Genomic DNA, 50,339 nt, shown 5'->3' with positions numbered 1-50,339 from the left:
GACCCCGACAGCGAAAACGACGTCATATATTTGTTTGGCGCCATGATAGCTAAGCAGTTTTTGAAGGGCTATCGAGTTAGAGCTCTGTCTGGCTCGGCACGGTATGATGGCTTGCTTGACATTAATCACAGTGAAAGCACTGATTCATATAGTGATCCGCTTTCGCGCAGAGATGCGGAGAATACTGTTGATGGTCTTGGTAAGGTCCTTGAGTTTAAATATGCCTTTTCTGCGCTAATTGATGATTTTGAGAGTAAGAAGAAAAATCCGAGAGAGATTGATGTGGCGGTCGTGTGGACACTGCCGACACTTGGAGTTAACAGAGGGTCTATCGAATATTGCTACGCCGATAAGGAGGACGTTCGGCCAATCTATGGTGGAACGCACATTTGGCGAGACGAAAATGACACCTCAAGAATTCCAATAATTTGTCTCCAGCACGTCTGCGCTCTGCTGTCGAAAAGCCTGGAGTCGAAGGAAGGCAAGCCAGGATTTGGGACCGGCGTTTATGAGAAATTCTTGGAGGAAGATCGAGATCAATCGATATAAGCCATGGGAACGACCTATTCTGGCGAACATAGTTTAGGCAAAATATTCCTGCAGCGGCCTGACCTCCAGGCTCCCCGCCTTCAGCGCCGCGATCGCCTCGGCCACCGCGGCCGCGCCCGACAGCGTCGTGTAATAGGGCACCTTCTGCATCAGCGTGGCGCGGCGCAGCGACTTGGAGTCCGACACCGCCTTCTGGCCGTCCGTGGTGTTGAAGACGATCTGCACCTGGCGGTTGCGGATGGCGTCCTCGATGTGGGGGCGGCCTTCCAGCACCTTGTTGATCTTTTCGGCGACGACGTCGTTTTCGGCGAGGAAGCGTTGCGTGCCCGAGGTGGCGAGCACCTTAAAGCCGAGGCCGGCCAGGCGTTTGACCGCCGGCAATATGCCTTTCTTGTCCTCGTCGCGCACCGAGACGAACAGCGTGCCCGAGCGCGGCAGGTCGACGCCGGCCCCCAGCTGGCTCTTGGCGAAGGCGAGCGCGAAGTCGCGGTCGAGGCCCATGACCTCGCCGGTCGAGCGCATTTCCGGGCCGAGCAATATGTCGACGCCGGGGAAGCGGGCGAAGGGGAAGACGGCTTCCTTGACCGCGATGTGGCCGGGGTTCCTGGGGTCGGGCATGGCGCCGTAGTGGGCGAAGGCGTCTTCCAGCGTCTCGCCGGCCATGATGCGGGCGGCGATCTTCGCGATGGGACGGCCGATGGTCTTGGCGACGAAGGGCACGGTGCGCGAGGCACGCGGGTTGACCTCCAGCACATAGACCGTGCCGTCCTTGATCGCATATTGCACGTTCATCAACCCGCCGACATTGAGCGCGCGGGCAAGTGCGGCCGTCTGGCGTTCCAGCTCGTCGACCAGCTCCGAGGGCAGCGAGTGAACCGGCAGCGAGCAGGCACTGTCGCCTGAATGGATGCCGGCCTCCTCGATGTGTTCCAGGATGCCGGAGACGAAGGTCGACTTGCCGTCGCAGAGGCAGTCGACATCGACCTCGATGGCGCCTGACAGATAGGTGTCGAACAAAAGCGGGTTCTTGCCGAGCAGCGTGTTGATCTGGCCGGTCTTGTCGTTGGGGTATTTCTGCTTGATGTCCTCCGGCACCAGGCCGGGCACGGTGTCGAGCAGGTAGGACTGCAGCATGCTCTCGTCATGGATGATCTGCATGGCGCGGCCGCCCAGCACATAGGAGGGGCGCACCACCAGCGGGAAGCCGAGCTCGCCGGCGACGAGGCGGGCCTGCTCGACCGAATAGGCGATGCCGTTCTTCGGCTGGGTGAGGTTCAGCTTGTGCAGCAGCTTCTGGAAGCGGTCGCGGTCCTCGGCCAGATCGATCATGTCGGGCGAGGTGCCGAGGATCGGGATGCCGGCCTTCTCCAGCGCGTCGGCGAGCTTCAGCGGTGTCTGGCCGCCGAACTGGACGATGACGCCGACCAGCTCTCCCGACGCCTGTTCGGCGCGCAGGATCTCCAGCACGTCCTCCGCCGTCAGCGGCTCGAAATAGAGACGGTCGGAAGTGTCGTAGTCGGTCGACACGGTCTCCGGGTTGCAGTTGATCATGATGGCTTCATAGCCGGCGTCGCGCAGGGCGAAGGCGGCGTGGCAGCAGCAATAGTCGAACTCGATGCCCTGGCCGATGCGGTTGGGGCCGCCGCCGAGGATGACGACCTTCTTGCGCGACGAGACCTGCGCCTCGTTGGCGAGGGCGCCGGCGAACGGCACTTCATAGGTCGAGTACATGTAGGCGGTGGGCGAGGCGAACTCGGCCGCGCAGGTGTCGATGCGCTTGTAAACCGGATGAACGTCGAGCTTTTCGCGAATCTTCTGAATCACTTCGGCGTCGGTCCTCGTCAGCGACGCGAGGCGGGCATCGGAGAAGCCCATCGCCTTCAGCATGCGCAGGTTGACGGCGTCCTCGGGGATGCCGTGCTCGCGGATGCGGGCTTCCATGGCCAGGATGCCGGCGATCTGCTCGAGGAACCACGGGTCGATCTTGCACATGGCGTGCACGTCTTCCAGCGACGTGCCCATGCGGATCGCCTGCGCCACCATGCGCAGCCGGTCGGGCGTCGGCGTGCCCAGGGCGGCGCGGATCGCGTTGCGGTCGTCGGCATGGTTGGCCGCCATGGCACCGTGGCCGATGCCTGGGATCTCGATCTCGTCCAAACCCGTCAGGCCGGTTTCGAGGCCACGCAAAGCCTTCTGCAGCGATTCCTGGAAGGTGCGGCCGATGGCCATGACCTCGCCGACCGACTTCATGGCGGTGGTCAGCACCGGCTCGGCGCCGGGGAATTTCTCGAAGGCGAAACGCGGGATCTTGGTGACGACGTAATCGATCGACGGCTCGAAGGAAGCGGGCGTCGCGCCGCCGGTGATGTCGTTCTCCAGCTCGTCCAGCGTGTAGCCGACGGCGAGCTTCGCGGCGATCTTGGCGATCGGGAAACCGGTCGCCTTGGAGGCCAAGGCGGAGGAGCGCGAGACGCGCGGGTTCATCTCGATCACCACCAGCCGGCCATCGGCCGGGTTGACGGCGAACTGCACGTTGGAGCCGCCGGTCTCGACGCCGATCTCGCGCAGCACCGCGATCGAGGCGTTGCGCATCATCTGGTACTCTTTGTCGGTCAAGGTCAGCGCCGGGGCGACGGTGATCGAGTCGCCCGTGTGCACGCCCATCGGGTCGATGTTCTCGATCGAGCAGACGATGATGCAATTGTCCGCCTTGTCGCGGACGACCTCCATCTCGTACTCCTTCCAGCCGAGCACGCTTTCCTCGATCAGCACTTCGGTGGTCGGCGAGGCGTCGAGGCCGGACTGGACGATGTCGTAGAACTCGGCGCGGTTGTAGGCGATGCCGCCGCCGGTGCCGCCCATGGTGAAGGACGGGCGGATGATGGCGGGCAGGCCGACATGGTCGAGCGCCTGGGCGGCGATCGCCATGGCGTGGCTGATATAGCGCTGCTTGCGGTCGCCTTCGCCGAGGTTCCAGCGAGTCTCCAGCGCATCGAGCGCGGCGTCGAGGTTCTCGGGCTTCTCGGCCTTCAGCGCCGCGCGCTCGGCCTCATGCGTCTTGCGGTCGGCGTTCTTGACGTCGGTGGCGTTGGCCAGCATCGACTTCGGCGTTTCCAGCCCGATCTTCTTCATCGCCTCGCGAAACAGTGCGCGATCCTCGGCCTTGTCGATGGCCGTGGCGTCGGCGCCGATCATCTCGACATTGTAGCGGTCGAGCACGCCCATGCGGCGCAGCGACAAAGCGGTGTTGAGCGCGGTCTGGCCGCCCATGGTCGGCAGCAGCGCGTCGGGCCGTTCCTTGGCGATGATCTTGGCCACCACTTCAGGCGTGATCGGCTCGATGTAGGTGGCGTCGGCCAGTTCCGGGTCGGTCATGATGGTGGCCGGGTTGGAATTGACCAGGATAACGCGGAAGCCTTCTTCCTTCAGCGCCTTGCAGGCCTGGGTGCCGGAATAGTCGAACTCGCAGGCCTGGCCGATGACGATGGGGCCGGCCCCGATGATCAGGATCGACTTGATGTCGGTGCGTCTTGGCATGGCGTAGGTCCGTTCGGCGGGCGGCTTGCACAAAAAACCGGGACGGGAAGACCCGGCCGGTTGTGCTCGCGATTCTGGTATCAGGCTAGGAGGGCCTTATAGGGAAGAGTTCGCCCGATGTAACCCCGAAAATGCGAGCGGAGGCAGTGGGATTAGGCAGTAGGGATTGGGCAGTAGGCAGTAGGGCTTTTCAAGCGCCTTGAACGTACACCCCTACTGCCTATTGCCTACTGCCTAATCCCTAGCCTCCGAACGCCACCGCATCCGGGATCTCGAAGCGTTCGGACACGCCGACGCGGATCATGTTCAGGCTGCCCTCGCGGGTGAAGCGGAAATCGCCGTCCGCGTTCGAGCCGGCCGGCAGGCCGGCGGAGAAGGAGATGACGCGCGTGCCGCCATCGGGCCATGCCACGGTCACGTCGGCCTTGTCGGTGCCGTTGCGGGTGACGCTCGCTTCGCAGCGGGTCATCGGCTGGCCGACATAGCGCGCGCAGGGGATTTCCACGGCTCCGGAGGCAGGAGCGGCGGCATCCTGCGGCTGGGCTGGCGCGGGGTCCTGGATCTCTCCGGTCGGCGGGGTTTCGTTCGCCGCCAGCGCCAGGCCGTAGGCATCCTGCATGGCGGTGATGGCGGCGGATTTCGTCGGCGGTTCGGAGACGGCCTGCCCCTCGCCACCCAGCCGCGCCGAGAGGTCTGGCGGCAGTGCCGGCGCCGGCTGGGCAGAAGCCGCGGCGGCCCCGGCGGTGCCCTCGACATAGGTGGCCGGATTGAGGGGGATCAGGTAGCGCGCGGGCGCCCATCCGTTCAGCTTCGGGTTGTCGGTGGCCGCGATTTTGCACCATTTGTGGCCGTTGACGTCGTTGCAGCCGAGATTGGTGACGCTTGCGCCGGCGGCCAGGCGCATCTCGACCTTGGCGATCGCCGATGCGGCGACGCGGACATTGAGGAGATCGTCCGGCGCCAGGCCGGTCACGATGGAGATGACGATGTCCTGCGCTTCCTCGGCCAGCGCGGGGGCAGTGGCCGGCCATGCCGCCATCAGCAGCGGTGCGGCAATCAGCGCATGCAGGGTTGTTCGGAGCGTAACTGTGCGCCTCATCATGTGGCCGTGCGCTGATACCCAAGACACCATGCGGCGGCAGGGCCGAGCCCGCCACATGCCTGGCCGGTTTTATAAGGGACGACGCGCCGCCATGTAAGCCGGAAAATTCAGGGGTCTGTGTCGGTCCGGCCTGAACCGGATCAGCGCTGGGGGCATGAACGCAAGGGCGTTCAGCCTGGGCGGCATGAACGCAAGTGCGTTCAGCTTGGCATGAAACAGGTTTCAGCCGGGCATGAGCTTCGCTCAGCCTTGGGGGGCATGAATGCAAGGGCATTCAGCCCGGCATGAACCCCGTCCTGAGGGCGTGCGCCCATTCCGGCCGTCCCGCCTGTTCGGCCTGGCGCGCCGCGGCTTCATGGTCGTAGTCGACGGCGATGGCATCGAAGCGGTCGGGCTGGCCGGCGCCACTCAATGTGACGATGCCATAGCGCGCATGCGGCGAGCCTTGCTCGGAAACATGCGCCGGGGGCGTCGCATCGTCATAGGCGGGGCAACCGATGCTGCCCGGATTGAAGATGGTGGGGCCGTCGGGGACGCGGATCAGCTCCGCGCGGTGGCTGTGGCCGCACAGCGCGATGCGGCAGGCGGGGTCGAGCGCCTTCAGCCGCCGGCGGATCGCCGCCAGCGGCGCGCGCACCAACTGGCCGTCGACGACCGCGTCGGCGAGGTATTTCTCGTCATGGTCGGGACGGGCGTGGAAGGCGACGACGCCGGGCGCGATCTCCAAGGTGAGGGGCTGTGTGAAAAGCACCTGGCGCTGCGCCTCTGTCAGCCGCTCCTGCGCGTAGGCGTCGGACGCCCACATGGTCTCGTCGGCTGGATCGGCGGCGACGCGGCGGTCATGGTTGCCGCGCACCGTCGGCAGGTTGAGCGCCCGCAGCCGCTCGAACGTCTCGCGCGGCCACAGCGGGCCCGAAACGCTGTCGCCGAGATTGACGCTCAGCTCGGCACCGCCGCGCCGCCGCAGATCCTCAAGCACGGCGTCCAGCGCCAGCACATTGCCGTGGATGTCGGCGAGGACGGCGATGCGCATGCGGGGAGCTCCGTGGGGTGAGGCACCGTTTCCTCGCCCCCGCAAAGCGGGGGAGAGGTGGCCGCGAAGCGGACGGAGAGGGGGCCTTTCGCACGCGGCGCGTTGAAGAAAAATGAAGCTTCTTTGAAGGGGTGAGGGGCGTCAAGATCCCCCTCTCCGTCTCGGCTTCGCCGAGCCACCTCTCCCCCACTTTCGTGGGGGCGAGGAACCCAGGTTCTGCGAGACCCGCTCCTACGATTGGCGGTTCCGGTGCCGTCAGGCAGAAATCTCGATGTCGTGGCCGCCGACCGCCGGCAGCGCCGGGTCGTCTCCGGCGGCGGCGATGACACTGTCGAGCAGGCCGGGGAAGCGGGCGTCGAGGTCGGCGCGGCGCAGCGTGATCATCCGGCTGGTGCCCACCACTTCGGCGCGGGTGACGCCGGCCTCGCGCAATTTGGCGAGGTGATAGCTCAGATTGGTCTTCGAGCCGAGATCGAGGAACTGGCTGCAGTTCAGCGGCACGCCTTCCTTGCTGGCGAGATAGCGCACGATCGCCAGGCGCGTCGGGTCGCCGAGCACGCCGAGCACAATGGGCAGGCTGATCTGGTCGGTATTGGGGTGAGGCAAGGTCATGGCTGGAACCTAAGCACAGTTCCGGCCGATTTCAACGCGTCTGTCCCGCCGTGGCCGTACACACCGTTTCTCCGTTCCGCGATCCATGCTGACACAGGGCTGTCAGGACGGTTCAGCTATTTTCCCCCGGCTTCATTGACAACATGCCCTGTTATGTCCAATTGTTCAATAACTTTTGAACTAAGGACATCAGCCATGGACAAGCGCCTCTTCTGGCTTGCGCTCGGATCGTTCACGATCTCGACCGAAGGCTTCGTCATCTCCAGCCTTCTGCCCGACATCGCCCGGGATGCCGGCATTTCCATTCCGCTGGCCGGCACGCTGATCACGGCCTTCGCGCTCGCCTATGCGGTCGGCACGCCGATCCTGGCGACGCTGACCGGCGAATGGGACCGGCGCCGCGTCATCCTGTGGACGCTGGTGTTCTTCGTCATCGGCAACGTTGCCGCCGCCTTGAGCTCATCCTTCGAAGTGCTGCTGGCAGCGCGCATCGTCATGGCGCTGTCGTCGGGTCTGTTCGCGACGACCGCGCAGGGCACGGCGGTGGCGCTTGTCGATGACCACCACCGGGCGCGTGCCATCGCCGTCGTCGTCGGCGGCACCACGGTGGCCGTCGCCGTCGGCGCGCCGCTCGGTGCGCTGGTTGCGACGATCGCCGGCTGGCGCGGTACGTTCTACGCAATCGCCGGGCTCGGCGCGCTCGCCGGCGCCATCCTGTGGTACCGGCTGCCGCGCGGCATTGTCGGCACCAGGCTGCCGCTCGGGCGGCGGCTTGCCGCGGCCACCCGTCCCGGCGTGATGCCGATCCTCCTGACGACATTGCTGGCGCTGACCGGCGCCTTCACCGTCTTTGCCTATGTCGCGCCGCTTGCCATCGAGGGCGGCGGGCTCAGCCAGATCGCGCTGCCCGGCATGCTGCTCGCCTTCGGCGTCGGCGCCGTCATCGGCAACATTGCCGGCGGCCAGGCCGCCGACCGTTTCGGCGCCACCCGCACCGTCGGCTGGTCGCTGACGCTGAGCGCCGCCATGCTGGTGATGCTCTCGGTCATCCCGACCTTCCTGCCGGCCCATATTGCCGGGCCGGCGCTGATGGCGATGATGGTGCCATGGGGCATCGTCGGCTGGGCGTTCCCGCCGGCGCAGGCCAGCCGCATCATCAAGCTGGCGCCAGATGCGGCCCCGATCGTGCTGTCGCTCAACGGCTCGGCGCTCTATCTCGGCGTGGCGCTGGGCGCCGTGGTTGGTGGCGCTGTGCTGCGCTACGGCGCGCCGGCCGATCTCGGCCTTGTCGCCGCGGCCTTCCCGATCGTCGGGCTTGGCATCGTGCTCGCCGGCCGGATGCTGGCGAGGCCGGTGGCCATGCCGGCGGAATAGGTCTGTCTGCGATGCCGGCCGGCTCAGCCAGCCGGCGGCAGATCGAAATCCAGCGCGGCGATGCCGTCCAGCGCCGCGCGCAGGCTTGTCGCCTGATCCTTGCCGACCACATCCTCGAAACGCTGCTGGGCGACGTGCCAGAGCTTCATCACCTCATCGAGCTTGACCAGGCCCCGAGGCGTCAGCCGCACCCGCTTGATGCGGCGGTCGTCGGGGTCGGCGAAGGTCTCGACATAGCCGTCGCGGATCAGCGGCTTCAGCGTGTGGCCAAGCGCCGACAGGTCCATGATCAGCGAAGAGGCAATGGCACCCATGGCCGGCTCGTCGCCGATGTGGATCTGATAAAGCAGGCCCTGCTGCGTGGCCTTGAGCCCCGAGGGTGCCAGCACATCATCGTAGAACTGGCCGAGCTTGCGCGCCGCGCGCCGCAGCATGGCGTTGTTGCAGAGGGTCAGTCCGGGCAGGGCGTTTTTCGACATGATGTGTCCTTGGCGACGGCAAAACGATCTCCGTCAGCTACCCCTCAAATAATCTTCCTTTCGACCATTGACAAGATAGTGGCATATGCCTACTTCGGTTATAGTGGTATATGCCACTAAATGAGATAATGCGGCTTTGCCGGCAAGGCGAGGGCGATTGCCCACGGTGCCGGCGGCCAGGCAAGTCAATCGAAGAAGGAACAGGACAATGAGTGGACAGGAAAACAAGGGCACGGCGGTTGTCACCGGAGCCTCGTCGGGCATCGGCGCGGTCTATGCGGACCGGCTGGCGGGGCAGGGCTATGATCTGGTGCTGGTGGCGCGGCGCGCCGACCGGCTCGAGGAACTGGCGGAGAAGCTGCGTTATGCATACGGCCACAAGGTCGGCGTGATCAGCGCCGATCTCGCCGACGACAATGACGTCCGCCGCGTCGAGCAGGCCATCGCCGCCGACGACAGCGTGACGCTACTGGTCAACAATGCCGGCCTTGGCGGTGCGCAAGTGGTCGCGACGGCAGACGCCGATGTCGCCGAGCGCATGATCAAGGTCAATGTCATCGCCTTGACGCGGCTGACCCGCGCAGTGTTGCCCGGCCTGATCGCACGCAATCGCGGCGCCATCGTCAACATCGCCTCGGTGCTCGCCTTCGACACCTCGTTCGGCGGCATCTACAGCGGCACCAAGGCCTATGTCGTCAATTTCACCGAGGCCCTGCAGCGCGAAGTCGCGGGCACCGAGGTGACGGTGCAGGTGGTGCTGCCGGGGGCCACCCGGACCGATTTCTGGGAAGCCGCCGGAAGCGACATCAACAACGTTCCGCAGGAGATCGTCATGAGTGCCGACGATCTGGTCGACGCCGCACTTGTCGGCCTGGCCAGGGGCGAAGCCGTGACCGCGCCCGGGCTTGCCGATGCGGCCAAGCTGGATGCCTTCCTTGGCGCCAGGCAGGGCTTTTTCGGCAGCCTGCACGCCAACAAGCCGGCGGCGCGCTACGCGGCTTGAGAGCTAGGGCTGGTTCGCTTCGCGAACCAGAACCCCACCCCGCCGCTTAGCAGCGACTTGCCGGGGCGAGCCACGGGTCTTGCCCGTCCTTCGGACCCCCACAAGGGGGAGGGTGAGGACCGCGATTCCCTCGGGGCGGGAAGGGCGCCTCCACCTCCCCCTTGTGGGGAGGTCGGACCGTAGGTCCGGGTGGGGGTACTGTGGGAAAGTAGTTACCTCTACGCGGACCGCCACATCGGAATGATCGAGGCGGCCAGCACCAGCGCCAGTACGATGTTGAGCGCGCGCCATTGCCACTCGGTCTTGAGCAGGCGGGCAAGCAGCATGCCGGCCACGCACCACAGCGACAGGGATGCGGCGGCGGCGAGCCCGAAAGTGGCGCCGAGCAGCAGCGCAAGCTGCAGCGGGCCGCTGGCGAGAGCCGCGAACGAGGCCGCCGCGCCCAGCCCCATCGCCCAGCCCTTGGGGTTCATCCATTGAATGCCGGCGCCGCCGAGGAAGCTGTTCGGCCCGGCCATGGTCACGTCCAGATTGGGTGGGCCGCTGCGGCCGATCCTGATCGCCAGCCAGACGAGATAGAGCGAGCCGGCGATCTTCATCGCCAGCTGCAGCGAAGGCACGGCAAGCAGCAGGCCGGCGAGCCCGGCGGCGGCGGCGCCTGTCACCGTGGCGAGGCCGGCGGCGCTGCCGACCAGCAAGGGAACGGAACGGCGAAAGCCGAACTGGGCGCCGGATGCCGTCGACAATGTCGTTGCGATGCCTGGCGTGGTGGTGGCAACGACGGCAAACAGAACGAGGGGGGTGATGGGCTCGAGCATGCGGCTTCCTCTAAAGCGCGTCGAGGCGCTTTAAGTCTTTGTTTTTATGCTTGTCGTTCTCCCAAAACCGCTACGCGCTTTTGGGCGACATGCATTAGCGAAGAGTAGCATCGTAGCCGCGCGCGAACTTCAGTAAATGCAATGTTTGCCATGTTTGGCATTAGAGATCATAATGCAAACCATGATCCGAAACCTCGACATGACGCTGATCCGCACCTTCGTGACCGTCGCCGACAAGGCCAGCATGACGGCGGCCGCCAACGCGCTGCACCTGACGCAAGGCGCCGTCAGCCAGCAGGTCAAGCGGCTGGAGGAGGCGCTCGGCTCGAGCCTGTTCGAGCGCGACCGGCGCGGCTTGCGGCTGACGCATGCCGGCGAACGGCTGTTCGGCAAGGGCAAGCGCCTGCTTGGCCTCAATGACGAGATCTGGGCCGAGATGGCGGGAACGCCAGTGGCCGGCCAGGTGCGCCTCGGCGTGCCTTATGACCTTGTCGGCACCTTGCTGGCGCCGGTGTTGAAGACCTATGCCGAGACCTATCCGCAGGTCGAGATATCGCTGATCTGCGCCTCGTCGCCAGAGCTTGCGGCGGCACTTGCGGCCGGAACCATCGACCTCGCTGTGATCGAGGAGCGCGTCGGGCCCTCTGCCGGTGAGTGCCTGGCCATAGACCGGCTGGTCTGGGTCGGCGCCAAGGGCGGCGTTGCCCGCGCCAAGCGGCCGCTGCCCGTCTCGATCGTCGCTGACACCTGCGCCTTCCGGCCAGCGGTGCTGTCGGCGCTCAGCGAGCATGGGCTGGAATGGCGCACCGTGTTCGAGAACGGCAACATCGACGCAACGACGGCGACTGTCCGCTCGGACCTCGCCGTCACCACCTGGCTGGCGTCCACCGTGCCGGCCGATCTCGACATCTTGCCTCTCGAGTCCGGGCTGCCGCCGCTGCCGAATTTCGCCATCAATTTGCATTTGCCAAGGCATGGTGTCGGCCCCGCCGCGCAGGAATTCGCGCGCCACATCCGCGACGGGCTGGCGCGGCGGCCGGTGGCGGCTTGAGACCAAGCAGACCTTGGGTTCCTCTCCCCCGTCGATCGGGGGAGAGGTGTCGAGCGAAGCTCGACGGAGTGGGGGTCGATCTTTTTCCGCCTGATTGCCCCTGCCTGAGTCTTCTTGCCCGCTTGGTTCAGCCTTACGGCGGTGCGTTGGCGAATGGCTTCCCCCACTCCGTCGCTGCTTCGCAGCGCCACCTCTCCCCCCTTCGGAGGGAGAGGAAAGGTGCCAAGGCCGTCCAGCTACCTCCAGGTCTTCCGCCGCTCGAGCTCGGCGTCGGACGGCTCGCCCGTGACAAAGGAGCCGACCTCGATCTCGCCTGATCGTTCGTAGGTCGCCATGATGACGCCGGTGCTGGAAGTCCGCGACTTGACAAGCTTGAAGGCGGCCGGCATCGCGGCATCGCCGAACAGCCGCTTGCCCTTGCCCAGCAACAGCGGGAAGATCATCAGCCGGATCTCGTCGATCAGCCCGTTGGCGAGCAGGGTCTGGATCAGATTGCCCGACCCCTGGATGAGCAAGTCAGGTCCATCTTCCTGCTTGAGGCGGCGCAACGCCGCGACGATATCCGGCCCAAGCGATTGCGTGTTCTGCCAGGTGAGCGTATCCGGCCGATGCGTCGCCACATATTTGGTCGCAGGGTTGAAGGCATCGGCGATCGGATCTTTCTGATACGGCCAGTACGCGGCGAAGATGTCGTAAGTTCTACGGCCGAGCAGCAGGGCGAAGGGTTTGGAGAAGAGTTCATCCATTGCCGCGCCCGCCACGTCGTCAAAGTAATGGAACGTCCAGCCGCCGAACTTGAAGCCGCCGACCGGATCCTCTTGCGGACCGCCCGGCGCCTGCATGACGCCGTCGAGGCTGACGAATGTCGCGGCGATGATCTTTCTCATTCCAGTGCTCCCGTTTCTTCAATCCACGCCGTTGGGGCAGGACTTCAGCCCAAGGACGGGCGACCGCTCACTGGTCCGACAACGCATGCGGACTTTTTGACAATGAAAGTGAGGCAGTAGAGGGACTGGAACTCAGCCGACCCCGAACATGGTATCGTAGAGCAGCTTGAAGTTGAGCACCAGGATGATGGTGGCGACCACCCAAGCGAGTGCGGCAACGCCGCGCGGAATGGCGAGGTTGCCCATCTTCTTCCTGTCGGACACGAACTGCACCAGCGGGATGACCGCGAAGGGCAGCTGCATCGACAGGATGACCTGGCTGAACACCAGCAGTTGGCCGGTTCCCTTTTCGCCATAGAGCGCGGTGACGACCACCACCGGGACGATGGCGATGCCGCGTGTCAGAAGCCGGCGTGCCCAGTTGGGGATGCGCAGGCGCAGGAACCCTTCCATGACGATCTGGCCGGCCAGTGTCGCCGTCACCGTCGAATTCAGGCCGGAGGCCAGCAGCGCCACGGCGAACAGGATCGAGGCGATGCCGAGGCCAAGCAGCGGCGACAGCAACTCGAAGGCCTGGCCGATTTCGGCGACATCCTGGTGGCCGGTGCCGTGGAAGGCGACCGCCGAGACGATCAGGATCGAGGCGTTGACGAACAGCGCCAGCATCAGGGCGATGGTCGAGTCCGTCGTTGCCCATTTGATGGCGTCGCGCTTGCCCTTGTCGGTGCGTTCATAGGCACGGGTCTGCACGATCGAGGAGTGCAAATAGAGATTGTGCGGCATGACGGTGGCGCCGATGATGCCGATGGCGATGTAGAGCATCGCCGGATTGGTGAGGATCTCCGATGACGGCACAAACATGGCATGCAGGATCGAGCCGGCCGGCGGCGCGGCGAAAAAGATCTGGATGGCGAAGCAGCTGAAGATGATGATCAAAAGCGCGACGACGAAGGCTTCGAGGTAGCGAAACCCCTTATTCATCAGGAGCAGCACCAGGAAGGCGTCGAGCGCCGTCAGCATGGCGCCGCCGACCAACGGAATGCCGAACAGGAGCTGCAGTGCGATCGCGGTACCGATGACCTCGGCCAGGTCGCACGCGATGATGGCCAGTTCGCAGGCGATCCACAGCACGAAATTGACGGGGCGGGGATAGTAGGCACGGCAGGCCTGGGCGAGGTCGCGGCCGGTGGCGATGCCAAGCCGCGCCGCCAGCGCCTGCAACAGGATCGCCATCAGGTTGGACAGCATGATGATGAACAGCAGCGTGTAGCCAAACTGGGCACCGCCGGCGAGGTCGGTCGCCCAGTTGCCCGGATCCATATAGCCTACCGAGACCATGTAGCCCGGCCCCATGAAGGCGAACAGGCGGCGGAACCAGGCGCCCGAACTCGGCACGGCGATGGAGGAATTGACCTCGCGCAGGCTGGGTTGGTCGTCGTCCTCAGGCCTGGCAAACTGCCATGTGGATCGGGAGGCTTCGGCTTCGGACATGAAAGAGCGCTTTCCGCGAGACTGGTCGATACTGCCGTAAGCTATGTCGCGGCTCAACATTATGCAATATGCTATATTTCATTGTCGGTGCTTTTTATCCGACGCTTGACCGAGGTGCGAAGGGGCAATCGGAAACGCCGGTTGCACCCGAGGCGGAATGCAAATAAACGGCCTGAAGAATCAGAGCCCGTGCTATAAATGCATGGAGGCCAAGCCCCCAGGAGGAGCGCGCATTGGCGCTGAAGAACAGACCGGTCCCGCGCGAAAAGCCGCTGCCTGACGCCGATGTTCATTCGGAGGGATTCAGGCACACGCGCGAAGCGCGTCGCAGTGCGCTGGTCGAGGACTATGTCGAGCTGATCGCCGACCTGATCGAGGACGGCAACGAGGCGCGCCAGGTCGATATCGCTGCCCGGCTCGGTGTCGCCCAGCCGACTGTGGCCAAGATGCTGACGCGACTGTGCGCCGACGGGCTGGTTTCGAGAAAACCCTATCGCGGCGTGTTCCTGACCGATGCCGGCCGCAAGGTCGCGGAGGAGAGCCGCATCCGCCATCAGACGGTGGAGGCCTTCCTGCGTTCGCTCGGCGTCAGCGCCGAGACGGCGCGCATCGATGCCGAGGGTATCGAGCACCATGTCAGCGCCGAGACGCTGGAAGCGTTTCGCAAGGCGATGACGTCGCCGCGCTGAACCTCGCCAGCCGCCGAATTTCCCAAACGACAAGCCACCGGAACCGCTGCTCGTTACATGCGTTGCTCCTGACATCGCGCAATTGTCGCGCGGCAACGGAGGAAGCAATGGGCGTTGAACAGGCACCGACCGCGAAGGGCAAGCAGGCAGCCAAGGGATTGAAACAGGCGGCGGCGAAGGACGAGCGCAAGACCGAGGCCGAGACCGGCCATCCGCTGAAGAAGGGCGCCGCGCGTTTCGAGGAACGCTCGAAAAGCTCCGACGGCAAGAGCGCCGGCGCCAAACAGAAGGGCTGAGCGGTCTTTTCAACGAGCTGGAGGCTGTCCAAACAAGCCGTCTGCCTTGAGGTCGTCACTGTGCCTTTGATCGACGATGACACCCGCAGATCATGGCCGTCGGGCGCTTGGCCCACCTCCGCTATGGCTTCGGGCGTTCGAGCCCTTTGAAAGGTCCACTGGACCTTTCAATTTGCCTACGGCAAAGCGTTCTCTCACTCCCTGACATCCTGCACCCAGCTGCGCGGGTGGCCGTCGACGCGGAACTGGAAGATGAAATAGGGCGGGATGCAGGTGCCTTCACCCGGTTTCGCCTGCGGCAGGTCGTCGTAGCCCGCGGTGCAGATATAGTCCTCACGGCAGGGATGCGCCTTGTCGCAGGCGCGCAGGCCGGCGGTCTTGGTGAATTCCTTGGTGCAATATTTGTGGTCCTTGCCGGAGGCAACGCAGTCGTTGAAGCCGGTCTTGGCGAGCCGGCCGCACGTCGCTTCGTCGGGAAGCTTGTCGCAGCTTGCCTTGCGCAGCATGCCGCCGGGAAAGCCGCCGGTCTTCTGTTGCGGATTGTCGTAGCGCTGGCGCGCGGCACCGTAACCGGCAAGCTTCACCACGGGCTTCTTGTCGCGCGCCGGATCGATGGCGCAGTCCTTGGCGGTGGCCGGCGACAGGCGGCAATATTTGTCGTTGCCCCAGCTCGACATCCTGATCTCGCCGAACTCGACTGGATCGCCGACCGCCGTGCCGGCCTCGCTGACGCAGGTGCCGAAGCCCGGATGGATGGCGCTCTCGTGCACGCCGGCGCAGCGCAGTCCGACGCCGCAGGTCCAGTCCTTGAAGCTCAAATCCTCGCCCCGATAGCAGATCGAGCCCCAGCCATTGTAGAGGTCGGTGCCTTTCAGCGCCTCGGCATATTTCTGGTCAGGGCGGGCGGCGAAGCCGCGCGTGAAATCCGGGTGGCCGCCGGCGGCGAACTGCTCGACGATGGCGCGCCGGCGCGGCAGGTCGGCGAAGAAGACGGCCGAGCCCGGCACGAAGACGGCATTGCGGCGCGGCTCGCTGGCGGGGTCGGCGCCGGCGTAGTGGAAGCCGGCAATGCCATGCGTCTGGTGGCAGCCGGTGCAACTCATCTCGTTGAGCCGCAATTCGAAGCCGGCCACCGACTTGATGGTGGCGAGCGTGTTGCCCCTGGCGACGTAGTCCTTCAGCGCCTTGTCGATATCGGCGTTGTCGACCAGCCCGTAGGCGATGTTGTTCTGCGACCGGCCCAGCCCGCCGGGCGCGACCGAGACAGCGCTTTTGGCCAGGAACTTCTCATCGATCACCAACCGGCCGTGGTCGAGGTCGTAGATGTTGCGGTCGGTGAGCAGCCATCTGGCGAAGGACGGCTTGTCGGCCAGCACGATTGCCCGGTCGATCTGGTTTTCCATCCTCGATTCATGGAAGCTCGAAGTGGCCGGATTCCATTTGAAGATCTTCAGCAGGTACTCGGCATGGCCGCCGAAATCGCGCCGCGTCGAGGCCGACAGGCGCAGCACCTGCATGTTGAGTTCGAGCCGCATGATCTGCGACGCGTTCAGCATGGCGCCGGACAACGGCCCTTCGCCGGAGCGCAGCCAGGCGGCAAGCTGTTCGGGCGGCAGGTCCTTTTGACCGGCGGCCAGCCAGCGCTTGGCGATTTCGGCGCAGGACACGTCCGTTGCGCGCGGCAGGTCCTTCGAGGCGCGGGTTTCTGCTTGTGTGGGCTTGGCATTGAAAACAAGGCTCATGGTCAGCGGCAGGCGCGAGGAGATGCGCTGCGTCCCCTTTCCATTGGCTGCCTTTCCCGCGACCGAATAATGGAAGCGGTAGACCAGCCGGATCTCGCCGCATTCGGTATGGCCGAGATAGCCGCGATCCATGCGGTTGACGACGCCGGTCAGGTCCAGCGTCGAGCCGTCGTCATCGATGTATTTTGGATCGAACTTCTGGCTGGTGTCGTTCGACTTCGCCATTGCCGCGACATAGGGGTCGGGGCTGGTCTTGGGTTCATCGAGGATCTGCTGCTTGACGCTGTCGCGCACCGTGGCCAGCGCCGGCACCGAAAACAGGCCACGATTGTCGACGTCGCGGGTGAGGCCGAGGGCGGGCCCGAGCAGGCGGCTGATCGACAGGCCGCCACGCTCCAGCGCCTGCAAGGTGGCGGGATCGGTGACGGCGACGCTGGAATCAAGCGTCACCGCGCCAGCGGCCCGCAAGCCCAGGCAGCTCAATGCCAGCAAGAACATCATCCGGCCGATCGTTCGCAAGCGCCCTCGTCCCTCCGTTCGCAGGCGATGCTACAGGCCTTCCCTGGGCTCGGCCAGAGCGGTGAAGCCCGCATGCCAGCAACACCCAAGCCGCGAAAAATGCTGTGACTTGGCGCAACCATTGGGATAATTGTTTGTTGGGTTGAACCGGCCTTGCCGGAACGATTGGGAAGTTCGCAGCGCGAGGAGTTGCCATGCTCTGGAGAGGCCGTCGTCAGAGTGACAATATCGAGGACGACCGCAGCGACAGCGGCGGCGGTATCGGCGGCGGCCCCGGTCAGTTCCGCATCCCGATCGGCGGCCGTGCCGGCGGCGGTGGCAGCATCTTCCTCGTCATCCTGGTGGTGCTTGCCGGCTGGTATTTCGGCTTTGATCCGTCGACGATCCTGGGCGGTGGCGATGGCGGGCTGGCGCCGGGCGGCGGTGGCCAGATCACCGACAACAGCGGCGGCCAGGACAGCGGCGCGGGCACGCCTGCCAACGACGAGATGAAGCAGTTCGTGGCCACCGTGCTGGCCGAGACCGAAGACACCTGGACCGGCATTTTCAAGTCGCAAGGCTTGACCTATGAGGACCCGAAGCTGGTGCTGTTCAGCGACCAGGTTCGTTCGGCCTGCGGCTTTGCCTCCGCGGCTGCCGGACCGTTCTATTGTCCGGGCGACCACAAGGTCTATCTCGACATGACCTTCTTCCAGCAGCTCGACCAGCAGTTCGGCGCTTCGGGCGAGTTCGCGCGGGCCTATGTGGTCGCGCATGAGGTCGGCCACCACGTGCAGAACCTGACCGGCATCATGTCCAAGTTCAACCAGATGCGGCAAGGCATGAGCGAAGCCGATGCCAACCAGCTGTCGGTGCGCATCGAGCTCCAGGCCGACTGTTTCGCCGGCGTGTGGGCGCACTACACCGCACAGAAGGGCATATTGGAGCAGGGCGACATCGAAAGCGCGCTGAACGCCGCCAAGCAGATCGGCGACGACACGCTGCAGAAGAAGACGCAGGGCTATGTCGTGCCGGAAAGCTTCAACCACGGCACCTCGCAGCAGCGGCAGACCTGGCTGGCGCGCGGCTACAAGAGCGGCAAGCTTTCGGACTGCAATACGCTGAGCGGCCCGATCTGAGGAGACTGTCTGGAAATTCTACTCTGGCGGCCATCTAGCGGCGTTTTCTGCGCTTCCGGTGCTCACGGACCAAACGTCCGCTGCGCTCCGGTTCTCGAAACCACCACTATATGGCTCGCCGGAGCGAATCTCGAAACAGTCTCGGGCGCGCGTTTCCCAACGCTGATCTGATGGCAAAGACGCCGTCAGGGAGAGTCAGGATCAACGATTCCTGTCTGTTCCCTTATTGTTCCCCGCGGTGGGCTCGCCTATAAGGTGCGTCCGCCTGCGCCCCAGGGCGAGCAGAGGAGCCGTCATGATCGATCCCAAAACCGCCAGGCGGGGCCTTGCGCTCGTTTTCACCACGCTGCTGCTCGACATCATCGGCTTCGGCATCATCATGCCGGTGCTGCCGGCCTATCTCAGGGAGTTGACCGGCGTCGGCATCAGCGCGGCGGCGATCGAAGGCGGCTGGCTGTTCTTCGTCTATGCGGCGATGCAGTTCTTTTTCGCGCCCGTCATGGGCGGGTTGAGCGACCGGTTCGGACGGCGGCCGATCCTGCTCGCCTCCGTGCTGACATTCGCTATCGACAATCTGATCTGCGCCGTCGCCTGGTCCTATTGGATGCTGTTCATCGGGCGCGTGCTGGCCGGCATTTCGGGCGCCAGCTATTCGACGACATCGGCCTTCATCGCCGACATCTCGACCGATGAGAACCGGGCGAAGAACTTCGGCCTGCTCGGCATCGCTTTTGGCGTCGGCTTCGTCATCGGGCCGGTTCTGGGCGGGCTGCTCGGCACGTTCGGGCCGCGCGTGCCGTTCTACTTCGCCGCCGGCCTTGCCTTCGTGAACTTCCTGATCGCGCTGTTATTCCTGCCGGAAACGCTTGACGACAAGCACCGGCGCCGCTTCGAATGGAAACGCGCCAATCCGGTCGGCACGCTTCTCCAGATGCGCCAGTATGAAGGCATTGGCTGGATCGGGCTTGTCTTCTTCCTGATGACGCTCGGGCACATGATGTACCCGGCGGTGTGGTCGTTCGTCTCCAGCTACCGTTATGGTTGGAACCAGCAGCAGATCGGCTTCTCGCTCGGTGCCTTCGGCCTGTGCGGGGCGATCGTCATGGCGACGGTCCTGCCGCGCGTGATCCCCAGGCTTGGCGAGTGGAAGACGGCGGCAATCGGTCTCGCTTTCACGGCGCTCAGCGCCTTCGGCTACGCCTTCGCGTCACAAGGCTGGATGATCTATGCGGTGATCGTCATCGGCTGTCTCGAAGCGCTGGCCGACCCGCCACTCAGGAGTCTGGCCGCAGCCAAGGTGCCGCCTTCGGCGCAGGGCGAACTGCAGGGCGCGATGACCTCGATCTTCTCGATCACCTCGATCATCACGCCGCTGCTCTACACGGCGATCTTTTCCTGGTTCACGGGGCCGAACGCGCCGGCCGTGTTCGGCGGCGCGCCCTATCTCGTCGGCGCATGCTTCCTGATGCTGGCGCTTGTGGTCTTCGTCACGAAAGTGGCCAGGCCGGCGGCGCTCGGAAATGTCACGACTGGCGTGGCGAACGACGGGGCACAGATATGAGCCGTGCTGGCAGGCAGATGAGGGCAAGCGCTAACAGATCGAGTTAAGCCCGTTCCGCCAGCAATTCCTCGCCGCGCTTTTCGCGGATCAGGTTGACGAAGCGGCGGAACAGATAGTGCGAATCCTGCGGGCCGGGCGAGGCCTCGGGGTGATGCTGGACCGAGAACACCGGACGGCCGGTGAGCGCGATGCCGCAGTTCGAGCCGTCGAACAGCGAGACGTGGGTTTCCTCGACGCCCTCGGGCAGCGAGTCGGCGTCGACGGCAAAGCCGTGGTTCATCGAGACGATCTCGACCTTGCCCGTCGTGTGGTCCTTGACCGGATGGTTGGCGCCATGATGGCCCTGATGCATCTTGGCGGTCTTGCCGCCCAGCGCCAGCGCCAGCATCTGGTGGCCGAGGCAGATGCCGAACACCGGGATGTCGGTCTTGAGCAGGTCCTGGATGACCGGCACGGCATAGTCGCCGGTGGCTTCCGGATCGCCGGGGCCGTTGGACAGGAAGATGCCATCCGGCACCATGGCGAGGATCTCCTCGGCGCCGGTGCTGGCCGGCACCACGGTGACCTTGGCGCCGAGGCCGGCGAGCAGGCGCAATATGTTGCGCTTGACGCCATAATCGATGGCCACGACATGCATGGACGGCTCGGCCTGTTCGCCAAAGCCCTCGTTCCAAACCCATGGCGTCTCGCGCCATACGGAAGATTGGCCCGAGGTGACCTCCTTGGCGAGATCGAGGCCGATCAGGCCCGACCATGCGGCAGCGCGCCGCTTCAGATCGTCGAGGTCGAACACGCCGTCGGGCGCATGCGCGATGACGGCGTTGGGCATGCCCTTTTCGCGGATCAGCGCGGTCAGCGCGCGGGTGTCGATGCCAGACAGGGCGACGATGCCGCGCTTCTTCAGCCACTGGTCGAGACCGGTGCCGGCGCGATAGTTGGAGGGGTTGGTGACATCGGCCTTGAACACCGCGCCGACGGCGCCGGCACGCGCGGCCGGATTGAGATCCTCGATGTCCTCGTCATTGGTGCCGATGTTGCCGATATGCGGGAATGTGAAGGTGACGATCTGGCCGGCATAGGACGGGTCGGTGAGGATTTCCTGATAGCCGGTCAGCGCCGTGTTGAAGCAGACTTCGGCGACGGCGGAGCCGGTGGCGCCCAGGCCGCGACCCTCGATGACGGTGCCGTCGGCCAGCACCAAAAGGGCGGTCGGTTTCTCGGTGGCCCATGCGGGGGTCGACGCGGGGGTCGACGCGGCGGTCATCGTGGCCATGGCGGCACTCCTATCAGGCTGCGCGCTTCAGCCGGCCCGGCGGGCCATCCGCGCAGCAAACGGCGCAAGGCAGCGATTTCGCAGCCCCCACGCATCCAAGGTTCAGTTCATGCAAGGCCCAGTACATAGGGGAAGGGGGCAGAGCGGTCAATGATGATGCGAAATAGGATTTGGATTTATTTCATCAAGCAATATCAGAGGCTTGCCCGGCAACATCAGGGTTTGCGTTGGCTTGCCCCCGGCGCTATTGTCCGCGCCGATCGAAGGAGAAAGCACCATGCGCGGAAAAATCGCCGAATCCCTGAAGAGCGCGATGAAGGCGCAGGACAAGCACCGGTTGCCGACGCTGCGGCTGATCCAGGCCGCCATTCACGACCGCGATATCGCCAATCGCGGTGCCGGCAAGCAGCCGGCCAGCGACGAGGAGATCCTGCAGATCCTGGCCAGGATGGTGAAGCAGCGCGAGGAATCGGCCAAGGCATTCGACGACGGCAAGCGGCCTGAGCTGGCCGCGCAGGAACGCGGCGAGATGGAGATCATCCGCGACTTCCTGCCGACGCAACTCGACGATGCCGCAATAGCGGCAGCCGCACGCGAGGCGATCTCGGCGACGGGAGCCGCCAGCCAGAAGGACATGGGCAAGGTGATCGCCGCGCTGAAGCAGAAATATGCCGGCCAGATGGATTTTGGCAAGGCGAGCGGCATCGTCAAAGGTCTGTTGCAGTAGGACGATTTCCCGACCCCTGTGGGGATGCTCAGAAATCTGACTCAAAACCAAAGTAGTCTGACTCGGAATCCGCAAAAGCCTGACTCATTGGCCTAATTGCAGCGCGGAGCACTTTTTTCCACACTGGATGTAACTGGCGATGGGGTCCGAAGGACCCCATTTTTCACTTTTCGAGGCGGAGATTCTCCCGCGCCCTACGGGTTCTCGCCTCGTAGACTGAAGGCTCATTATGTGTGAGTACTGTGTTTTGGCCTTAAGTTGCGTAGCTGACAAAGAAGATCGTCTGTAAGGATTTGATCACCTTCAACGGTTAAGAAAGAGCGCTCTGGAGAAGGATAGCGCTCGATGTTTACTTGGACAGGTGTTCTCGATCGACCCTCTTATGCATGGCGAGCGGCTATTGCGATCGTATTCCTTATCGGAACAGTCTTTCTTTTCCCATTCCTTTTGAAGGTGATTGCGACGGCTTCACACTGTCAAATAGATACATGCGGCGCCGTCTCTCTCGTTGCTTCCACCGCGCTACGCCCTCTTTTCTTTGTTGGCGCCTTGGCGGTTATCCTGAGCGCATGTATCCGTAGGGCACGTGATGCGGGGTTGCGCCCATGGATGGGGGCGTTCCCACCACTCATGTTGGTCGGCGACCAGGGCTTCCTGCAACATGCAGGGTCAGGGTGGGCGTATCCGTTCTCGGCGGGCATCCTGTCATTTCATGCACCGATCTATGCTCTGTTTGGGTTGGTCCTTGTCGGTCTGCTCGGCTTCCCGTCACGTTATGTCCTTCGCTATGGAGGAAATCGTGTCCTGGACAATGCGATAGGACTCTTGGCGGGATGGTTGTCGTTTGCCGCCGCGTTGCGCGCAAGTGGCTTTCCACCATTCGGCCTTACGGAACTGCCAGTTCAGATCACGGCTCGGCTATTCTTGTTCCTGTTCTACGCGCCATACACGATGCCGATCTTTCTCGCTTTGGCGGTCTACCGGGTTTGGCGGTCGCATCTGATTGCTCCCGCTACGCCGTCGGCGATATCCGTTTCGGCGGGGGAAGCGCCGAACCTCTGGCAGCCGAAGCGTGCCGCAGTCATCGGCATGATTGCGGCGCTCGCTGTTTTCTTCTGGTCGCTCTCGACAAAAGGCCAAATGAGCGGTCAGCTCTTGCCGATCTTGCTCGCGGTTTACGCGCTGCCGATCTTGATGCCAACATTCCTTCTCTACACCGGAGTCGTGGTATCGGTTTTGCGGCTCACGGCAAAACGAGACCTGATCGCTGTCGCGGCACTACTGGTCGCCTTGATCCCATTTGGCCTGTGGGCAGCGTCGTTCTCTTCGGTTCAGGCGGCCAAAGCGCGTGAAAAGGCTGCCGTTGCTGCCATTTCCAAGGTCACGCTCCCGGCAAAGGTCAACGGTGTGGTCATTGAAGGCGACGACTGGTCATTGATCAATTGCGCCCGGATCCGCGTTCTTTCAAGCGACCGTGAGGTCGGCGATGTCCTGACGCGCGGACAAAGCAAGAGCGCGTATCTCCGGTTCACGCGCGCGGCAGCAGGATCGCCAATCAATCAGGGCCAGGCGGCTGACACAGCGCCGCCTGATTATGTCCTCATTCGATTGCCGCGCCAGCCGCAATTTCTTAAGGACAGTCGAGTCGGCCAGGATATCGCATCGCCAGCGGTGGAAGTCTACGCGGTCGATCCGGGTGGCACACACCTCGTCGCTGCGACCTATACTGCCATTAATCGGCCTCCGGTTTTTCCACCCCTGTTGACCACTCATGGTTGGTATCGGCCTGAAAATTTGGCAACCACACAAGAGTCGTGCGAGAGCGTCGGCGATTTCATCCAACACGCGTTGCTCGAAAAATTGTCGGCTGACCCTGCCTGAGCGTTTCAGGACTTAAATAGCTGTTCACGGTCCGATAGAGCTCGGTCCAGAATGGCATGCAGGCTGGGACGTGATCCGTTTCCTCACTCGAAAATCAGGCAGAGAGTCACGCTTTCGCGCCGAACTGTCTTCTTGAGTCACGGTTCCTTGCAAATCGGCACCGGCTGGGGCGGCGGTGCCGGATGATCCTTCTTGTATTGAGCGATGATTGGCTCGAGGGTCTTTCGCGGCCAGAATTTCGGAGAGCCGATTTCCTTCAGGCAGGATGCATTCCAATAGAGTTCGGCGGCTGACCGCGAACGACCGGTCGCCGCCGCTTGCGCGATGGCGGCGATGTCGCGTGATTCAGGATAGATATAGAGCGTGGTCGGATTGTCCTTCACCATCGGGACGATCCGCTCCGCATCCGCCGGCGACCAGCTGGTGCAGCCATTGCTGCGGCCGCCGGCGTAGTCCACCAGCTTGCCAAACGGCACGTAGCCATCATGGTCGGCGTATGAGCGGTCCGGACTTTTCCGAAGACACATGCCGCGCAGCACCTGGGCCGCGTGGCCGCCGATCACCCGCTGTCTGGCATTGGCGGCTTCGCCTTCGCCGTCAAACTGCACGAAGGTGCGCTGGAAAACCGCGTCCTGTTTCGCCCCGACGCGGTAGTAGCCCTTGAACGATGTTTTCTCCTCGCCGGTGATATAGGCCCCGCCGGCCGTCAATTCCGAATCCATCGCATTGCCGAAGTTCTTCGCGCACCGTCTTCCATTCGCGAAATCGACGACGCCTTTCAAATTCCGACCGCCGCCGTGACCCGCCGAAACCGCGCGAAACGACTGGTTGGCTTCGCAGATGATGTAGTAGCGGCGCCCCAGTTCGCCATTGCCCAGATCGCCGGGGCGTGTCGCGTCCATGGCGAAGTAGCAGGGGTTTTTGACGGCGCCTTCGCCAACCTTCTTCAGGTAAAGCGCGCGGGCCCTCTCCAGCACCACTTGTGCGATTTGACCTTCGCCTTCGCCGACATGGGCCTGCAGCCATGCCGGGACGCCCGATGGCTGCAATGCGGCAAAGGACCGGACTGATGCCGTCAAGGCGATGACGACGAGGATGAGGCTGGTGACGACACCCAGCGGGACAGATCTCAACCGCACCGGATCAATTCTCCTGTCGAGGCCATTCCGCGATACCTTACGGGGGTTGCCGCCTTGAGCCGATCATAAATGGCCTCGCGCCAATCGGCGAAACACATCTTGTTCAGCGCCCCCGCATGGCGCTGTGAACATGCTCGATTTTCGATCTTCAAGGATTGAGCTATGATTTGATTCTGGCGCTGCCCGCGCCCCCTCCCTCCACCGGGAAAGCATCATTCATGCAGGGCTATCCGATCACCGAACCGACTGTTCGAGCACCAGGCATGAGGAGGGGTTGCGAAAAAGGCTCGCACCAGGAGGTTGTGATGAAGCTATCCGCGCCTGTCTACCATCTGAAGCGTCAAGCCAGGTTGTTGTCCCGCCAGAGCAAGGCTCCGCTCCACGAAGCGCTTGACCGTATAGCGGCACGAGAAGGCTTTGCCAGCTGGAGCCTGCTTGCAAGCAAGGCAGCCGAAACGGCGCCTGCCGGCGGATTGTTCGCGCGACTGGCGCCCGGCGACCTGGTTCTGGTCGGTGCGCGGCTAGGCCACGGCAAGACCCTGATGAGCCTCGAACTCGTAGTGGAGGCCATGAAGTCAGGCAATCGGGGTGTGTTCTTCACGCTGGAGTACACGCAAAGGGATGTGCTGGATCGGTTTCGCGCCATCGGGGTGGAGCCGGCGCGTTTCAACCACTTGTTCGACTTCGACAATTCCGACGCGATCAGTGCCGACTATATCGTCAAGACGTTGCGGGCGGCGCCGCGCGGCACGCTGGCGGTCATAGATTATCTGCAGCTGCTCGATCAGAAGCGGGAAAACCCGGACCTGATGGCGCAGGTCCGCACGCTGAAGGCCTTTGCGCGCGACAGGGGATTGATCCTCGTCTTCATCTCGCAGATCGACCGCTCATACGATCCGGCGAAGAAGCCGTGTCCCGATATCGGCGATGTCCGGTTGCCGAACCCGCTGGATCTGTCGCTGTTCAACAAGACCTGTTTCCTGAACGAGGGTGAAATCAGGTTCCAGGCAGCGCGCTGACGATCGGGTCGGGCAGCCTTCATTGCGCTGCCGCCGGCAGGTTGAGGGGTTGCGCGGCCGGTGCCGGATCGTATTGCTCGCGCATCGCGTCGGCCGACCGGCGAACCACTTCGGAAATCCGCAGGAGCTGCCTGGCGATCGGGCTTGTCTTGCGCCAGATCATGCCGATCGTTCGCGAGGGCTGCGGGCTGGCGAAGCGGGCGATGGAGACACATGCCGAGCGTGTCTCCACCGGCACGGCCATTTCCGGGATCAAGGTAACGCCGACGCCGGCGCCGACCATCTGGACGAGGGTCGAAAGCGAGCTGCCGTCCAGCAACTCCCTTGGTCGCGCCGAATGCATGTTGCAGAACGACAGCGCCTGGTCACGGAAACAATGGCCTTCTTCCAGCAGGAGCAGCCGCATCTCGCGCAGCATTTCGCGATTGGGTACCGGCTTGCCCTCGTCTTCGCCGGGCCGGACCAGCACGAAGTTCTCGGCGAACAGCACGATTTCCGTCAGTGAAGGTTCCGACACCGGCAGCGCGACAATGGCCGCGTCGAGCCGACCGTCTGCGAGCTCCTGGATCAGCTTCTGCGTCTGCGTCTCGCGCACGTGGACATCGAGCCCGTCATGCATGCGGGCGAGGTTGCCGATGATGGCGGGCAGAAGATATGGCGCGATGGTCGGGATCACGCCGATGCGCAGCCGTCCCACCAGGTGGTCGCGCGAGGCCCGCGCCAGGTCCGCCAGTTCATCCACCGAACGCAGGATGTCGCGGACGCGGAGCGCAAATTCCTCGCCGAAATTGGTCAGCCGCACCTGGCGCGCGCCTCTTTCGAAAAGCTCCGTGCCCAGCGTCTCTTCCAATTCCTTGATCTGCACCGAGATCGCAGGCTGCGAGATCGCACAGGCATCAGCCGCGCGTCCGAAGTGATTATGCCGCGCCAACGCCTCGAAATAGCGCAGCTGCTTCAGCGTCAGGTTCGCCATAATGTCATCTTATCGCTGTAATCAGGAAATCCAACTTAAACTAATCAAGCCGCTTTGCTATAGGAGCTGTAAGGGAGATGGGAGCAGCCGGTGTCACGCAGGCCCGACCTCATGGGCATGAGTGGTGCGATCGGGCCTGTTTTGTTTTCAAGACAGTCTTGTCCAAGGCAAGCTCCCGGCAGTAGGACATTTCGCATATTCGGGCTCCTGGCCATCGCGCGGCCACGGAGCGGACCGTCTTCCAAGGGCATTCCTGACCCTTGTTCACGCAGCAGTTGAGGCAACGCCCAACACAGCCACGATCGGAGAAAGACATGGACGCCAACACCGACGACAACAGCAAGGGCAAATGCCCGGTCGTGCACACTGCCGTTGGCAGGGGCAACCGCGACTGGTGGCCGAATCAGCTCAATGTCCAGGTGCTCCATCAGCAGTCGCCGCTGTCCGATCCGATGGGTGAGGCGTTCGATTATGCCGAGGAGTTCAAAAGCCTCGACCTCGACGCCGTGATCAAGGACCTGCACGCGCTGATGACGGATTCGCAGGAGTGGTGGCCGGCCGATTTCGGCCATTATGGGCCGCTGTTCGTCCGCATGGCGTGGCACAGCGCCGGCACCTACCGCATCGCCGACGGCCGCGGCGGCGCCGGAGCCGGTCAGCAGCGTTTCGCACCGCTGAACAGCTGGCCGGACAACGTCAACCTCGACAAGGCCCGCCGGCTGCTGTGGCCGATCAAGCAGAAATACGGCCGCAAGATCTCCTGGGCCGACCTTTTGATCCTCACCGGCAACGTCGCGCTGGAGTCGATGGGCTTCAAGACGTTCGGTTTCGCCGGCGGCCGTGCCGACGTGTGGGAGCCCGAGGAGGACATCTACTGGGGCCCCGAAGGCAAATGGCTGGCCGACGAGCGCTACAGCGGCGACCGCGATCTGCAGAATCCGCTTGGTGCCGTGCAGATGGGCCTGATCTACGTCAACCCGGAAGGCCCGAACGGCAATCCGGATCCGCTGGCTTCGGCGCGTGACATTCGCGACACCTTCGCGCGCATGGCCATGAACGACGAGGAGACCGTCGCGCTCATCGCCGGCGGCCACACCTTCGGCAAGACCCATGGCGCGGGCGATGCGGCACTTGTCGGCGCCGAGCCGGAAGCCGCCGATATCGAGCAGCAGGGCCTCGGCTGGGCGAGCAAGTTCGGCACCGGCAAGGGCGGCGACGCCATCGGCAGCGGCCTGGAAGTGACCTGGACAACGACGCCGACCAAGTGGAGCAACAATTTCTTCGACAATCTGTTCGGGTTCGAATGGGAACTGACGAAGAGCCCGGCCGGCGCGCAGCAGTGGACGCCGAAGGGCGGTGCGGGCGCCGGCACGGTGCCGGATGCGCACAATGCTGGCAAGCGCCATGCACCCTCGATGCTGACCACCGACCTCGCGCTGCGGTTCGATCCGTCCTACGCGACGATCTCCAAGCGCTTCCACGAAAATCCGGATCAGTTCGCCGATGCGTTCGCGCGTGCCTGGTACAAGCTGACCCACCGCGACATGGGCCCGCTCGCCCGCTATCTCGGCCCGCTCGTTCCAACGGAAGAGCTGCCCTGGCAGGACGTCATTCCGGCGGTCGATCATGTGCTGATCGACGAACAGGACGCTGAGGCGCTCAAGGCCAAGATCCTGGCGTCCGGCCTGTCGGTGTCGCAACTTGTCTCGGCGGCCTGGGCGTCGGCCTCGACCTTCCGTGGCTCCGACAAGCGCGGCGGCGCCAACGGCGCGCGCATTCGCCTCAGCCCCCAGAAGGACTGGGCGGTCAACCAGTCGGCCGAACTCGCCAAGGTGCTCGACAAGCTCGAAGCCGTTGCCAAGGCCTTCAACGCCTCGCAGACCGGCAACAAGAAGGTCTCGCTCGCCGACCTGATCGTTCTCGGCGGCAATGCCGCCATCGAGAAAGCCGCGAAGGATGCCGGTCACAGCGTGGCCGTCCCCTTCTGGCCAGGCCGCATGGACGCCTCGCAGGAGCAGACCGACATCCACTCCTTCGCGCCGCTGGAACCGACCGTTGACGGTTTCCGCAACTACGTCAGCGGCAAGCAGCGCCTGACGGTCGAGGAAGCGCTTGTCGACCGCGCGCAGTTGCTGACGCTGACGGCGCCGGAAATGACCGTTCTGGTCGGCGGCCTGCGCGTTCTCGGCGCCAATGCCGGGCAGTCGAAGCATGGCGTCTTCACCAGGCGGCCGGAAACGCTGAGCAACGACTTCTTCGTCAACCTGCTCGACATGGGCACGGAGTGGAAGGCGACATCGGACGCCAAGGATGTGTTCGAAGGCCGCGACCGCAAGACCGGCGAAGTCAAATGGACCGGTACCCGCGCCGACCTGATCTTCGGTTCGCACTCGCAGCTGCGCGCGCTGGCCGAAGTCTATGCCACGGCCGACGCCAAGGCGAAGTTCGCCCGCGATTTCGTCGTGGCATGGACCAAGGTGATGAACGCCGACCGCTTCGATATCGCCTGAGCCGGCAAAGGCAATCCGGCGCGGCTCGACCGCCGCGTCAGGGTGCGTGCCGACCGCTGCCGACGCCATGGACCAGGGCCGCGTTTCCAGCGATGGGAACGCGGCCCTGTCGCAAGAGGCCGCGCCCCGGTGGTACGTTCCTTCCCGTGCGACGCTGCTATCTTGCCGGCACAGCGTCTCCAGCGGTGCAACATGGTCGAAATCGTCAAACCCGCGCTTGAGCATCTGCCATCCTACAAGGCAGCACTCGAGCGCGGCTGGTCGCCGGACAATGTGCGGCTCAAGCAAGCGACGCGCGAGCAGCTTGCCGCGATCGAAAGGGACCCAGTGGCCTTTCTCGCCGACCTCGACGATCCCGAAGCCAAGGGCGGCCCGATCACCTTGCCCGACGGCAAGCAAGTGCCGCGCCTGCCGGGCTTCCGCCGCTGGATCTGGGATGGCGAGGCAGCGGGCTCGATCGGCTTTCGCTGGCAGAAGGGCACGGCAGCGCTGCCGCCGCATGTGCTTGGCCATATCGGCTACGCGGTGGTGCCGTGGAAGCGGCGGCGCGGCTATGCGACCGAGGCGCTGCGGCTGATGCTGGACGAGGCGAGGGCGGTCGGCCTGGCCCACGTCGAGATCACCGCCAAGCCGGGCAATCCGGCGTCGCACAAGGTGATCCTGGCCAATGGCGGCAAGCTCGTCGGGCGCTTCTTCGAGGACACCGCCTATGGCGGAGCGGAAAGCCTGCGGTTCCGGATCGAGCTATAGCTCGCCTTATCGCCTTTCGGCCTGATCGCGCAGCCAGTCGGCGAGCGACGCGCGATGCAAACCGGCCCGGCCCGTGAAGGCGTCGGCTGAAAGCATGGAGTTCAACACCGCTTCCTGCGTGGCCTCGGCCGCCGCCCGGAAAAGCAGGTCGATGCGCGCTTCGTTCAGGGCCGTCAGCGGCACCAGGTCGCGGGTTTCATCGTGATCGACCAAATTGCCGGTGCTGAAGGCAATGGCAATATCGCCGCTGCCATGGCCCCAGAAGGAGCCAAGCCTTGCGATGCCTGCCCCGGCGCGGCGCGCAACTCTCTCGAGCTGGCGGCGTTCGAGCGGCACGTCGGTCGCCAGAACGATCATGATCGAGCCGCGTTCAGCCTGGTCCGGTTGCCTCGGATCGGGCCTACGCCCATCGGGCAGGATGAGGTCGCCGGCCTTGCCGAAATTCGACAGGACGAGAACGCCAAGATGGCGTTCGCCAGCCAGGATGATCTTTCGCGACGCCGAGCCGATGCCGCCCTTGAAGCCGAAGCAGCTCATCCCCGTTCCGGCGCCGACATTGCCCTGCTCGACCGCGCCTTCGTGGGCGTCCGCCAGTGCGGCGCGGGCGTGCTCCTCGGTTATCGCCAGCGCCTGGATATCGTTGAGCGGGCCGTCATTGCATTCGCCAACCAGCGGATTCACGGTTCCGGTGGAGCGGCCGATATCCGGGTTCAGGCGGATCGCGTCGCGGATCAGCGCCGTGGCGCAGGTGCCGACCGAGAGCGTGTTGGTCAACAGGATCGGCGTTTCGATGGTGCCGAGTTCCCGCACCTGCGTCAGGCCGACAGTCTTGCCGAAACCGTTGATGACATGGCTTGCCGCCATCACCTTCTTGCGAAACAGATTTCCGCCATGCGGCAGGATCGCGGTCACGCCGGTGTTGATGTCGCCGTTGCGCAATGTGCAGTGACCGACGCGTACGCCAGGCACGTCGGTGATCGCGTTACGAGCGCCCGCCGGCAGGGTGCCGCAGGTCAAGCCGTAGTCAGCGACAGTCCTGGTCATGTGTCAGATGTGCTCGTCGGCACACAGCGCGTGGTCGGACAGCGCGCGGATGACGTAGCAGTCGCCGACCGTCTTGCCGTCGCAGCAGGAGGTGATGCGCTCCAGCTCGGTTTCCAGCCGCTTCAGCTGGGCGATCTTTTCCCGCACGGAAATCAGTTGTTCCCCGGCGATCCGGTCGGCGTGGCCGCAGGGCTGCTCGGGGTGGCCGCTCAGTTCGATCAGCGAGCGGATGTCCTCGACGGCAAAGCCGAGGTCGCGGGCGTGGCGGATGAAAGCCAGCCGCTCCAGCTCCTGCCTGGAATAGCGGCGCTGGTTGCCTTCAGAGCGCTCGGGCGCCGCGACCAGGCCCATCTGCTCGTAGTAACGGATGGTCGGCACCTTGACCCCGGTGCGGCGGGAGAGATCGCCGATCGAAAACATGAATTCTGCCTCTTGAAGCTCTAGTGACTAGAGCAATTACAGTGCCTGACATCAAGGTTCAAGACATGCGAACAGATGTTCGCGAACGAGACGGACAGGTGACGTGATGACGGCTCCCCACGAGCAAACACCATTCAGGCAGACGCGGTTCAGGATCGGCGGCATGGACTGCGCCTCCTGCGCGGCCAAGATCGATACGGCGGTGCGCCGCCTCGACGGCGTCGCCGATGTCTCGGTTTCGGTGACCGGCGCCAGCATGACCGTCAGCCACGGCGGTTCGCTCAACGACGACAAGGTGCTGCAGCAGGTTGCGCGGCTGGGCTATGGCATCGTCAAGGCCGAAGCCGGGACCGATGGACGCGCATCGCCGGCGGCCAACGCGCATGACCATGCCGACCATGATCATGACCATGGCGGCGGCCAGGTCGCCGAGGAGGCCCCGGGCCTATCCCATCTCCACGGCAATGCCGAGCCGGGGCAGGCATGGTGGCGCTCCCGCCGCGCGGTGCTGACCCTGGCTTGCGCGGCAGCGCTTGTTGCCGCCTATGGCATCGGCCATTTGTTCCCTGTGGCCGAGCGCTGGGTTTTCCTGGCCGCGCTGCTGGTCGGCCTTGTGCCGATAGCGCGGCGCGCGCTGATGGCGGCATTGGCCGGCACGCCGTTTTCGATCGAGACGTTGATGACCATCGCCGCTGCCGGCGCCGTGGTGATCGGCGCCACGGAAGAAGCGGCCGCCGTGGTGGTGTTGTTCCTGATCGGCGAACTTCTGGAAGGTGTCGCCGCCGGCCGCGCCCGGGCCAGCATCCAGGGGCTTGCCGACCTGGTGCCGAAGACCGCGCTGGTCGAGCGGCCGGGCGGCACGATCGACGTTCCTGCCGACCTGCTTGTGGTCGGCGATGTGATCGTGGTGCGGCCGGGCGACCGCATTCCGGCCGATGGCGAGATTGTCGAAGGGGCGGGCGATATCGACGAGGCGCCGGTGACCGGGGAGAGCACGCCGAAGCGCAAGGGAATCGCGGAAGCCGTCTTCGCCGGCACGATCAGCAGCGACGGCGTGCTCAAGGTTCGGGTCACCGCCGCCGCCGCCGACAACACCATCGCCCGGGTGGTGCGGCTGGTGGAGGAGGCGCAGGAATCGAAGGCGCCGACCGAGCGCTTCATCGACCGTTTCTCGCGATACTACACGCCGGGAGTGCTTGTAGCCGGTGCGCTGGTGGCGCTGCTGCCGCCGCTCGTCGCCGGCGACTACTGGAACGAGTGGATATACAAGGGCCTGGCGATCCTGCTGATCGGCTGCCCCTGCGCGCTGGTCATCTCGACGCCGGCGGCGATCGCCGCGGGTCTGGCGACCGGCGCGCGGCGTGGCCTGTTGATAAAGGGCGGCGCGGTGCTTGAAGGCTTTCGTCGGATCACGGCCGTTGCCTTCGACAAGACCGGCACGCTGACCGCGGGCAAGCCGGTGGTGACCGACATCGTGGCGTATGGGGGCGATGAACGCACCGTGCTGGCGCTGGCGGCAGCCCTAGAGCAGGGCTCCAGCCATCCGCTGGCGACGGCGATCCTGGACAGGGCCAGGGCCGACAAGGCGCCGGTGCCGCCGGCGCTGGTTGCCAAGGCGATCCCAGGCAAGGGTGTCGAAGGCAGCGTCGGCGGCGCCGCCGTCTTCCTTGGCTCCGGCCAGGCGGCGAGCGAGCGCGTGGTGATGACCGAAGCGCAACGCCTTGCCATCGACAGCCTCAACGGCCAGGGCAAGACCGTCTCGGTGCTGGTGGCCGACGGGGTGGTGGCTGGGCTGATCGCCATGCGCGATGAGCCGAGGCCGGATGCGGCGGCCGGCATCATGGCGCTGAAGGCCGAGGGCATCCGCACGGTGATGCTGACCGGCGACAACCGCCGCACGGCGCAAGCCATCGCCGCTTCGCTCGGCATCGACGCGCGGGCAGAGCTGTTGCCTCAGGACAAGCAGCGCATCGTCGGTGACTTGCAGCGCGAGGGGCTGAAAGTGGCCAAGGTCGGCGACGGCATCAACGACGCGCCGGCGCTGGCCGCCGCCGATATCGGCATCGCCATGGGCGGCGGCACCGATGTGGCATTGGAAACGGCGGACGCGGCGATCCTGCATGGCCGCGTCACGGATGTCGCGCGCATGGTGCGGCTGTCGCGGGCGGTGATGGCCAACATCCGCCAGAACATCACCGTGGCGCTCGGGCTCAAGGCGGTGTTCCTGGTCACCACCATTGCCGGCATCACCGGCCTGTGGCCGGCGATCCTGGCCGACACCGGCGCCACCGTGCTGGTGACCGCAAACGCCATGCGCCTGCTGCGCTGGCGGGGTTGAAGTGTACTCGGCCGCGGCCTCTGGGCCGCGCCTCCAATGGTCGGCAGGCGATGTTGGTTAGCACTTTGCTGATGCGGCGTCGAAAACCGGAGCGGTTTTCGCCATATGCGTGCAATTCATTCGTTCTACAGTTGCCGGCCTGAACCTTTGCCGGAGGCGAGATGAAACTTGGCGTAGTCTTGGGGTTGGCCGCAGGCTGCCTGTCATCCGTGGCCTTGGCTGATACGACGCAGGAGCTTTATCCCCTTGCCATGGCGCGTGGCCTGCGTGTAGGGCAGACGCTGGAGACCTTCCTGCTGACCGTGATGTCGCCGTTCAGAACCAGCGCGGGCAGCGAGGGCACACTGACGCGCGAGATGGTCGACCGTCTCGGTGCGCGCGGTGACGCCGCCGCCAAGACGGCGACCCTCGGGCAATTCATCAAGCTTGACCTGAACCAGGACGGGATCGTGTCCAAGGCCGAAATAGAGGAGCTTCGTGCCCGGCCCGATGGAAACGTCATCGTTTTGCTCTCCAAAGCCTTGCTCTTGGCGGATGCCGATGGCGACGGAAACATATCCGTTCTGGAAGCCTACATGAATGCCAAGGCGGCACCACAACCCGGCGGGCGTGGCAATCTCTCCGACTACCTGGCCCTAGGCGATGGCAGCAAGGTGACAGCACCACAGGTCATGGAACAGGCAATGACCGTGTTCCGGTCCATCGATCTGGACGGTAACACCATTCTGTCCAGGGATGAGATTGCGAAAGTCGCCGCGCGGATCCCCCAAGCTGTCAGGCGAAGTGTCGTTTCCGAGCGGTCAAACGACACCGCCTTATGTGACTTCCCCCGCCCCACCGCCGCGGCCGAAACAGTACTGCTGGGCACCTATGAGGGCGATGCCATGGCCAATGTCCATGCCGGCAACCCTGATGACGAGACCACCACGTCGAACATAGCCATCCAGCCCGGGAAGACGCCGCTCTACATTGTCGCAACGAGCTATGAAGCACAGATCTGGGCGGTGTCCGGAGCCGTGGAGCGGGTTGAAAAACTGGTCGTTGCCGCGCCCCGAGGCGGTGCGCACTCCGGCGTCGTCGGGCTCCCCAGGGATCGAGTATCCTTCGCCGGCAAGGCCGGGCAGGCCTGCATGAACTATTTCTACAAATCCGGTACGCGCGAGACAGCACAGGCCAGAAAGACGTTCGCGGCCAGGCTGGGCGATGATGTCGATCATGTTGGCGGCATCTACAGCCTTTCCAGTGTGTCCTTGCCGGACATGATATTCGAAAACCTGGCGCCGACCGCGTCATCGCGCGTGGCGCCCGCAGATTTCGACGCGGCGAGCTGGAAAAGCGGGTTGCGGTTCACACCCAGGGGGCTGGTGCGCTTCGATCCGGCCAGCGTCGTCGCCAGCGAACCGGCAAAGCCATACGAAGTGCTGCCGCAGGAATTTGGGCTTTCGCAACTGGTCCATAGCGGCCATTTGGAACAGCTCAAGCCGGGTGTGTTCAGGATCGCGCGGCCCATACCCCAGTTCCCTGCCGGTTTGGCCGGCGCGCATGCCGTACAGTTCGTGCTGGCCAAGGGGGTGCCGATGCCAGGTGGCGATCCCGGCCATTCCTGCGTGGTATCCGAGGGCACCGAGGAGGCTGTTGGTCAGTCGGCGGTGGCATGCCGCATGATACGACCCAACCTTGACCCGCTCGCCAAGTTCAAATGAGTCGAAGCAGGTTGTCCGGCCCCGCTATTCTGCGGCAGCCGTCAGCGGCGGCGTGGCGTTGCTGCGCCACTCCCAGATATGCGAGGCCAGCGCCACCGCGACGGCGACCAGCATGGCGATGGCGCCAAGCAGCGGCAGGCTGCGGTAGCCGTAGCCGGCATTGAGCATGGCGGCACCCAGCGATGCGGCCAGCGCGATGCCGACATTGAAGCCGGATGGAATGAGCGACGAGGCGAGGTTCGAGGCATCCGCCGTCCAGGCCAGGATGCGGGTCTGGATCGGCGTGCCGATGGCGAAGTTGAGACCGCCCCAGACGATGATGGCGATAACCATCGGCACGGGATAGGGGCTGACGGCATAGATGACGGCGAGCGTCACCGCCTGCAGGGCCAGCATGGTGATCAGCGACGGCATCAACTTCCAGTCGGAGAGCTTGCCGCCGAGGAAGACGCCGAGCGTGGCGCCGACGCCGTTGAGCAGCAGCACCCAGGGCACCAGGCCTTCGTCCAGTCCGGTGATCTCCAGCAGTGTCGGCGTGATGTAGGTGAACAGTCCGAACTGGCCGATCATCAGCATCAGCATGAGGATCAGCGAGGTCCAGACCTGCTGCCGCGCCAGCACGCGAACCTCGCGGGCAAGGCCGGCGGGCATGGCCTGATATCCCGTGGTGCGCGGCAGCAGCGCTGCCATGGCAAGCGTTGCCGCCACGCCGAGCGCGCACATCACCCAGAAGGTCGCGCGCCAGCCCCAGATGTTGCCGATCGCGGTACCCGCCGGCACGCCGATGACGTTGGAGACGGTAAGGCCCGACAGGATGACGGCGACCGCCATGCCGCGCTGGTCCTGGCGCACAAGGCCGACCGCGACCACCATGGCGACGCCGAAATAGGCGCCATGCGCTACCGCAACGGCAATGCGCAGAAGCAGCATCGAGGTGAAGTCGGGCGCCAGCGCGCAGGCCGCCTGGCCGATGGTGAAGGCGAGGGCGAGGCCGAGCAGCAAGGTCTTGCGCGACAGCGGCTTGGTGGCGAGCGCCAGCAGCGGGCCGCCGATGGCGATGCCGCAGGCATAGCCGGAGACCAGATAACCGGCGGAGGGAACCGAAACGCCAAGCCCGTCCGCCACTTGCGGCAACACGCCGGCGATGACGAATTCGGTGGTGCCGAACGCGAAGGCGGCGATGAACAGGGCGATGAGCGGAAGCGACATGGCGGGGAGCGGTCCTCGAGTGCTGGCCTCAAACCACGGATGGTCCTCGCGGGCAATCCAGAAATTATGGACGCCGCTTTAGCTTTTCTTGATCGATTCCCGTGTCACCAGCCGCGCGGCGGCTGGGCAGGGCGGCGCCCCGTCGCGCCGGGGTCGCTACGCCGGGACCTTGCGTCCGTATGGAATCTTGAGCCACGTCCGTTCGTGGAAATAGTAGAGCAGCGACTTGGTGACGACCTCGGTCAGGCCGATGGTGGCGGCGAGCTTGAGGCTTCCGGTCACGACCAGTGAAATGATCATCGTGTCGATGGTGCCGGTCACGCGCCAGGAAAGCGCCTTGGCGAAACTGCGCGAATGGGTGTCCATCGATTTCCTCCGAAAGGCTGGGCCAACCGACCCTTATCCCGACTGATGGAAACAGAGCAAAGGTATTTTGCCGCCGAAAGGAGGACAGGTGCGCGATGGCTGTGAATCAGCTCGCCCTCAGCCGCGATCCGGTGAGCAGGCCGCGCTCTTCCAGCACGGGATAGGCCATCGAGGCGAGCAGCGAGTTGATCTGCTTCAAGTCGCGGATGGTGTCGAGGTGGATCGAGCTGGTCTCGACGCTCTTGGCGGTGCCGTCGCGCAGCCTCACGAAATGGCTGGCGCTGGTTTCCTTCTCGCGATCGCGCAGCTGGTCCTTTTCCAGCACCAGCTGGCGGGCGGTTTCAGGATCGCGCGACACCAGCACGTTGAAGGCAAGCCGCGCATTGGCGAGCACCGAGGCGTGGAAGGCGCACAGTTCGCGCCAGCCTTCGTCGGTGAATTCCAGCCCGCGTTCGAGCTTCTTCTTCACATGCACCAGCATGTTGCGCACGATGATGTCGCCGACCTGTTCCAGCTTGACGCAGGCGCCGATCAGCTCCTGGCAGCGCAGCGCCTCGTCCTCGGTCAACGGGTTCTTGGTGACCTTGGCCAGATAGAGCTTTATCGCCGCGTGCTTGCGGTCGACGCGGTCGTCAAGGGCTGCCAGCGCCTTGATCTTGTCGGCATCGGCGCTTTCATAGAGCTCGATGATGCGCTGGAGCATGATCTCGACCGTCTCGCAGACCCGCACCACCTCGCGGGTGGCGTTGGCCAGCGCCTGGCTCGGCACATCGAGCGCGCTTTCGTTGAGTGCCGACAGTTCGACAACGTCGAGCGTGCTGGCCGGCGCCGGCCTGGTGCCCAATGCGACGAGCTTTTCCGAGGCGCGGTAGACGAATCCGGCCAGCGGCAGGCCGGCCAGCAGGATCAGCACATTGAACAGGATGTGGGCGTTGACGATCTGGTCCGCCGCCGTCGAACCGAGGAAGGCGAAGTGCGGCCTGAAGATCATGACCACGATGAGCATGACCAGCGAGCCAAGCCCGCGCATCAAGAGGTTGCCGATCGGGACGACGCGCGCTTCGGGCCCGGCCGAACGGGTCAGCATCGGCGCGATGATCGAGGAACCGAGGTTGACACCGAGGACGAGAACGACGCCGAGTTCCGGCGTGATCAGGCCACGACCGGCCAGCGTTGCCATCAGGAGAACCGCCGCGATGCTCGACTGGAATAGCCAGGTGATCAGTGCGGCCAGCAGATAGGCGGTGATGGAATCGCCGGAGAAGTAGTTGATGATGACCGGCAGGAGCTGGCTGTTGCGCAGCGGCTCCGAGGCCTGGCCGATCATTTCCAGCGACAGGATCAGCAAGCCGATGCCGACCAGGATGCGGCCGGACTGGCGCCAGTCGCGCCGCTCGGTGGCCATGAACATCACCGTGCCGGTGATCAGGCAGAGCGGCACCAGCAGCGTGAGATCGAAGGTGAGCAGCTTGACCACCAGCGCCGAGCCGATCTCGGCGCCGCGCACGGCAAGCTGGCCGGCGGCGCCCGAGACGATGCCGGAGCCGGCGAAGGAGCCGACCAGCAGCGTGACGGCGGTGGAGCTCTGCAGGGCGATGGCGAGGCCGGTGCCGGCCAGCACCGCCATGATCGGATTGCGCATGGTGGCGCGCAATTTGTGGCGCAGCACGTCGCCATAGGCGCGTTCGACGCCGGTCTTCACCATGCGGGTGGCAAACAGCATCAGCGCCACCGCGCCGGCCAGATGCAGAAGAACGACCGAACCGCTCATTGCGGCGCCGCCCGCACGCAGGCAGGAGACGCGACGCGGGCAGCGTGGCGAACGAGGTGAAAAACAGGGGTACGAATCATGATCATGGCGGTCGTCGATAATAGCTCTAATATTTTAGCCGGATAATAAAATCTTGTCGATTTCAAGGGTCCGTTGCGGCGCGACAGGCCGTGTCGGAAAATGGACGGACGCGCGGATGGTTGCATTGCCAAGCCGCGGTCGTGCCGCGGATCGGCCATGCCGCCGCGCTTCTGGCGCCTGGCTTTACGACGATGTTCAAGTCCCTTCGGTAAATGAAGGAATTCATTACACAATTGTAATGCGGGTATTCAGTTTCGGTTCATCCCGTGGCGACTATCCCTTGGGCATCGACAACCAAGGAGACTTCCCATGAAACGCATTGTCCTTTCCGCCCTCGCTTTCACGATGCTGGCCGCCACGTCGCTCACCGGCCAGGCCGCGCCGATGAATGCCCCGAACGCTCCGCAGTCGAATTACAGCCAGGTCGACTGGCAGAAGCCCGGCCACCACGCCGATGTGAAGAAGCGCGTCTTCAAGAAGAAGGTCGTCGTGAAGCGCAGCCACTGGCGCAATGGCCAGAAATATTCGAGCTGGAAGCGTCATCAGCCGATCCGCGACTATGGCCGCTACGGCCTGCATCGCCCCGGCCGCGGCCAGGAATGGATCCGCGTGGGCAACGACTATGTGCTGGTCGGCATTCTCTCGGGCGTCATCTTCGGCGCGCTCGCCGCGCAGTAGATCCCGGCTGGGCCGGCAACCATGCTGATCGGAAAAGAGAAGGCGGCCCGCAACGGCCGCCTTCTTTCTTGCCCTGTGGAAACCGGGTATGGTCCGCATTAGGGGTCGTCGACCCCGACAGGCATGATTATATGAGCGGGAAACGAGTTGCCCGATGCGCTTTCCGCCCGCCTTCCTCGACGAGATACGCGACCGCGTGCCGATTTCATCGGTTATCGGCCAGCGTGTCGCGTGGGACAGGAAGAAGACCAATGCGCCGCGTGGCGATTATTGGGCCTGCTGCCCGTTTCATGGCGAGAAGAGCCCGTCCTTCCACTGCGAGGACAAGAAGGGCCGCTACCACTGTTTCGGCTGCTCGGTCTCGGGCGATCATTTCAAGTTCCTCACCGAACTCGACGGGATGAGCTTTCCCGAAGCGGTCGAGAAGATCGCCGACATGGCCGGCGTGCCGATGCCGGTTCGCGACGCGCAGGAGGAGCGGCGCGAGAAGGAACGCGCCAGCCTGACCGACGTCATGGAGATGGCGACCGCGTTCTTCCAGGAACGGCTGCAAGGGCCTGAGGGGGCGAAAGCCCGTGCCTACCTGCGCGACCGTGGGCTGACGCCGGCGACGCAGCAATCGTTCCGGCTTGGCTTTGCACCCGACAGCCGCAATGCGCTGAAGGAGCATCTCGCGGCAAAAGGCGTTCCGAAGGCCGACATCGAAGCCTGCGGCCTGGTGCGCCATGGCGACGACATCCCGGTTTCCTATGACTGGTTCCGCGACCGCATCATGTTCCCGATCCCGGATTCGCGCGGCAAGATCATCGCCTTCGGCGGCCGTGCGCTGGCGCCCGATGCGCTTGCCAAATACATGAACTCGCCCGACACCGAGCTCTTCCACAAGGGCAATGTGCTCTACAATTTCGCCCGCGCCCGCAAGGCTCTGGCCAAGGGCGGCACGGTCATCGCCGTCGAAGGCTACATGGACGTGATCGCGCTGGCCCAGGCCGGCTTCGAGAACGTCGTGGCGCCGCTCGGCACCGCGCTGACGGAAAACCAGCTCGAGCTGCTTTGGCGCATGGCGCCGGAGCCGATGCTGTGCTTCGACGGCGACAAGGCCGGGCTGAAGGCGGCGTGGCGGGCCGCCGACATGGCGCTGCCGTCGGTGCAGGCCGGCCGCTCGGCGCGCTTCGCGCTGCTGCCGGAAGGCAAGGACCCCGACGATCTGGTCAAGGCCGAGGGGCCGGACGCGTTCCGTGCCGTACTGTCCGATGCGAGGCCGCTGGTCGACCTTCTGTGGATGCGCGAGACGGCGGGCGGCGTCTTCGACACGCCGGAGCGGCGGGCGGAACTGGAGAAGACGCTGCGCGAGCTGACCAGCCGCATCCGCGACGAAAGCCTGCGCTACCACTATCAACAGGAGATGCGCGAGCGCGTGCTGAGCTTCTTCGGCTCGCAGCGCGGTGCGCGCCATGGGCGTCAAGATGGCGGCCGGCCAGGCGAGCGCGGCCAGGGCAAGGCGGCCGCACCCGGCGGACAGTTCGCCAAGAGCGGTGGCGGCCGCATCGCGATCACCGAAAGCCTCGGCCAGTCGGCGCTGGTCAAACGCGGCAGTGAGGGGATGTCGATGCGCGAGGCGACGATCATCGTCGCGCTGGTCAACCATCCGGCGCTGATCGACGAGAATTTCGCTCATATCGAGTTTCTCGATCTTGCCAACTCCGACCTGCAGCGGCTGCACGCGGCGATCCTCGACGCGATGGCGCATGACATGGCCAATGACCGCCACGCGGTGATCGCGACAATCGAGCGCGCCGGCTGCGCGGAGATCTGGGAGCGCGCCGTCGGCCTGATCCGGCGGGCGCGCCAGTGGCCGGCGCTGGAGACCGCCGCCCTTGACGATGCCCGTGACGCTTTCAGCCAGGCGCTGCACTTGCAGCGCAGCGCGCGCACCTTACATAAGGAGCTGAAACAGGCGGAAGCGGCGCTCGCCACCGATCCCACGGACGAAAACTATCGGCACCTGATCGAAATTCAGGCGCAATTTCAGGATGTACAGGCGACGGAAGCGCTGATCGAAGGGTTTGGCGTGTCCTCGGGCAGGGCCGGGCGGGCTTAGAGCATGATCCCCAAAAGTGGGAAAACATCATGCTTCCACCAAAGGAAAGATAGAGCTGATTCCGGCCCACCGGGGCGGAATGGGCTCAGGCATGAGAGTGAGATGTGAAAGCGTTGTTGCGCGTGCAATCGGCGCGTGACGGGCTAAGTCGGGTAATTGATTCGCTTTTTTCATGCGAATCATGCGAGAGCCGCTTGACCTTCCGACAGAATGGCGGAATCAGGACGATTCGAAACGTTAACCCGCACCCGCGTCGACGGGAAATGCAGCGATGTGAGGTACTGGTCACTGGACAGGCAGGCTGCCTGCCACAGATATCAGGGTTAATCTGGACTTAACGTAGATGCAGTTACTGGCCCGGTGAAGCGCGTTTCACAAGCGAGCGCATCCGATTTGACTGGTCCGGCAGCTTACGCGGCTTTGATGTTCGGCCGCTAGGAGAAGAAAAAGACTATGGCGACAAAGGAAAAGGAAGAGGTCGAAACCGAACGCGAAGGCGCCACCGATGGCCCTCTGCTCGACCTTTCCGATGATGCTGTCAAGAAGATGATCAAGGCCGCCAAGAAGCGCGGCTATGTCACCATGGACGAGCTGAATTCGGTGCTGCCGTCGGAGGAAGTCACCTCCGAGCAGATCGAGGACACGATGGCGATGCTGTCCGACATGGGCATCAACGTGGTCGAGGACGACGAGCAGGGCGAGGAGCCCGAAGGCGGCGACACCGCCGCCGACGCCGAGGAAGACGCCAACGAACTGGCCGAGCAGACCGGCACCGCCGTTGCCGCCACCACCACCAAGAAAGAGCCGACCGACCGCACCGACGATCCGGTGCGCATGTATCTGCGCGAGATGGGCTCGGTCGAGCTTCTGTCGCGCGAAGGCGAAATCGCCATCGCCAAGCGCATCGAGGCCGGCCGCGAGACGATGATCGCGGGCCTGTGCGAAAGCCCGCTGACTTTCCAGGCGATCATCATCTGGCGCGACGAACTCAACGAATCGAAGATCCTGCTGCGCGAGATCATCGATCTCGAAGCCACCTATGCCGGCCCCGAAGCCAAGCAGGCGCCGGTGGTCGAGCGCATCGAGGAAGCTCCCAAGGCCGAGGAAAAGCCACGCCGCGGACGCGACGAGGAAGACGACATCACCAATGTCGGCGCAGACACGCGCGGCTTGGTCGATGACGACGAGGAAGACGAGGACGAGGCAAGCCTGTCGCTGGCAGCGATGGAAGCCGAACTGCGCCCGCAGGTGATGGAGACGCTCGACGTCATCGCCGACACCTACAAGAAGCTACGCAAGCTGCAGGACCAGCAGGTCGAGAACCGGCTGGCCGCCGCCGGCACGCTGTCGCCCAGCCAGGACCGCCGGCTGAAGGAGCTGAAGGACCAGCTGATCAAGGCGGTGAAGTCGCTGTCGCTCAACACCGCGCGCATCGAGGCGCTGGTCGAGCAACTCTACGACATCAACAAGCGCCTGGTGCAGAACGAGGGCAAGCTGCTCAGGCTGGCCGAAAGCTACGGCGTGCGCCGCGAGGAGTTCCTGAAGGAATATCAGGGCTCCGAGCTCGACCCGAACTGGACGCGCTCGATCGCCAATCTGACCTCGCGCGGCTGGAAGGAATTCACCAAGAACGAGAAGGATGCGATCAAGGACCTGCGCGCCGAGATCCAGCATCTGGCCACCGAAACGGCGATCTCGATCCTGGAATTCCGCAAGATCGTCAACCAGGTGCAGAAGGGCGAGCGCGAAGCCGCGATCGCCAAGAAGGAAATGGTCGAGGCCAATCTGCGCCTCGTCATCTCCATCGCCAAGAAGTACACCAATCGCGGCCTGCAGTTCCTCGACCTGATCCAGGAAGGCAATATCGGCCTGATGAAGGCGGTCGACAAATTCGAGTACCGCCGCGGCTACAAGTTCTCGACCTACGCGACGTGGTGGATCCGGCAGGCGATCACGCGTTCGATCGCCGACCAGGCGCGCACCATCCGCATTCCGGTGCACATGATCGAGACGATCAACAAGATCGTGCGCACCTCGCGCCAGATGCTGCATGAGATCGGCCGCGAGCCGACGCCGGAGGAACTGGCCGAAAAGCTCGCCATGCCGCTCGAAAAAGTGCGCAAGGTGTTGAAGATCGCCAAGGAGCCGATCTCGCTCGAAACGCCGGTGGGCGACGAGGAGGATTCGCATCTGGGCGATTTCATCGAGGACAAGATGGCGATCCTGCCGATCGACGCGGCGATCCAGGCCAACCTGCGCGAAACCACGACGCGCGTGCTGGCCTCGCTGACGCCGCGCGAGGAGCGCGTGCTCAGAATGCGCTTCGGCATCGGCATGAACACCGACCACACGCTGGAAGAGGTCGGCCAGCAGTTCTCGGTTACCCGCGAGCGCATCCGCCAGATCGAAGCCAAGGCGCTGCGCAAGCTCAAGCACCCGAGCCGGAGCCGCAAGCTGCGCAGCTTCCTCGACAGCTGATATTTCCCGAACAACCACGATTTGAAGGGCGCCATTGGCGCCCTTCTTCGTTCGTGGCGCGCGCTCTTGCGGCACATGCACTTCGGGAGGATAATTTTGCGTCGGATGCATTTTTCTGGGCGACAAACCCGGATGCCCGCCCCGGCGAAGCCGCCGTGCTCCGTGGCCCCGGAGGGAGGTGTGCCATGACAAGCTACATCGTGCTGATGAACTGGACGGAGCAGGGCGCCAGAAGTGTGCGCGAGTCACCGAAGCGGCTCGACGCCGCCAGGAAGCAGTTGGGGGACATGGGCGGATCGTTCAAGGCGTTCTACCTGACCATGGGCGAATACGACATGGTGGCGGTGGTCGAAGCGCCCGACGACGCGGTCATGGCGCGTTTCTCGCTGATGCTGGCGGCGGGTGGCAACGTCAGGACGCGGACGCTGAAAGCCTTCCCCGAATTCGCCTACCGCGAGATCATCACCTCACTCGGATAGAGCCCTGAAAACAGCGCGGAGGCCGACGATCAGGCGCTGTCTTGACGGTGCCTGATCAACGGATTGAGCCGACGCGTTCTGTGGGTTGGCTGATCCAAGACGACGAACGGATCCAGGCGCTAGCGCCAGGTGGCATTGAACACAGCGCGCAAATTTCTGGAGTGATCCAAATCCCTACGCGCTGTGTCCTTCGCATTACTCGGCTAAATGAGCCGGGTCTTACTTCTTCCGCTTAGGCGCGTCCTGTGACAACACGGATGCTGCCAAAGAACGTGACTGCGCGGAGGTTGGCTTGATCGCTCCTGAAAGGACGTGCGATGCAAGGGTAGCTTCCTTCGGCGTAGTATGCCGAGAGGGAGGTGGAGGCGGTTTCTTTGCCATGTTAAGTTCCTTTTGACCTATGAATCGTAGGTGTGTTAGTAAGGAACCGCACCGAGGTGTATGTCCCCGGTGCGGCTGCCGCTAGCTCTTTAACAAGAGCAGGGGGTGGACGAGGGGTTGGCGCCCCTGCCACCCGAAGGAATGCTTAATCATTCCGTGGTCTCCTTTTCGTCTACAGTGTTATCGTTCCCCGGCGTGTCATCGCCGGGGTTCTCTGTCTTTACCGCCATTGCGGGATCGACATAGAACCATATGCGCCCTCCACGACGAACCTTGCCTTCTTTAAGCAGGCGATAGAGCGTCATGCCCGGCGTTTTTTCATGAGTCTCGAAGCCGTAGGCCTTTGACAGTTGCTCTTTGACCGCTGAAACCTTCGCTCCCGAGGCTCCGCATTCCTTTAGGAATGCCAAAATTGCGTCGCTGATCGTCGGTGTCGCCGAAGATGACTCGCTAGATATGGTAGCGTCGGTTTGGGGCGGAGCTTCAGTTTTTTCAGCATCCTTGATGGGTTTTTGGAGGAGTTGAGGGAACTTACCTCTAGCGATTGCTACGGCTCCATCATACTTCTCGTCGCCGATCACTTCACGAACTGCTGTCCAGATCTTGGCATTCAACGGGTCGAACCCGTAGATGCTCAGCGCATTCACACCTTTGGCCCGGCTCAGTCGATCGGCCGCAATGGAAGCATTCAACTCTACTAGCTGCTTGGTAAGAGCAGCGATCCTGTCATCAGCAGCTATCGTCTTAATGAGTATACTGATGACGCCCGCAGTCTCATACTCGTCTAGAGCATCCGGCTTCGTCAGCGGAGGTTCGGGCGGCGGCGGCGGCGGGGATGATTCGTCGGTCATGAAGGCAACATAACATAGACATCATATAATGCAATCATGAAAGGAAATCACTAGTGATTACGTTTTTTAGAGATGCTCGCCGCGTGATTCCCCAGAGGACTTTAGAGAGGGGTACTTGTGTCAAGGGGATAATCCCCTTGTTTTATGGGTGATCATTATCCCAAAATCGCTGCGCGCCGCAGCGACATGCGTTAGGATGTGGCCATGTCCGAACCGAATTCACATGCGCATCTGTGGCCCGGCGTGCCGCTTGCCCTGGGCTCGGCCGCCCTGTTCGGCGCGGCGCCGCCGCTCTGCAAGCTGCTGCTCGACAGCGTCAACCCCTTCATGCTGGCCGGCCTGCTCTATCTCGGCGCCGGTGTCGGGCTGGCCCTCTATCGCCTGGCTCGCGGCACCGGCGCCGGCGAGGCGCAACTGACCGCCAGGGACATGCCATGGCTGGCGCTGGCGATCGGCGCCGGCGGCATCGTCGCCCCGGTGCTCTTGATGTTCGGCCTCAGTCTCAACACCGCGTCCAGTTCCGCGCTGCTGCTCAACCTCGAAGGGCTGGCGACGATGGCGATCGCCTGGCTCGTCTATCGCGAGAATGTCGACCGGCGCCTGCTTGTGGGTGCCTTCGCCATCCTTGCCGGCGCTGTCCTGCTGTCGTGGCAAGGCGGAGGCGTCGCCTTCAACCTCGGCGCCGTGCTCGTCGCCGGGGCGTGCCTGGCGTGGGGGCTGGACAACAATTTCACGCGCAGGATCTCGGCCACCGATCCGGTGGTGATCGCCATGCTCAAGGGGCTGGTGGCGGGTGTCGTCAATGTCGGGCTGGCGCTTGCCGCCGGGGCTTCGTTTCCCCCACCGTCAGTCATCGCTGCCACCGCGGCCGTCGGCTTCTTCGGCATCGGCGTCAGCCTGGCGATGTTCATCGTGGCGCTGCGCCATCTCGGCACGGCACGGACAGGGGCCTACTACTCGCTCGCGCCCTTCATCGGCGCGTTGCTGGCGATCGCCATCCTGGGTGACGCCGTCACGCTCAAGCTGGCGATCGCCGGGCTTCTGATGGGCTTCGGCCTCTGGCTGCATCTGTCGGAGCGCCACGAGCACGAGCATGACCACGAGGAACTAGAACACGAGCACAGCCATGTGCATGACGAGCACCACCAGCACCATCATGACGGGCCGGTGAGCGAGCCGCATTCGCACTGGCACCGGCATGCGCCGATGCGCCACCGGCATCCGCATTATCCCGACCTGCACCACCGGCACGGGCACGGCTGAGCATATGCTCGAGCCAGGGACCAAGCCTGCCCTGAGTGTCTGGTACAACACGCGCTGCCCGGTCTGTGATGCCGGCATCGGCAGGCAGAAACGGCGGCTTGTCGAGGCGGTCAAGGCCGGCCGCATCCAATTTCGCGACATCAACCTTGAACCAGCAGCACTTGCCGGATTTGGAGCCTCGCTGGAGGATATCCGCCGCCGGTTGCACGCCACCGATGCACAGGGCCAACTGCTGGTCGGCGCCGATGTGGTAATTGCCGTCTGGAAGGCAACGCCGGGCGAGGGCTGGCTGGCAACGCTGTTCGGCAATCCGATTGCCTTGCCGCTGACCCGCCTTGCCTACGACCGTTTCGCCGACCTGCTCTACGCCTGGAACCGGCGCAAGGGACGCTGGTAATCCTTGCCTTGCCTGCCGCCTCGCATCGTATTGACCTCAATCAATGCCGCCCTTGTCGGTAACCTCGATTGTGGAACCATCGCTTTCGATGAGGCATGTGATGGAGAAGGTCGACTTCAAGAAAATCATGAAGGCGTTCTGGCAACCTCCCGTGGGTGTGTTTTCCCTGGTCGATGTTCCCAAGCTGCAGTTTGCCATGATCGACGGCAAGGGCGACCCGAACACCTCCGAGGAGTACCGGCACGCGATCGAATGGCTCTACTCGGTGAGCTATCCGCTGAAGTTCATGTCGAAAAAGGAACTCGGCAAGGACTATGGGGTGGCTCCGCTGGAAGGGCTGTGGTGGGCCGAGGACATGTCGAGCTTCCTGACGGGCGACAAGCATCTCTGGTCGTGGACCATGATGATCATGCAGCCGGACTGGATCACCGGGGAAATGTTCAAGGCGGTGCTCGACAAGGCGTGCGCGAAGCTCGGCGAGCCGCCCGAAAGCCTCAGATTGCAGTTCTTCCACGAAGGGACGGCGGTGCAGATCATGCACATCGGACCCTATAGCGCGGAAGGACCGACGATCCTGCGCCTGCACGAGGAATTCCTGCCCGCCAACGGTCTCGTGGAAAACGGCAAGCACCACGAGATCTACCTGGGTGACCCTCGCAAGGCGGCACCAGAAAAACTGAGAACGGTGATCCGCCAGCCGGTCAGGAAACGATAGACTAGGCGCCACTGCAGGCCGAAAGGCCCGAAATTGCCTTCGGGCCTTTCCGCGTAGCCGCCTGACGAGGCGAGGCCTCGCACAGCCAGCCGACAATGCGGCGCACCGGCGGCAGAACCACAAGCAGCGTCGGAAACGCCACCCAGCCAGGACAGGCCCAGGCGGTCATCCCATATGGCGGCCAGGCTGGGGCCGGCAAGCCCCTTGCGGCATCATTTAGATACATCGTAAGATATATCTTGACTCAACGCCGGCGCGCGCCTAGTTAAGATATATCGTAAGATACAACTCAAGGAGCAATCAATGCATAAGCACGACAATTTCGGGCACAAACATTTCGGCGAGCGCATGTTCATGCACATGGCCGGCAAATTCGGTGGACGCGGCGGCGGCTTTGGCCCGTTCGGGCATGGCGGTCGTGGCGGCGGACGCGGTGGTCCGGGCGACATGTTCCGCGCCGGGCGCATGCTGGCCGACGGCGATCTCAAGCTGATCACGCTGTCGCTGCTGGCCGAGGCGCCGCGCCACGGCTACGACATCATCAAGGCGCTGGAAGAGCGTACCAGCGGCATCTACAGCCCGAGCCCGGGCGTGGTCTATCCGACACTGACATTCCTGGAAGAGGCAGGCTATGCCGCCTCCGCCGCCGACGGCAACAAGAAGGTGTTCTCGATCACCGAGGCCGGGCAGGCGCATCTTGCCGACAACCGCGAGATGATCGACGGCGTGCTCGACCATCTCGAGCGCTTCGGCCGCAAGATGGCCAAGGCGCGCGACTGGTTCGGCTGGAACGACGAGAGCGAAGAAGGCGGGCGTCGCGGCGGTCGCGGGGATCGTTCGGAGGCGCGTGACGAATTCCGCTCCGTGCGTCACCGCTTGCGGGCGGCTCTCGGCGACTTCGTCGACGCGCCGGCCGACAAGCAGGCCGAGGCCATCGCCATCCTCGAAGGTGCCGCCGAGGCACTGGAAGCGCTGTCGCGCAAGTGAGGCCTTCCGGCTCAGCCGGACTTGCCCGCCAGGCCAAGGACCGATAGTGAAATTCATCCCGCGCCACTCTACATGGTGCGGGATGAATGCTGTTGGAGGAAGCCCGATGTCTTTTCTGAAGCGTCTTTTCGGCGGTGGCGGCAGCGGCGAAGCGAGTGAACCCAAGAGTGCCGCGCCGGCCAAGCAGGTTGAGCACAAGGGATTCCTGATCAGCGCCACGCCCTACAAGACGGACGGCCAGTACCAGACCTGCGGCGTCGTCTCCAAGGAGATCGACGGCGTCCTCAAGGAACACAAATTCATCCGCGCCGACCGCTTCGCCGGGCTCGACGACGCCGTCGACATCTCGATCAAGAAGGGCATGCAACTGATCGACGAGCAGGGCGAGCGGATCTTCGGATAGGCAAGGCTGGTCAACCCAGAACCGTCAGCCGCGCCGCGCCGCCTCGATCGCGGCGACGTCGATCTTCCTCATATCCATCATCGCATCAAATGCGCGTTTTGCTTCATCACCGCCGGCAGCCATCGCCTCGGTCAGCACGCGCGGCGTGATTTGCCACGAGATACCCCATTTGTCCTTGCACCAACCGCATGCGCTTTCCTGGCCGCCATTGCCGACGATGGCGTTCCAGTAACGATCGGTCTCCTGCTGATCGTCAGTGGCGATCTGGAACGAGAAGGCTTCGTTGTGTTTGAACGCGGGCCCGCCATTGAGGCCGAGACAGGGGATGCCGGCGACCGCGAACTCGACCGTCAACACGTCGCCCGCCTTGCCGGACGGGTAGTCGCTGGGAGCGCGGTGGACGGCACCGACCGAGCTGTCGGGAAAAGTCTCGGCGTAGAACCGGGCCGCGGCCTCGGCGTCCTTGTCATACCAAACGCAGATTGTGTTCTTGGCGATTGCCATTGCTTGTCCTTTCGCTTTTGAAGCCATTCCGGCGGGT

43 protein-coding genes are annotated in these 50,339 nt (G+C 64.0%); 24 read left to right on the top strand and 19 right to left on the bottom strand.

Annotated elements, in window-relative coordinates; genetic code table 11:
• A partial coding sequence (locus OOJ09_RS30165; RefSeq protein ID WP_269908703.1) for a hypothetical protein occupies positions 1 to 549 on the top strand: 549 nt, incomplete at its 5' end.
• A gap of 33 nt (positions 550 to 582) precedes the next feature.
• Here OOJ09_RS30165 and carB read toward each other — a convergent pair.
• The 4 genes from carB to OOJ09_RS30145 all read right to left on the bottom strand — a co-directional run bounded on the left by carB (position 583) and on the right by OOJ09_RS30145 (position 6,833).
• On the bottom strand, positions 583 to 4,086 hold the full coding sequence (gene carB / locus OOJ09_RS30160; RefSeq protein ID WP_269908702.1) for a carbamoyl-phosphate synthase large subunit: 3,504 nt from the start codon (positions 4,084 to 4,086) through the stop codon (positions 583 to 585).
• Between the two features lie 241 nt (positions 4,087 to 4,327).
• On the bottom strand, positions 4,328 to 5,185 hold the full coding sequence (locus tag OOJ09_RS30155) for an SH3 domain-containing protein (protein ID WP_333474502.1): 858 nt from the start codon (positions 5,183 to 5,185) through the stop codon (positions 4,328 to 4,330).
• A 277-nt stretch (positions 5,186 to 5,462) separates the two neighbouring features.
• On the bottom strand, positions 5,463 to 6,221 hold the full coding sequence (locus OOJ09_RS30150; protein ID WP_269908700.1) for a metallophosphoesterase family protein: 759 nt from the start codon (positions 6,219 to 6,221) through the stop codon (positions 5,463 to 5,465).
• A 255-nt stretch (positions 6,222 to 6,476) separates the two neighbouring features.
• The gene (locus OOJ09_RS30145; protein WP_091579340.1) at positions 6,477 to 6,833 is read right to left on the bottom strand and encodes an ArsR/SmtB family transcription factor; all 357 of its coding nucleotides are present in this window, start codon (positions 6,831 to 6,833) and stop codon (positions 6,477 to 6,479) included.
• Between the two features lie 195 nt (positions 6,834 to 7,028).
• Between OOJ09_RS30145 and OOJ09_RS30140 the strand changes: the two genes are divergently transcribed.
• Entirely contained in the window at positions 7,029 to 8,207 is a 1,179-nt protein-coding gene (locus OOJ09_RS30140; RefSeq protein ID WP_269908699.1) for an MFS transporter, read from the top strand.
• 23 nt (positions 8,208 to 8,230) lie between these two features.
• On the opposite strand, the gene OOJ09_RS30135 is transcribed toward OOJ09_RS30140, so the two are convergent.
• On the bottom strand, positions 8,231 to 8,686 hold the full coding sequence (locus OOJ09_RS30135) for a MarR family winged helix-turn-helix transcriptional regulator (RefSeq protein WP_269908698.1): 456 nt from the start codon (positions 8,684 to 8,686) through the stop codon (positions 8,231 to 8,233).
• Positions 8,687 to 8,894: 208 nt separating this feature from the next.
• Here OOJ09_RS30135 and OOJ09_RS30130 point away from each other — a divergent pair, with 208 nt between their 5' ends.
• On the top strand, positions 8,895 to 9,689 hold the full coding sequence (locus OOJ09_RS30130; protein ID WP_269908697.1) for an SDR family NAD(P)-dependent oxidoreductase: 795 nt from the start codon (positions 8,895 to 8,897) through the stop codon (positions 9,687 to 9,689).
• A gap of 218 nt (positions 9,690 to 9,907) precedes the next feature.
• Here the strand turns inward: OOJ09_RS30130 and OOJ09_RS30125 are convergent, their stop codons facing one another.
• Positions 9,908 to 10,507: a LysE family translocator gene (locus OOJ09_RS30125; RefSeq protein ID WP_269908696.1), complete on the bottom strand. Its 600-nt coding sequence runs from the start codon at positions 10,505 to 10,507 to the stop codon at positions 9,908 to 9,910.
• A 181-nt stretch (positions 10,508 to 10,688) separates the two neighbouring features.
• On the opposite strand from OOJ09_RS30125, the gene OOJ09_RS30120 reads away from it, so the two are divergent.
• Positions 10,689 to 11,558 (top strand): LysR family transcriptional regulator, encoded by an 870-nt coding sequence (locus tag OOJ09_RS30120; RefSeq protein ID WP_269908705.1) that lies wholly within the window; start codon positions 10,689 to 10,691, stop codon positions 11,556 to 11,558.
• A 236-nt stretch (positions 11,559 to 11,794) separates the two neighbouring features.
• Here the strand turns inward: OOJ09_RS30120 and OOJ09_RS30115 are convergent, their stop codons facing one another.
• Positions 11,795 to 12,445, bottom strand: a complete 651-nt coding sequence (locus OOJ09_RS30115; RefSeq protein ID WP_269908695.1) for a dihydrofolate reductase family protein — start codon at positions 12,443 to 12,445, stop codon at positions 11,795 to 11,797.
• Between the two features lie 132 nt (positions 12,446 to 12,577).
• Positions 12,578 to 13,936 (bottom strand): Nramp family divalent metal transporter, encoded by a 1,359-nt coding sequence (locus OOJ09_RS30110; RefSeq protein WP_269908694.1) that lies wholly within the window; start codon positions 13,934 to 13,936, stop codon positions 12,578 to 12,580.
• Between the two features lie 233 nt (positions 13,937 to 14,169).
• Between OOJ09_RS30110 and mntR the strand changes: the two genes are divergently transcribed.
• On the top strand, positions 14,170 to 14,625 hold the full coding sequence (mntR, locus tag OOJ09_RS30105; protein ID WP_269908693.1) for a manganese-binding transcriptional regulator MntR: 456 nt from the start codon (positions 14,170 to 14,172) through the stop codon (positions 14,623 to 14,625).
• A 107-nt stretch (positions 14,626 to 14,732) separates the two neighbouring features.
• Entirely contained in the window at positions 14,733 to 14,921 is a 189-nt protein-coding gene (locus OOJ09_RS30100) for a hypothetical protein (protein ID WP_140774647.1), read from the top strand.
• A gap of 194 nt (positions 14,922 to 15,115) precedes the next feature.
• Here the strand turns inward: OOJ09_RS30100 and OOJ09_RS30095 are convergent, their stop codons facing one another.
• Positions 15,116 to 17,164, bottom strand: a complete 2,049-nt coding sequence (locus tag OOJ09_RS30095) for a hypothetical protein (RefSeq protein ID WP_269908692.1) — start codon at positions 17,162 to 17,164, stop codon at positions 15,116 to 15,118.
• Positions 17,165 to 17,376: 212 nt separating this feature from the next.
• Between OOJ09_RS30095 and OOJ09_RS30090 the strand changes: the two genes are divergently transcribed.
• Together OOJ09_RS30090 and OOJ09_RS30085 are read left to right on the top strand one after the other, a co-directional pair.
• Complete coding sequence (locus tag OOJ09_RS30090; RefSeq protein WP_269908691.1) at positions 17,377 to 18,300, top strand: neutral zinc metallopeptidase; 924 nt, start codon at positions 17,377 to 17,379, stop codon at positions 18,298 to 18,300.
• 295 nt (positions 18,301 to 18,595) lie between these two features.
• Positions 18,596 to 19,861, top strand: a complete 1,266-nt coding sequence (locus tag OOJ09_RS30085; RefSeq protein ID WP_269908690.1) for a TCR/Tet family MFS transporter — start codon at positions 18,596 to 18,598, stop codon at positions 19,859 to 19,861.
• A 43-nt stretch (positions 19,862 to 19,904) separates the two neighbouring features.
• Here the strand turns inward: OOJ09_RS30085 and carA are convergent, their stop codons facing one another.
• A complete protein-coding gene (carA, locus tag OOJ09_RS30080; RefSeq protein WP_269908689.1) occupies positions 19,905 to 21,134 on the bottom strand; it encodes a glutamine-hydrolyzing carbamoyl-phosphate synthase small subunit in 1,230 nt (409 codons plus the stop codon).
• A gap of 277 nt (positions 21,135 to 21,411) precedes the next feature.
• Here carA and OOJ09_RS30075 point away from each other — a divergent pair, with 277 nt between their 5' ends.
• Complete coding sequence (locus OOJ09_RS30075; protein ID WP_269908688.1) at positions 21,412 to 21,861, top strand: GatB/YqeY domain-containing protein; 450 nt, start codon at positions 21,412 to 21,414, stop codon at positions 21,859 to 21,861.
• A 630-nt stretch (positions 21,862 to 22,491) separates the two neighbouring features.
• Complete coding sequence (locus OOJ09_RS30070) at positions 22,492 to 23,742, top strand: hypothetical protein (protein ID WP_269908687.1); 1,251 nt, start codon at positions 22,492 to 22,494, stop codon at positions 23,740 to 23,742.
• Positions 23,743 to 23,879: 137 nt separating this feature from the next.
• Here the strand turns inward: OOJ09_RS30070 and OOJ09_RS30065 are convergent, their stop codons facing one another.
• Complete coding sequence (locus OOJ09_RS30065) at positions 23,880 to 24,881, bottom strand: hypothetical protein (RefSeq protein WP_269908686.1); 1,002 nt, start codon at positions 24,879 to 24,881, stop codon at positions 23,880 to 23,882.
• A 305-nt stretch (positions 24,882 to 25,186) separates the two neighbouring features.
• On the opposite strand from OOJ09_RS30065, the gene OOJ09_RS30060 reads away from it, so the two are divergent.
• Positions 25,187 to 25,900: a DNA helicase gene (locus OOJ09_RS30060; protein ID WP_269908685.1), complete on the top strand. Its 714-nt coding sequence runs from the start codon at positions 25,187 to 25,189 to the stop codon at positions 25,898 to 25,900.
• A 19-nt stretch (positions 25,901 to 25,919) separates the two neighbouring features.
• Here OOJ09_RS30060 and OOJ09_RS30055 read toward each other — a convergent pair whose 3' ends face one another.
• On the bottom strand, positions 25,920 to 26,873 hold the full coding sequence (locus OOJ09_RS30055; protein ID WP_269908684.1) for a hydrogen peroxide-inducible genes activator: 954 nt from the start codon (positions 26,871 to 26,873) through the stop codon (positions 25,920 to 25,922).
• 314 nt (positions 26,874 to 27,187) lie between these two features.
• Here OOJ09_RS30055 and katG point away from each other — a divergent pair, with 314 nt between their 5' ends.
• Entirely contained in the window at positions 27,188 to 29,383 is a 2,196-nt protein-coding gene (katG, locus tag OOJ09_RS30050; RefSeq protein ID WP_269908683.1) for a catalase/peroxidase HPI, read from the top strand.
• A 192-nt stretch (positions 29,384 to 29,575) separates the two neighbouring features.
• Complete coding sequence (locus OOJ09_RS30045) at positions 29,576 to 30,133, top strand: GNAT family N-acetyltransferase (protein WP_269908682.1); 558 nt, start codon at positions 29,576 to 29,578, stop codon at positions 30,131 to 30,133.
• 6 nt (positions 30,134 to 30,139) lie between these two features.
• On the opposite strand, the gene OOJ09_RS30040 is transcribed toward OOJ09_RS30045, so the two are convergent.
• Together OOJ09_RS30040 and OOJ09_RS30035 are read right to left on the bottom strand one after the other, a co-directional pair.
• Entirely contained in the window at positions 30,140 to 31,177 is a 1,038-nt protein-coding gene (locus OOJ09_RS30040) for a P1 family peptidase (RefSeq protein ID WP_269908681.1), read from the bottom strand.
• Positions 31,178 to 31,180: 3 nt separating this feature from the next.
• A complete protein-coding gene (locus OOJ09_RS30035) occupies positions 31,181 to 31,597 on the bottom strand; it encodes a MerR family transcriptional regulator (RefSeq protein ID WP_269908680.1) in 417 nt (138 codons plus the stop codon).
• 106 nt (positions 31,598 to 31,703) lie between these two features.
• Here OOJ09_RS30035 and OOJ09_RS30030 point away from each other — a divergent pair, with 106 nt between their 5' ends.
• Positions 31,704 to 33,935, top strand: coding sequence for a heavy metal translocating P-type ATPase (locus tag OOJ09_RS30030; protein WP_269908679.1), 2,232 nt, complete (start codon positions 31,704 to 31,706; stop codon positions 33,933 to 33,935).
• Positions 33,936 to 34,096: 161 nt separating this feature from the next.
• Positions 34,097 to 35,638, top strand: a complete 1,542-nt coding sequence (locus tag OOJ09_RS30025; protein ID WP_269908678.1) for a hypothetical protein — start codon at positions 34,097 to 34,099, stop codon at positions 35,636 to 35,638.
• A 24-nt stretch (positions 35,639 to 35,662) separates the two neighbouring features.
• On the opposite strand, the gene OOJ09_RS30020 is transcribed toward OOJ09_RS30025, so the two are convergent.
• The 3 genes from OOJ09_RS30020 to OOJ09_RS30010 all read right to left on the bottom strand — a co-directional run bounded on the left by OOJ09_RS30020 (position 35,663) and on the right by OOJ09_RS30010 (position 38,984).
• Positions 35,663 to 36,847 carry an MFS transporter gene (locus tag OOJ09_RS30020; protein WP_269908677.1) on the bottom strand — a complete coding sequence of 395 codons (1,185 nt, stop codon included), beginning with the start codon at positions 36,845 to 36,847 and terminating at the stop codon, positions 35,663 to 35,665.
• Between the two features lie 156 nt (positions 36,848 to 37,003).
• Complete coding sequence (locus tag OOJ09_RS30015; RefSeq protein ID WP_269908676.1) at positions 37,004 to 37,213, bottom strand: DUF2061 domain-containing protein; 210 nt, start codon at positions 37,211 to 37,213, stop codon at positions 37,004 to 37,006.
• A gap of 106 nt (positions 37,214 to 37,319) precedes the next feature.
• Positions 37,320 to 38,984, bottom strand: a complete 1,665-nt coding sequence (locus tag OOJ09_RS30010) for a Na/Pi cotransporter family protein (RefSeq protein ID WP_269908675.1) — start codon at positions 38,982 to 38,984, stop codon at positions 37,320 to 37,322.
• A 390-nt stretch (positions 38,985 to 39,374) separates the two neighbouring features.
• Between OOJ09_RS30010 and OOJ09_RS30005 the strand changes: the two genes are divergently transcribed.
• The 4 genes from OOJ09_RS30005 (at position 39,375) to OOJ09_RS29990 (ending at position 44,801) form a co-directional block, all read left to right on the top strand.
• Complete coding sequence (locus tag OOJ09_RS30005) at positions 39,375 to 39,743, top strand: RcnB family protein (protein WP_269908674.1); 369 nt, start codon at positions 39,375 to 39,377, stop codon at positions 39,741 to 39,743.
• 154 nt (positions 39,744 to 39,897) lie between these two features.
• On the top strand, positions 39,898 to 41,844 hold the full coding sequence (dnaG, locus tag OOJ09_RS30000; protein WP_269908673.1) for a DNA primase: 1,947 nt from the start codon (positions 39,898 to 39,900) through the stop codon (positions 41,842 to 41,844).
• Between the two features lie 453 nt (positions 41,845 to 42,297).
• Positions 42,298 to 44,322, top strand: coding sequence for an RNA polymerase sigma factor RpoD (gene rpoD, locus OOJ09_RS29995; RefSeq protein WP_269908672.1), 2,025 nt, complete (start codon positions 42,298 to 42,300; stop codon positions 44,320 to 44,322).
• Positions 44,323 to 44,507: 185 nt separating this feature from the next.
• Positions 44,508 to 44,801 (top strand): GYD domain-containing protein, encoded by a 294-nt coding sequence (locus OOJ09_RS29990; RefSeq protein ID WP_269908671.1) that lies wholly within the window; start codon positions 44,508 to 44,510, stop codon positions 44,799 to 44,801.
• 530 nt (positions 44,802 to 45,331) lie between these two features.
• On the opposite strand, the gene OOJ09_RS29985 is transcribed toward OOJ09_RS29990, so the two are convergent.
• A complete protein-coding gene (locus tag OOJ09_RS29985; RefSeq protein WP_269908670.1) occupies positions 45,332 to 46,033 on the bottom strand; it encodes a hypothetical protein in 702 nt (233 codons plus the stop codon).
• 204 nt (positions 46,034 to 46,237) lie between these two features.
• On the opposite strand from OOJ09_RS29985, the gene OOJ09_RS29980 reads away from it, so the two are divergent.
• The 5 genes from OOJ09_RS29980 to OOJ09_RS29960 all read left to right on the top strand — a co-directional run bounded on the left by OOJ09_RS29980 (position 46,238) and on the right by OOJ09_RS29960 (position 49,798).
• Positions 46,238 to 47,296, top strand: coding sequence for a DMT family transporter (locus tag OOJ09_RS29980; RefSeq protein WP_269908669.1), 1,059 nt, complete (start codon positions 46,238 to 46,240; stop codon positions 47,294 to 47,296).
• Positions 47,297 to 47,300: 4 nt separating this feature from the next.
• Positions 47,301 to 47,693, top strand: a complete 393-nt coding sequence (locus OOJ09_RS29975; RefSeq protein WP_269908668.1) for a thiol-disulfide oxidoreductase DCC family protein — start codon at positions 47,301 to 47,303, stop codon at positions 47,691 to 47,693.
• Positions 47,694 to 47,793: 100 nt separating this feature from the next.
• Positions 47,794 to 48,408 carry a GyrI-like domain-containing protein gene (locus tag OOJ09_RS29970; RefSeq protein WP_269908667.1) on the top strand — a complete coding sequence of 205 codons (615 nt, stop codon included), beginning with the start codon at positions 47,794 to 47,796 and terminating at the stop codon, positions 48,406 to 48,408.
• A 303-nt stretch (positions 48,409 to 48,711) separates the two neighbouring features.
• Positions 48,712 to 49,395: a PadR family transcriptional regulator gene (locus tag OOJ09_RS29965; RefSeq protein ID WP_269908666.1), complete on the top strand. Its 684-nt coding sequence runs from the start codon at positions 48,712 to 48,714 to the stop codon at positions 49,393 to 49,395.
• Positions 49,396 to 49,501: 106 nt separating this feature from the next.
• On the top strand, positions 49,502 to 49,798 hold the full coding sequence (locus OOJ09_RS29960) for an HlyU family transcriptional regulator (protein ID WP_269908665.1): 297 nt from the start codon (positions 49,502 to 49,504) through the stop codon (positions 49,796 to 49,798).
• A 24-nt stretch (positions 49,799 to 49,822) separates the two neighbouring features.
• Here the strand turns inward: OOJ09_RS29960 and OOJ09_RS29955 are convergent, their stop codons facing one another.
• Positions 49,823 to 50,296 carry a VOC family protein gene (locus OOJ09_RS29955; RefSeq protein WP_269908704.1) on the bottom strand — a complete coding sequence of 158 codons (474 nt, stop codon included), beginning with the start codon at positions 50,294 to 50,296 and terminating at the stop codon, positions 49,823 to 49,825.
• Positions 50,297 to 50,339 lie beyond the last annotated feature (43 nt).

Origin of the sequence: Mesorhizobium qingshengii (assembly GCF_027563465.1) — a bacterium.
In the GTDB taxonomy this organism is placed as follows: domain Bacteria; phylum Pseudomonadota; class Alphaproteobacteria; order Rhizobiales; family Rhizobiaceae; genus Mesorhizobium; species Mesorhizobium qingshengii_A.
This window is presented reverse-complemented; position numbering and strand designations above follow the sequence as displayed.

Excerpts from the sequence above, each read along its gene's own strand:
- carB (WP_269908702.1), bottom strand. The coding sequence starts at position 4,086 with ATGCCAAGACGCACCGACATCAAGTCGATCCTGATCATCGGGGCCGGC.
- OOJ09_RS30155 (WP_333474502.1), bottom strand. The coding sequence starts at position 5,185 with ATGAGGCGCACAGTTACGCTCCGAACAACCCTGCATGCGCTGATTGCC.
- OOJ09_RS30150 (WP_269908700.1), bottom strand. The coding sequence starts at position 6,221 with ATGCGCATCGCCGTCCTCGCCGACATCCACGGCAATGTGCTGGCGCTG.
- OOJ09_RS30145 (WP_091579340.1), bottom strand. The coding sequence starts at position 6,833 with ATGACCTTGCCTCACCCCAATACCGACCAGATCAGCCTGCCCATTGTG.
- OOJ09_RS30140 (WP_269908699.1), top strand. The coding sequence starts at position 7,029 with ATGGACAAGCGCCTCTTCTGGCTTGCGCTCGGATCGTTCACGATCTCG.
- OOJ09_RS30135 (WP_269908698.1), bottom strand. The coding sequence starts at position 8,686 with ATGTCGAAAAACGCCCTGCCCGGACTGACCCTCTGCAACAACGCCATG.
- OOJ09_RS30130 (WP_269908697.1), top strand. The coding sequence starts at position 8,895 with ATGAGTGGACAGGAAAACAAGGGCACGGCGGTTGTCACCGGAGCCTCG.
- OOJ09_RS30125 (WP_269908696.1), bottom strand. The coding sequence starts at position 10,507 with ATGCTCGAGCCCATCACCCCCCTCGTTCTGTTTGCCGTCGTTGCCACC.
- OOJ09_RS30120 (WP_269908705.1), top strand. The coding sequence starts at position 10,689 with ATGATCCGAAACCTCGACATGACGCTGATCCGCACCTTCGTGACCGTC.
- OOJ09_RS30115 (WP_269908695.1), bottom strand. The coding sequence starts at position 12,445 with ATGAGAAAGATCATCGCCGCGACATTCGTCAGCCTCGACGGCGTCATG.
- OOJ09_RS30110 (WP_269908694.1), bottom strand. The coding sequence starts at position 13,936 with ATGTCCGAAGCCGAAGCCTCCCGATCCACATGGCAGTTTGCCAGGCCT.
- OOJ09_RS30100 (WP_140774647.1), top strand. The coding sequence starts at position 14,733 with ATGGGCGTTGAACAGGCACCGACCGCGAAGGGCAAGCAGGCAGCCAAG.
- OOJ09_RS30095 (WP_269908692.1), bottom strand. The coding sequence starts at position 17,164 with ATGATGTTCTTGCTGGCATTGAGCTGCCTGGGCTTGCGGGCCGCTGGC.
- OOJ09_RS30090 (WP_269908691.1), top strand. The coding sequence starts at position 17,377 with ATGCTCTGGAGAGGCCGTCGTCAGAGTGACAATATCGAGGACGACCGC.
- OOJ09_RS30085 (WP_269908690.1), top strand. The coding sequence starts at position 18,596 with ATGATCGATCCCAAAACCGCCAGGCGGGGCCTTGCGCTCGTTTTCACC.
- carA (WP_269908689.1), bottom strand. The coding sequence starts at position 21,134 with ATGGCCACGATGACCGCCGCGTCGACCCCCGCGTCGACCCCCGCATGG.
- OOJ09_RS30075 (WP_269908688.1), top strand. The coding sequence starts at position 21,412 with ATGCGCGGAAAAATCGCCGAATCCCTGAAGAGCGCGATGAAGGCGCAG.
- OOJ09_RS30070 (WP_269908687.1), top strand. The coding sequence starts at position 22,492 with ATGTTGGTCGGCGACCAGGGCTTCCTGCAACATGCAGGGTCAGGGTGG.
- OOJ09_RS30060 (WP_269908685.1), top strand. The coding sequence starts at position 25,187 with ATGAAGCTATCCGCGCCTGTCTACCATCTGAAGCGTCAAGCCAGGTTG.
- OOJ09_RS30055 (WP_269908684.1), bottom strand. The coding sequence starts at position 26,873 with ATGGCGAACCTGACGCTGAAGCAGCTGCGCTATTTCGAGGCGTTGGCG.
- katG (WP_269908683.1), top strand. The coding sequence starts at position 27,188 with ATGGACGCCAACACCGACGACAACAGCAAGGGCAAATGCCCGGTCGTG.
- OOJ09_RS30045 (WP_269908682.1), top strand. The coding sequence starts at position 29,576 with ATGGTCGAAATCGTCAAACCCGCGCTTGAGCATCTGCCATCCTACAAG.
- OOJ09_RS30040 (WP_269908681.1), bottom strand. The coding sequence starts at position 31,177 with ATGACCAGGACTGTCGCTGACTACGGCTTGACCTGCGGCACCCTGCCG.
- OOJ09_RS30035 (WP_269908680.1), bottom strand. The coding sequence starts at position 31,597 with ATGTTTTCGATCGGCGATCTCTCCCGCCGCACCGGGGTCAAGGTGCCG.
- OOJ09_RS30030 (WP_269908679.1), top strand. The coding sequence starts at position 31,704 with ATGACGGCTCCCCACGAGCAAACACCATTCAGGCAGACGCGGTTCAGG.
- OOJ09_RS30025 (WP_269908678.1), top strand. The coding sequence starts at position 34,097 with ATGAAACTTGGCGTAGTCTTGGGGTTGGCCGCAGGCTGCCTGTCATCC.
- OOJ09_RS30020 (WP_269908677.1), bottom strand. The coding sequence starts at position 36,847 with ATGTCGCTTCCGCTCATCGCCCTGTTCATCGCCGCCTTCGCGTTCGGC.
- OOJ09_RS30015 (WP_269908676.1), bottom strand. The coding sequence starts at position 37,213 with ATGGACACCCATTCGCGCAGTTTCGCCAAGGCGCTTTCCTGGCGCGTG.
- OOJ09_RS30010 (WP_269908675.1), bottom strand. The coding sequence starts at position 38,984 with ATGAGCGGTTCGGTCGTTCTTCTGCATCTGGCCGGCGCGGTGGCGCTG.
- OOJ09_RS30005 (WP_269908674.1), top strand. The coding sequence starts at position 39,375 with ATGAAACGCATTGTCCTTTCCGCCCTCGCTTTCACGATGCTGGCCGCC.
- dnaG (WP_269908673.1), top strand. The coding sequence starts at position 39,898 with ATGCGCTTTCCGCCCGCCTTCCTCGACGAGATACGCGACCGCGTGCCG.
- rpoD (WP_269908672.1), top strand. The coding sequence starts at position 42,298 with ATGGCGACAAAGGAAAAGGAAGAGGTCGAAACCGAACGCGAAGGCGCC.
- OOJ09_RS29990 (WP_269908671.1), top strand. The coding sequence starts at position 44,508 with ATGACAAGCTACATCGTGCTGATGAACTGGACGGAGCAGGGCGCCAGA.
- OOJ09_RS29985 (WP_269908670.1), bottom strand. The coding sequence starts at position 46,033 with ATGACCGACGAATCATCCCCGCCGCCGCCGCCGCCCGAACCTCCGCTG.
- OOJ09_RS29980 (WP_269908669.1), top strand. The coding sequence starts at position 46,238 with ATGTCCGAACCGAATTCACATGCGCATCTGTGGCCCGGCGTGCCGCTT.
- OOJ09_RS29975 (WP_269908668.1), top strand. The coding sequence starts at position 47,301 with ATGCTCGAGCCAGGGACCAAGCCTGCCCTGAGTGTCTGGTACAACACG.
- OOJ09_RS29970 (WP_269908667.1), top strand. The coding sequence starts at position 47,794 with ATGGAGAAGGTCGACTTCAAGAAAATCATGAAGGCGTTCTGGCAACCT.
- OOJ09_RS29965 (WP_269908666.1), top strand. The coding sequence starts at position 48,712 with ATGCATAAGCACGACAATTTCGGGCACAAACATTTCGGCGAGCGCATG.
- OOJ09_RS29960 (WP_269908665.1), top strand. The coding sequence starts at position 49,502 with ATGTCTTTTCTGAAGCGTCTTTTCGGCGGTGGCGGCAGCGGCGAAGCG.